This window comes from Mesorhizobium sp. M7A.F.Ca.US.007.01.2.1 (assembly GCF_003998165.1).
GTDB classification, from domain to species: Bacteria; Pseudomonadota; Alphaproteobacteria; order Rhizobiales; family Rhizobiaceae; genus Mesorhizobium; species Mesorhizobium ciceri.
Genome location: NZ_RZQP01000020.1, coordinates 1 through 52337, shown reverse-complemented (window position 1 = coordinate 52337; position 52337 = coordinate 1). Strand labels below are relative to the sequence as shown.

The 52337-nt window shown below is 61.5% G+C and carries 56 protein-coding genes; 35 read left to right on the top strand and 21 right to left on the bottom strand.

The genetic code is table 11. The features are described from left to right. The 7 genes from EN949_RS06330 to plsY form a co-directional block, all read left to right on the top strand. Nucleotides 1–156 (top strand): 2-oxo acid dehydrogenase subunit E2 (locus EN949_RS06330; RefSeq protein ID WP_206526364.1); only part of this gene is annotated, 156 nt, incomplete at its 5' end. 149 nt (nt 157–305) lie between these two features. Beyond that, nucleotides 306–941: an SGNH/GDSL hydrolase family protein gene (locus tag EN949_RS06325; protein WP_024505188.1), complete on the top strand. Its 636-nt coding sequence runs from the start codon at nt 306–308 to the stop codon at nt 939–941. Between the two features lie 12 nt (nt 942–953). After that, a complete protein-coding gene (lpdA, locus tag EN949_RS06320) occupies nt 954–2399 on the top strand; it encodes a dihydrolipoyl dehydrogenase (protein ID WP_013531485.1) in 1446 nt (481 codons plus the stop codon). A gap of 89 nt (nt 2400–2488) precedes the next feature. Then, entirely contained in the window at nt 2489–2746 is a 258-nt protein-coding gene (locus EN949_RS06315; RefSeq protein ID WP_013531486.1) for a GlsB/YeaQ/YmgE family stress response membrane protein, read from the top strand. A 138-nt stretch (nt 2747–2884) separates the two neighbouring features. Further along, nucleotides 2885–3850: a lipoyl synthase gene (gene lipA, locus EN949_RS06310; protein ID WP_127366364.1), complete on the top strand. Its 966-nt coding sequence runs from the start codon at nt 2885–2887 to the stop codon at nt 3848–3850. 12 nt (nt 3851–3862) lie between these two features. Further along, nucleotides 3863–4318, top strand: a complete 456-nt coding sequence (locus EN949_RS06305; RefSeq protein WP_013531488.1) for a type II toxin-antitoxin system RatA family toxin — start codon at nt 3863–3865, stop codon at nt 4316–4318. 9 nt (nt 4319–4327) lie between these two features. Further along, a complete protein-coding gene (gene plsY / locus EN949_RS06300; protein ID WP_013531489.1) occupies nt 4328–5002 on the top strand; it encodes a glycerol-3-phosphate 1-O-acyltransferase PlsY in 675 nt (224 codons plus the stop codon). Nucleotides 5003–5047: 45 nt separating this feature from the next. On the opposite strand, the gene EN949_RS06295 is transcribed toward plsY, so the two are convergent. Together EN949_RS06295 and EN949_RS06290 are read right to left on the bottom strand one after the other, a co-directional pair. Continuing rightward, the gene (locus tag EN949_RS06295; RefSeq protein WP_127366365.1) at nt 5048–5530 is read right to left on the bottom strand and encodes a CinA family protein; all 483 of its coding nucleotides are present in this window, start codon (nt 5528–5530) and stop codon (nt 5048–5050) included. Next, on the bottom strand, nt 5527–6756 hold the full coding sequence (locus tag EN949_RS06290; RefSeq protein WP_127370958.1) for a bifunctional 2-C-methyl-D-erythritol 4-phosphate cytidylyltransferase/2-C-methyl-D-erythritol 2,4-cyclodiphosphate synthase: 1230 nt from the start codon (nt 6754–6756) through the stop codon (nt 5527–5529). Before EN949_RS06290 ends, EN949_RS06295 begins: the two co-directional genes overlap by 4 nt. Before the next feature lie 243 nt (nt 6757–6999). Between EN949_RS06290 and dusB the strand changes: the two genes are divergently transcribed. The 8 genes from dusB to hflX all read left to right on the top strand — a co-directional run bounded on the left by dusB (nt 7000) and on the right by hflX (nt 17136). Continuing rightward, nucleotides 7000–8028 carry a tRNA dihydrouridine synthase DusB gene (gene dusB / locus EN949_RS06285; RefSeq protein WP_127367773.1) on the top strand — a complete coding sequence of 343 codons (1029 nt, stop codon included), beginning with the start codon at nt 7000–7002 and terminating at the stop codon, nt 8026–8028. Continuing rightward, the gene (locus EN949_RS06280; RefSeq protein ID WP_013531493.1) at nt 8025–9167 is read left to right on the top strand and encodes a nitrogen regulation protein NR(II); all 1143 of its coding nucleotides are present in this window, start codon (nt 8025–8027) and stop codon (nt 9165–9167) included. Before dusB ends, EN949_RS06280 begins: the two co-directional genes overlap by 4 nt. Then, entirely contained in the window at nt 9164–10624 is a 1461-nt protein-coding gene (gene ntrC / locus EN949_RS06275; protein WP_127366799.1) for a nitrogen regulation protein NR(I), read from the top strand. Before EN949_RS06280 ends, ntrC begins: the two co-directional genes overlap by 4 nt. Nucleotides 10625–10754: 130 nt before the next feature. Beyond that, complete coding sequence (locus tag EN949_RS06270; RefSeq protein ID WP_024505196.1) at nt 10755–13040, top strand: PAS domain-containing sensor histidine kinase; 2286 nt, start codon at nt 10755–10757, stop codon at nt 13038–13040. Then, a complete protein-coding gene (locus EN949_RS06265; RefSeq protein ID WP_013531496.1) occupies nt 13030–14391 on the top strand; it encodes a sigma-54 dependent transcriptional regulator in 1362 nt (453 codons plus the stop codon). The genes EN949_RS06270 and EN949_RS06265 overlap by 11 nt, the downstream gene beginning before the upstream one ends. A gap of 98 nt (nt 14392–14489) precedes the next feature. Next, nucleotides 14490–15353: a D-amino-acid transaminase gene (locus tag EN949_RS06260; RefSeq protein ID WP_027163475.1), complete on the top strand. Its 864-nt coding sequence runs from the start codon at nt 14490–14492 to the stop codon at nt 15351–15353. Between the two features lie 145 nt (nt 15354–15498). Further along, nucleotides 15499–15744, top strand: a complete 246-nt coding sequence (hfq, locus tag EN949_RS06255; protein ID WP_006202172.1) for an RNA chaperone Hfq — start codon at nt 15499–15501, stop codon at nt 15742–15744. Beyond that, on the top strand, nt 15745–17136 hold the full coding sequence (gene hflX, locus EN949_RS06250) for a GTPase HflX (protein WP_063168044.1): 1392 nt from the start codon (nt 15745–15747) through the stop codon (nt 17134–17136). Nucleotides 17137–17198: 62 nt separating this feature from the next. Here hflX and mazG read toward each other — a convergent pair whose 3' ends face one another. The 7 genes from mazG to cyoA form a co-directional block, all read right to left on the bottom strand. Further along, a complete protein-coding gene (gene mazG / locus EN949_RS06245; protein ID WP_013531500.1) occupies nt 17199–18023 on the bottom strand; it encodes a nucleoside triphosphate pyrophosphohydrolase in 825 nt (274 codons plus the stop codon). A gap of 80 nt (nt 18024–18103) precedes the next feature. After that, nucleotides 18104–19288 (bottom strand): amino acid aminotransferase, encoded by a 1185-nt coding sequence (locus EN949_RS06240; protein ID WP_127371159.1) that lies wholly within the window; start codon nt 19286–19288, stop codon nt 18104–18106. A 245-nt stretch (nt 19289–19533) separates the two neighbouring features. After that, a complete protein-coding gene (locus EN949_RS06235) occupies nt 19534–20241 on the bottom strand; it encodes an SURF1 family protein (protein ID WP_127365787.1) in 708 nt (235 codons plus the stop codon). A gap of 96 nt (nt 20242–20337) precedes the next feature. Then, nucleotides 20338–20718: a cytochrome o ubiquinol oxidase subunit IV gene (gene cyoD / locus EN949_RS06230; RefSeq protein WP_013531503.1), complete on the bottom strand. Its 381-nt coding sequence runs from the start codon at nt 20716–20718 to the stop codon at nt 20338–20340. Further along, entirely contained in the window at nt 20715–21341 is a 627-nt protein-coding gene (gene cyoC, locus EN949_RS06225) for a cytochrome o ubiquinol oxidase subunit III (RefSeq protein ID WP_013531504.1), read from the bottom strand. The genes cyoD and cyoC overlap by 4 nt, the downstream gene beginning before the upstream one ends. 5 nt (nt 21342–21346) lie before the next feature. Then, nucleotides 21347–23359 (bottom strand): cytochrome o ubiquinol oxidase subunit I, encoded by a 2013-nt coding sequence (gene cyoB, locus EN949_RS06220; RefSeq protein ID WP_063168040.1) that lies wholly within the window; start codon nt 23357–23359, stop codon nt 21347–21349. Between the two features lie 15 nt (nt 23360–23374). Further along, entirely contained in the window at nt 23375–24544 is a 1170-nt protein-coding gene (gene cyoA, locus EN949_RS06215; protein WP_013531506.1) for a ubiquinol oxidase subunit II, read from the bottom strand. Between the two features lie 166 nt (nt 24545–24710). On the opposite strand from cyoA, the gene EN949_RS06210 reads away from it, so the two are divergent. From EN949_RS06210 to EN949_RS06165, 10 genes are all read left to right on the top strand, one after another. Further along, on the top strand, nt 24711–26024 hold the full coding sequence (locus EN949_RS06210) for an MFS transporter (RefSeq protein WP_024505203.1): 1314 nt from the start codon (nt 24711–24713) through the stop codon (nt 26022–26024). After that, nucleotides 26021–27343, top strand: a complete 1323-nt coding sequence (locus EN949_RS06205; protein ID WP_024505204.1) for an ATP-binding protein — start codon at nt 26021–26023, stop codon at nt 27341–27343. The genes EN949_RS06210 and EN949_RS06205 overlap by 4 nt, the downstream gene beginning before the upstream one ends. Continuing rightward, nucleotides 27333–27866 carry a response regulator transcription factor gene (locus EN949_RS06200; RefSeq protein WP_024505205.1) on the top strand — a complete coding sequence of 178 codons (534 nt, stop codon included), beginning with the start codon at nt 27333–27335 and terminating at the stop codon, nt 27864–27866. The genes EN949_RS06205 and EN949_RS06200 overlap by 11 nt, the downstream gene beginning before the upstream one ends. Before the next feature lie 157 nt (nt 27867–28023). Beyond that, nucleotides 28024–28539 (top strand): sigma-70 family RNA polymerase sigma factor, encoded by a 516-nt coding sequence (locus tag EN949_RS06195; protein WP_174299063.1) that lies wholly within the window; start codon nt 28024–28026, stop codon nt 28537–28539. Continuing rightward, the gene (locus EN949_RS06190; RefSeq protein WP_013531511.1) at nt 28536–29309 is read left to right on the top strand and encodes an anti-sigma factor; all 774 of its coding nucleotides are present in this window, start codon (nt 28536–28538) and stop codon (nt 29307–29309) included. Before EN949_RS06195 ends, EN949_RS06190 begins: the two co-directional genes overlap by 4 nt. A gap of 23 nt (nt 29310–29332) precedes the next feature. Beyond that, on the top strand, nt 29333–30049 hold the full coding sequence (locus EN949_RS06185) for a Bax inhibitor-1/YccA family protein (protein WP_013531512.1): 717 nt from the start codon (nt 29333–29335) through the stop codon (nt 30047–30049). A gap of 175 nt (nt 30050–30224) precedes the next feature. Next, nucleotides 30225–31130 carry an aldose 1-epimerase family protein gene (locus EN949_RS06180; protein WP_127365788.1) on the top strand — a complete coding sequence of 302 codons (906 nt, stop codon included), beginning with the start codon at nt 30225–30227 and terminating at the stop codon, nt 31128–31130. Next, nucleotides 31120–31590, top strand: a complete 471-nt coding sequence (locus EN949_RS06175; protein ID WP_027163485.1) for a hypothetical protein — start codon at nt 31120–31122, stop codon at nt 31588–31590. The genes EN949_RS06180 and EN949_RS06175 overlap by 11 nt, the downstream gene beginning before the upstream one ends. A 50-nt stretch (nt 31591–31640) precedes the next feature. Further along, on the top strand, nt 31641–32303 hold the full coding sequence (locus tag EN949_RS06170; RefSeq protein WP_024505208.1) for a glutathione S-transferase family protein: 663 nt from the start codon (nt 31641–31643) through the stop codon (nt 32301–32303). Between the two features lie 64 nt (nt 32304–32367). Next, complete coding sequence (locus EN949_RS06165; RefSeq protein WP_127365789.1) at nt 32368–33024, top strand: DUF1629 domain-containing protein; 657 nt, start codon at nt 32368–32370, stop codon at nt 33022–33024. A 2-nt stretch (nt 33025–33026) separates the two neighbouring features. Here the strand turns inward: EN949_RS06165 and EN949_RS06160 are convergent, their stop codons facing one another. Further along, entirely contained in the window at nt 33027–33938 is a 912-nt protein-coding gene (locus tag EN949_RS06160) for an agmatinase (protein ID WP_127365790.1), read from the bottom strand. Nucleotides 33939–34313: 375 nt separating this feature from the next. Here EN949_RS06160 and EN949_RS06155 point away from each other — a divergent pair, with 375 nt between their 5' ends. Both EN949_RS06155 and EN949_RS06150 read left to right on the top strand, forming a co-directional pair. Continuing rightward, nucleotides 34314–35123 (top strand): nucleotidyltransferase family protein, encoded by an 810-nt coding sequence (locus tag EN949_RS06155; protein ID WP_063168036.1) that lies wholly within the window; start codon nt 34314–34316, stop codon nt 35121–35123. Then, entirely contained in the window at nt 35116–35865 is a 750-nt protein-coding gene (locus EN949_RS06150; protein WP_013531519.1) for a metallophosphoesterase, read from the top strand. The genes EN949_RS06155 and EN949_RS06150 overlap by 8 nt, the downstream gene beginning before the upstream one ends. Before the next feature lie 39 nt (nt 35866–35904). On the opposite strand, the gene EN949_RS06145 is transcribed toward EN949_RS06150, so the two are convergent. The 3 genes from EN949_RS06145 to EN949_RS06130 all read right to left on the bottom strand — a co-directional run bounded on the left by EN949_RS06145 (nt 35905) and on the right by EN949_RS06130 (nt 38134). After that, nucleotides 35905–36090: a hypothetical protein gene (locus EN949_RS06145; protein ID WP_013531520.1), complete on the bottom strand. Its 186-nt coding sequence runs from the start codon at nt 36088–36090 to the stop codon at nt 35905–35907. 402 nt (nt 36091–36492) lie between these two features. Next, nucleotides 36493–37683: an NADH-quinone oxidoreductase subunit D gene (locus EN949_RS06135; protein ID WP_013531522.1), complete on the bottom strand. Its 1191-nt coding sequence runs from the start codon at nt 37681–37683 to the stop codon at nt 36493–36495. Nucleotides 37684–37738: 55 nt separating this feature from the next. Continuing rightward, nucleotides 37739–38134, bottom strand: coding sequence for a hypothetical protein (locus EN949_RS06130; RefSeq protein WP_013531523.1), 396 nt, complete (start codon nt 38132–38134; stop codon nt 37739–37741). A 251-nt stretch (nt 38135–38385) separates the two neighbouring features. Between EN949_RS06130 and EN949_RS06125 the strand changes: the two genes are divergently transcribed. Both EN949_RS06125 and EN949_RS06120 read left to right on the top strand, forming a co-directional pair. Continuing rightward, nucleotides 38386–38613, top strand: coding sequence for a hypothetical protein (locus EN949_RS06125; RefSeq protein WP_013531524.1), 228 nt, complete (start codon nt 38386–38388; stop codon nt 38611–38613). A gap of 131 nt (nt 38614–38744) precedes the next feature. Beyond that, nucleotides 38745–38903, top strand: a complete 159-nt coding sequence (locus tag EN949_RS06120) for a hypothetical protein (RefSeq protein WP_013531525.1) — start codon at nt 38745–38747, stop codon at nt 38901–38903. 55 nt (nt 38904–38958) lie between these two features. On the opposite strand, the gene EN949_RS06115 is transcribed toward EN949_RS06120, so the two are convergent. After that, a complete protein-coding gene (locus EN949_RS06115; RefSeq protein WP_127365927.1) occupies nt 38959–40866 on the bottom strand; it encodes a DUF4396 domain-containing protein in 1908 nt (635 codons plus the stop codon). 192 nt (nt 40867–41058) lie between these two features. Between EN949_RS06115 and EN949_RS06110 the strand changes: the two genes are divergently transcribed. Further along, complete coding sequence (locus EN949_RS06110; protein ID WP_013531527.1) at nt 41059–41487, top strand: hypothetical protein; 429 nt, start codon at nt 41059–41061, stop codon at nt 41485–41487. A 348-nt stretch (nt 41488–41835) separates the two neighbouring features. Here EN949_RS06110 and EN949_RS06100 read toward each other — a convergent pair whose 3' ends face one another. From EN949_RS06100 to EN949_RS06090, 3 genes are all read right to left on the bottom strand, one after another. After that, a complete protein-coding gene (locus EN949_RS06100; protein ID WP_013531529.1) occupies nt 41836–42306 on the bottom strand; it encodes a YbhB/YbcL family Raf kinase inhibitor-like protein in 471 nt (156 codons plus the stop codon). 47 nt (nt 42307–42353) lie between these two features. Continuing rightward, nucleotides 42354–42560, bottom strand: a complete 207-nt coding sequence (locus EN949_RS06095) for a hypothetical protein (protein ID WP_013531530.1) — start codon at nt 42558–42560, stop codon at nt 42354–42356. A 97-nt stretch (nt 42561–42657) separates the two neighbouring features. Further along, on the bottom strand, nt 42658–44649 hold the full coding sequence (locus EN949_RS06090; RefSeq protein WP_127371652.1) for a protein-L-isoaspartate(D-aspartate) O-methyltransferase: 1992 nt from the start codon (nt 44647–44649) through the stop codon (nt 42658–42660). A 264-nt stretch (nt 44650–44913) separates the two neighbouring features. Here EN949_RS06090 and EN949_RS06085 point away from each other — a divergent pair, with 264 nt between their 5' ends. The 4 genes from EN949_RS06085 (at nt 44914) to EN949_RS06070 (ending at nt 49251) form a co-directional block, all read left to right on the top strand. Continuing rightward, a complete protein-coding gene (locus tag EN949_RS06085) occupies nt 44914–47325 on the top strand; it encodes a phosphoketolase family protein (protein ID WP_063168032.1) in 2412 nt (803 codons plus the stop codon). Further along, nucleotides 47322–48500, top strand: a complete 1179-nt coding sequence (locus tag EN949_RS06080) for an acetate/propionate family kinase (RefSeq protein WP_127365925.1) — start codon at nt 47322–47324, stop codon at nt 48498–48500. Before EN949_RS06085 ends, EN949_RS06080 begins: the two co-directional genes overlap by 4 nt. A gap of 207 nt (nt 48501–48707) precedes the next feature. Further along, nucleotides 48708–48947 (top strand): hypothetical protein, encoded by a 240-nt coding sequence (locus EN949_RS06075; protein ID WP_013531534.1) that lies wholly within the window; start codon nt 48708–48710, stop codon nt 48945–48947. Nucleotides 48948–49038: 91 nt separating this feature from the next. Continuing rightward, entirely contained in the window at nt 49039–49251 is a 213-nt protein-coding gene (locus EN949_RS06070; protein ID WP_063168031.1) for a hypothetical protein, read from the top strand. A 57-nt stretch (nt 49252–49308) separates the two neighbouring features. Here EN949_RS06070 and EN949_RS06065 read toward each other — a convergent pair whose 3' ends face one another. From EN949_RS06065 to EN949_RS06050, 4 genes are all read right to left on the bottom strand, one after another. Beyond that, complete coding sequence (locus EN949_RS06065) at nt 49309–49473, bottom strand: hypothetical protein (RefSeq protein WP_127365924.1); 165 nt, start codon at nt 49471–49473, stop codon at nt 49309–49311. Nucleotides 49474–49636: 163 nt separating this feature from the next. After that, the gene (locus EN949_RS06060; RefSeq protein ID WP_013531537.1) at nt 49637–49837 is read right to left on the bottom strand and encodes a KTSC domain-containing protein; all 201 of its coding nucleotides are present in this window, start codon (nt 49835–49837) and stop codon (nt 49637–49639) included. An 80-nt stretch (nt 49838–49917) separates the two neighbouring features. Next, nucleotides 49918–50352: a GFA family protein gene (locus EN949_RS06055; protein WP_013531538.1), complete on the bottom strand. Its 435-nt coding sequence runs from the start codon at nt 50350–50352 to the stop codon at nt 49918–49920. Between the two features lie 73 nt (nt 50353–50425). Continuing rightward, nucleotides 50426–50725, bottom strand: a complete 300-nt coding sequence (locus tag EN949_RS06050) for a PRC-barrel domain-containing protein (protein ID WP_013531539.1) — start codon at nt 50723–50725, stop codon at nt 50426–50428. Between the two features lie 571 nt (nt 50726–51296). On the opposite strand from EN949_RS06050, the gene EN949_RS06040 reads away from it, so the two are divergent. Beyond that, nucleotides 51297–52046, top strand: coding sequence for a Crp/Fnr family transcriptional regulator (locus tag EN949_RS06040; protein ID WP_127366455.1), 750 nt, complete (start codon nt 51297–51299; stop codon nt 52044–52046). Nucleotides 52047–52337: the final 291 nt, after the last annotated feature.

The following is a 52337-nucleotide window of genomic DNA, read 5'->3' as shown; positions in this document are numbered from 1 at the left end:
GAGCGGGCAGTGGTCAAGAACGGCGAGATCAGAATAGCCACCGTGATGTCGGTGACGCTGTCGACCGACCACCGCGCCGTGGACGGTGCGCTGGGTGCCGAACTGCTGGTCGCCTTCAAGCGCCTGATCGAAAACCCGATGGGCATGCTGGTTTAGGGAAGCGAGAGGGCGGTGCGGATAGTCTTCACCAGCCTCTTCATTTTCGTCATTTCCGGATTCGCCACCGGACTGGTTGCTCGGAAACGGGCGGTCACAACCCATGGATGGCGGGTGAAGCGTGGGTTGATCGACGCACAGGTGGGCGCATGAAGACGGTTCTTTGTTACGGCGACTCGCTGACCTGGGGCTACAATGCCGAAGGTGGCCGCCATGCGCTGGAAGACCGCTGGCCAAGCGTGCTGCAGGCCGGGCTCGATGGTGGCGTCGAAGTTATCGCCGAAGGCCTCAATGGCCGTACCACCGCCTTCGACGACCACCTGGCCGGTGCTGATCGCAACGGCGCCAGGCTGCTGCCAACGGTGCTGACAACCCATGCGCCGATCGACCTGATTGTCATCATGCTCGGCGCCAACGACATGAAGCCGTGGATCCACGGCAATCCCGTCGCGGCCAAGCAGGGTATCCAGCGGCTGATCGACATCGTGCGCGGTCACGACTATCCGTTCGACTGGCCGGCGCCGCAGATCCTGATTGTTTCGCCGCCTGTCGTCAGTCGCACCGAAAATGCCGAATTCAAGGAAATGTTTGCCGGCGGCGACGACGCCTCGAAGTTTTTGGCACCGCAATATGCCGCGCTCGCCGATGAGGCCGGCTGCGGCTTCTTCGACGCCGGCAGCGTGGCGCAAACCACACCTCTCGACGGTGTTCATCTTGACGCCGAAAATACGCGAAACATCGGCGAGGCGCTGACACCAGTCGTGCGCGTCATGCTGGAATTGTGAAGGAGAAAACCCGTGGCTGAGAACTATGACGTCATCATCATCGGCTCCGGTCCCGGCGGCTATGTCACCGCGGTGCGTTCCGCGCAGCTCGGCTTCAAGACGGCGATCGTCGAGCGCGAGCATCTCGGCGGCATTTGCCTTAACTGGGGCTGCATCCCGACCAAGGCGCTGCTGCGCTCGGCCGAGATTATGCACTATTCGGATCACCTGAAGGATTACGGGCTGAAGCTCGACGGCAAGGTCAGCGTGGACACATCGGCCGTCGTTGACCGCTCGCGCAAGGTGTCGCTGCGGCTCAATGGCGGCGTTGCCTTCCTGATGAAGAAGAACAAGGTCGACGTCATCTGGGGCGAGGCCAAGCTTTCGAAGGCGGGCGAGATCGTCGTGTCCAAGACGGCCAAGAAGCCGATGGAGCCACAGCCGCCGGTGCCGAAAGGCGTCAAGGGCGAGGGCACCTATACCGCCAAGCACATCATCCTGGCGACCGGCGCCCGGCCACGCGCGCTGCCCGGCATCGAGCCGGACGGAAAGCTGATCTGGACCTATTTCGAGGCTATGGTGCCGAAGGAGATGCCGAAGTCGTTGCTCGTCATGGGGTCGGGCGCCATCGGCATCGAATTCGCCTCCTTCTACCGCACCATGGGCGCCGAGGTGACGGTGGTCGAATTGCTGCCGGCGGTGATGCCGGTCGAGGACGCCGAAGTCTCGAAGTTCGCGCAGAAGCAGTTCGAGAAGCAAGGCATGAAGATCATCCTCGAAGCCAAGGTGACTAAGGTCGAGAAGGGCACGAACTCGGTCACGGCGCATGTCGAGATGAAAGACGGCAAGGTCGAGAAGATCACCGCCGACCGCATGATCTCGGCCGTCGGCGTGCAGGGCAACATCGAGGGCCTCGGACTCGAGGCGCTTGGCGTGAAGACCGAACGCGGCTGCGTCGTCATCGATGGTTACGGCAAGACCAATGTGCCGGGCATCTACGCCATCGGCGATGTCGCCGGCCCGCCGATGCTCGCCCACAAGGCCGAACATGAGGGTGTCGTGTGCATCGAGAAGATCGCTGATTTTCCTGGCGTACATGCCACCGACAAGCTGAAGATTCCGGGCTGCACCTACTGCAATCCGCAGGTCGCCTCGGTTGGCCTGACCGAAGCCAAGGCCAAGGCAGAGGGCTGGGATATCCGGGTCGGGCGCTTCCAGTTCGCCGCCAATGGCAAGGCGATCGCGCTCGGCGAGGATCAGGGCTTCATCAAGACTATCTTCGACAAGAAGACCGGTCAATTGCTCGGCGCCCACATGGTCGGCGCCGAAGTGACCGAACTGATCCAGGGCTTCGTCGTGGCGATGAACCTGGAGACGACCGAGGAAGAGCTGATGCACACCATCTTCCCGCACCCGACGCTGTCGGAGATGATGAAGGAAAGCGTGCTCGACGCCTATGGCCGCGCGCTCAACGCGTGATAGATTGAAAGCGCTGCTACAGATGGAACCTGGCGGCAAGGTACATCGTTTGCGGATGCACTTTCATCCATCACACAAGGAGAAGGCATATGCATTTGAATGGCGTCGGCTGGATAGCAGCCATCATCATCGGCGGCCTGGCAGGCTGGTTCGCCGAAATGTTCATGAAGAGCAACACCGGCATCTTCATGAACATCGTTATGGGCATCGTCGGCGCGATCGTACTGAACGCCATTCTGCAGGCTCTCAATTTTGGCCCGTTCGGCGTCGGCTGGATTGCCTATCTGATCACCGGCTTTATCGGTGCCTGCCTGCTGATCTGGGCGGGACGCCTGGTGCGCCGCTGACATCCCTGAAGAGCTGCCATGCGAAAAAGGCTGTTGCGGCATGCGCCGCAGCGGCCTTTTTCTTTGCGCCGAAAAGTCCTAGATGACGTTATGACAACGAACGCCTGACTGGCGCTCGCCAATGAACCAGGTTTCCCGATGGTCACTGTCCTCGATACGATCGCCAACGCACCGCGCCTGCGGCATCCGGAAAAGGCGCACAAGCCTGATCAGGATGTCCTGCGCAAGCCCGACTGGATCCGCGTCAAGGCGCCGACGTCGAAGGGCTATGCCGAAACGCGCGAGATCGTGAAGTCGCACAAGCTGGTGACGGTCTGCGAAGAAGCCGGATGCCCCAACATCGGCGAGTGCTGGGAAAAGAAGCACGCCACCTTCATGATCATGGGCGAGATCTGCACCCGCGCCTGCGCCTTCTGCAACGTCGCCACGGGCATTCCAACCGCTCTTGACCCGGATGAACCGGCCCGCGTCGCGCATGCGGTCAAGCAGATGGGCCTTACCCATGTCGTCATCACCTCGGTCGACCGCGACGATCTCGCCGATGGCGGTGCGCAGCATTTCGCCGAGGTCATCCGCGCCATCCGGGCGGCGACGCCGCTGACGACGATCGAAATCCTGACGCCCGACTTCCTGCGCAAGGACGGCGCGCTGGAGATCGTCGTGGCGGCCAAACCCGACGTCTTCAACCACAATCTCGAAACCGTTCCGTCGAACTATCTGACGGTTCGTCCGGGCGCCCGCTATTTCCATTCGATCCGGCTGTTGCAGCGGGTCAAGGAGCTTGATCCGTCGATCTTCACCAAGTCCGGCATCATGGTGGGGCTGGGCGAAGAACGGAATGAAATCCTGCAGTTGATGGACGATCTGCGTTCGGCCAATGTCGACTTCATGACCATAGGCCAGTATCTGCAGCCGTCGAAGAAGCACCACCCGGTGATCCGCTTTGTTACGCAGGAGGAGTTCAAATCCTTTGAGACGATCGGCCGGACCAAGGGTTTCCTGCTGGTGGCGTCCAGCCCGCTGACGCGTTCATCGCATCACGCCGGCGACGATTTCGCCAAGCTGCGTGCGGCACGGGAAGCGATTCTCAAGAAATCAGCTTAATCAGCCGGTTTCATGCCAAAATTCGAAGCCACCCGACGCGTATCCCATACACCCGAGCAGATGTTCGCTTTGGTCGCCGATGTTGAATCCTATCCGCAATTCCTGCCGCTTTGCGAAGCGCTGACGGTTCGCTCGCGCAAGGAGCGTGACGGGCGTACCGTTCTCCTTGCCGACATGAGCATCGGCTACAAGGCGATCCGCGAAACCTTCACGACGCAGGTACTGCTGAAGCCCGACGAGAACACCATCGACGTGAAGTACATCGACGGGCCGTTCAAATATTTGAGCAATGTCTGGCGTTTCGAACCCGACGGCGCCGGTTGCGCCGTCCGCTTCTTCATCGACTACGAGTTCAAGAGCCGCATTCTGGGCGCGGTCATGGGAACCATGTTCGATCGTGCCTTCCGCATGTTCGCCGAAGCCTTTGAGAAGCGCGCCGACGTCATCTACGGTACAAAACCGTCTTGAGGCTTGCGCATGCTTTTCTGGATAGCGAGCACCGTTGGACTGGCGATCGCCTATCTCTTCGGTTCCATGCCCACGGGTTATCTGGCGGGGAAGCTGCTCAAGGGCATCGATATCCGGGAGCATGGCTCCAAATCCACCGGGGCAACGAACGTCTTGCGGGTCTTGGGAAAATGGCCGGCGTTGGTGGTGTTGCTGGTGGATGTGCTGAAAGGTGCTGCGGCGATCGTCTTTGCCCGCTGGTTCTATCCCTGGTTCATCACGTTGCCGTTGGTTACGCCATCGACCCCGCTTGACCTGCAAGCCTGGGTGCCTTGGGCTGTTTGCCTGGCCGGAATTGCCGTGTTGTTGGGACATGGCCGTTCGATCTGGTTGAATTTCACAGGTGGCAAATCCGCTGCGACGGGGCTTGGCGTGTTGCTGGCTCTGTCTTGGCCGGTAGGTGTGGGGGCTGCGGCGGCTTTTGGTGCTGTGCTGGCTACGTCTCGGATAGTTTCCCTGAGTTCGATGGTAGCGGCGTTGACCGCGATCGCCCTCATCTGTGGCCTGGAGCAACCGTTGGCCTATCGGTTGCTGGTGATTGCGGGCAGCATCTACGTGGTTATGCGCCATCGTGCCAACATTCAGCGGCTGCTGGCTGGGACGGAGCCACACTTGGGGCAAAGCAGCCCGGAATCGAAAACGTAGCCGCAAATCCGGCTTTCGGGTCCGCCCGCCCAACGTTTTATAATCCTATCCGAGTGCTCGCAGGCCCAGTTCCAGCGCTTGCCGGACCGTTTCGCGACGGATGAAATCGCGGCCTTTGTCTGCAAAGAGTTGGTGCTCGGCGACAATCGGTCGGCCGTCCAGCGCAACCCCGAACCAGACCAGGCCGACCGGTTTTTCCGCCGAACCGCCGCCAGGCCCGGCGATCCCGGTAACCGCCAGGGTCAGCCCGGCGCGCGAACGGGTAAGCGCGCCTGTCGCCATTTCGGTCGCAGTCTCGCGCGAAACCGCCCCATGCGCATCGAGCGTGGCGGCGGAAACGCCGAGCATGTCCATCTTGGCTTCGTTGGAATAGGTGATGAAGCCGCGATCGACCACGGCGGACGAGCCCGCGATGTCGGTGAGTGCCGCGATGATCATGCCGCCGGTGCAGCTTTCCGCCGTTGCCAGCATGATGCCGCGTTTCTGGCAGGCTTTAAGCAAGGCATTTGCCAGGTCGCTGTTGGTCATTCCGGCACCTCGCCGGGAAACACCACGCTGGCAGTGGCGATCGCCGCAATGCCTTCCTCGCGCCCGACGAAGCCGAGCTTCTCGTTGGTTGTCGCCTTGATCGAGATGCGATCCGCGGAAATTGCCAGCATCTGCGACAGGGCTGCCGTCATCGCCTCGCGGTGCGGGCCGACGCGCGGCGCTTCGCAGATCAACGTGATATCGGCATTGGCGATGCGGCCGCCGCGCTCGCGCACCAGCCCTGCCGCATACTCGACGAAGATCCGCGACGCAGCGCCTTTCCACTGCGGGTCGGACGGCGGAAAATGCGTACCGATGTCGCCGGCGCCGCAGGTCGCCAGCAACGCATCGGTCAGAGCATGCAGACCGACATCGGCGTCGGAATGGCCGGACAGTTTCTTGTCATGAGCAATGGCGACGCCACACAGTGTGACATGGTCGCCGCGCTCGAAAGCATGGACGTCGTAGCCATTGCCGGTTCGGATGTCGGGAAAGCGCACACGTTCGCCGGAAAGCCGCTGATCCGCCATGGCAATATCCCGTGCCCAGGTGAGTTTGACATTGTCCGGCGAGCCCGGAACGATCTTGACCGGAATATGCGCCCATTCGGCGATCGCGGCATCGTCGGTAAAATCCATTTTTCCCAGATGATGGGCTTTCTCGTGCGCGGCAAGGATGGGCCAGAACGGAAAGCCCTGCGGCGTTTGCGCCGCGTGAAGACCGCTGCGCGAAACGGTTTCGCCAACCACCCCGGAGGCCGATTCGCGCTTCAGCGTGTCGGCGACGGGCAAAGCGGGCAATGCGCCCTCGCGCTCGCCGATGGCGGCGATGGTGCGATCTATCAGGTCCGCATCGACAAACGGACGCACGGCATCGTGGATCAGAACCTGCCCCGGCGCGTGGTCTCTAAGGGCAAGCAGGCCGAGCCGGACGGATTCCTGCCTGGTCGCCCCGCCGATAACGGCGCTAACGCGCTCGGCGTTGGTGCCCGCCGCCTGCCGGAACAGTTCATGGTCGTCGGCATGAATGGCGACGACGATCTCGCTGGTCCGCGGGTGGGCCAGAAAAATGTCCAGCGTGTGTGCGATGACGGCAAAGCCGCCAATGTGTTGATATTGCTTCGGTCCGTTGGCCTGTCCGGCGCGCGCACCACGGCCGGCCGCGACGATTACCACCGCGACCTTGCCATCCGCACTCGAAACGTGATTTCCACTTGCGTCAGTCATTGCAGATTGGCTTAGCGCACGATCCCGAAAAGTGTAATCGGTTTTCGGCAAAGATCGTGCGTCAAATATGAATCCCAAAGCGTCCTTTGCGCGTCCCACGGGGCGCGCGGCGCTTTGGCCACACCCAATCCCGAAGACCAGCATTTTCCCAATTGCGCCTTAATGTGGCGTCATTCCGCGTTGCACATTGCGGCCGATATGGCTAGAGAATGTGCAACGAATGAAGATGCTTGGTTTTTGTGCATGGTTAATTTGACCAAATTGGCCGCGCCGCTTAACGTCGGCGGCGTGAAACTCCGCAATCGCGTGTTCCTCGCGCCGATGTCGGGCATTACGGACGAGCCGTTCCGGCAGCGTGCCCACGCGCATGGCGCGGGCCTGGTCGTGTCCGAAATGGTTGCCAGCGGCGAGCTCGCCAAGGGCAGGGCCGGTTTCAACCTGCGCATACGCCACTCCGGCCTGCCCGTCCATATGGTTCAGCTGGCCGGCCGTGAGGCGATGCACATGGCCGAAGGTGCCAGAATCGCCGCCGGCGAGGGCGCCGACATTATCGACATCAACATGGGATGCCCGGCCAAGAAGGTCACCGGCGGTTATGCCGGCTCGGCATTGATGCTGGATCTCGACCACGCACTGTCGCTGATCGACGCCGTTGTCGGCGCGGTCGAGGTGCCAGTGACGGTCAAGATGCGGCTTGGCTGGGACGAAGGCGCGCTCAACGCGCCGATGCTGGCGCGCCGCGCCGAGCAGGCCGGTGTCAGTATGGTGACCGTGCACGGCCGAACGCGCTGCCAGTTCTATCAGGGCAAGGCCGACTGGCGTGCCATCGCCCGCGTCAAGGAAGCCGTGTCCATCCCGGTCGTCGCCAATGGTGACGTCTCTTCGCCGGCGGAAGCGGCCGACATTCTCGATCAATCGGGTGCCGACGCCGTGATGATTGGCCGTGCCCATTATGGCGCGCCTTGGATCGCAGGTGGCATTGCGGCCGCAGCGACAGGCGAAGCGACGCCAAATATTCCACAGAACCCGACGGCGCTCGCCGACTACATCGTGGCCCACTATGAGGATATGCTGGCGCTCTACGGCGCCGAAAGCGGCCTGCGCCAGGCGCGCAAGCATCTTGGCTGGTATCTTGATCGGCATGCAGGCGGCGTCGCCGACGACAGCCGAAAGGCCGTACTGACCGCATTCGAGCCCGCGCGCGTCATTGCCTTGCTGCGCGATGTGTTTTCGCGCGATCCGCAACCTTTGACCCTGCGGAGTGCCGCATGAACGCCGCCGCCGGCCAAGGCGCTGAAATGGCGGATGCCGCCCAGATCGTGCTCAACACCATCCGCCGCCCGGTGATCATGATCAGCGAGGAAGGCTTCATTACCTTCGCCAACGCCGACGCGGAAGACTTCTTTCGTTCAAGCGCGACCATGCTCGCCCGCAACACGCTGTCAAAACTCATTCCCTTCGGCAGCCCGCTGCTGACGCTGGTCGACCAGGTGCGTGAGCGCCTGGCACCGGTCAACGAGTATCGGGTCGACGTGTCGTCGCCGCGTCTCGGCATCGAGAAGGTCGTCGATCTCTATGTCGCGCCGGTACCGGAATTTCCGGGCTCGGTGGTGGTTATGTTCCAGGAACGGTCGATGGCCGACAAGATCGACCGGCAGATGACGCATCGCGGTGCGGCGCGCTCGGTCACCGGCCTGGCGGCGATGCTTGCCCATGAGATCAAGAACCCGCTCTCCGGCATCCGCGGCGCTGCCCAGTTGCTGGAACTGTCGGCTTCCGACGAAGACCGTGCGCTGACGCGGCTGATCACCGACGAGACCGACCGCATCGTGTCGCTGGTCGATCGCATGGAGGTGTTTTCCGACGAGCGGCCGATCGACCGCTACCCCGTCAACATCCATGTCGTGCTCGACCATGTCAAGGCCATTGCCAAGAACGGTTTTGCCAAGAGAATCAAGATATTGGAGGACTATGATCCTTCGTTGCCTCCGGTGTTTGCCAACCGCGACCAGTTGATCCAGGTGTTCCTCAACCTGGTCAAGAACGCCGCCGAGGCGATCGGCAGTGACCCGCAGGGCGAGATCGTGCTGTCGACCGCCTTCCGGCCAGGCATCCGTGTTTCCGTTCCGGGCACGCAGGACCGCGTGTCGCTGCCGCTGGAGTTTTGCGTGCGCGACAATGGCTCCGGCGTCTCGGAAGATATCCTGCCGATCCTGTTCGACCCGTTCATCACCACCAAGCCGAACGGCTCGGGGCTGGGGCTGGCGCTGGTCGCCAAAATCGTCGGCGAACATGGCGGCATCATCGAATGCGAATCGACGCCGCGCGGGACCACATTCCGCATCCTGATGCCGGCCTGGAAAGAAGCGCCATACGGCGCCGATGAAGACGGTGAAGGAGACCGCAAATGACCGTTCGCGGCAATATTCTCGTCGCCGACGACGATGCGGCGATCCGCACTGTCCTCAACCAGGCGCTTTCGCGCGTCGGCCACGAGGTGCGCGTCACCTCCAATGCTTCGACTTTGTGGCGCTGGGTGGCGGCGGGCGAGGGCGATCTGGTCATCACCGATGTGGTGATGCCGGACGAAAACGCCTTCGACATGCTGCCGCGCATCAAGAAGGCGAGGCCGGAACTGCCGGTCATCGTCATGAGCGCCCAGAACACCTTCATGACGGCGATCCGCGCGTCTGAAACCGGCGCCTATGAGTATCTGCCCAAGCCGTTCGACCTGACCGAACTGCTCAACATCGTCAACCGGGCGCTTTCCGAGCCGCGACGGCCGAAGATCGATGCGCGGCCGGAAGAGCAGCCTGATGCAATGCCGCTGGTCGGCCGTTCGGCCGCCATGCAGGACATCTACCGCATGCTGGCGCGCATGATGCAGACCGACCTGACGGTGATGATCTCGGGCGAATCCGGCACCGGCAAGGAACTGGTGGCGCGCGCACTGCATGAATATGGCCGCCGCCGTGGCGGCCCGTTCGTCGCCATCAACATGGCGGCGATCCCGCGCGACCTGATCGAATCGGAACTGTTCGGTCACGAGAAGGGCGCCTTCACCGGCGCGCAGAATCGCTCGACCGGACGCTTCGAGCAGGCTGAAGGCGGCACGCTGTTCCTCGATGAAATCGGCGACATGCCGATGGAGGCGCAGACCCGCCTGCTGCGCGTGCTCCAGCAGGGCGAATACACGACGGTTGGCGGACGCACGCCGATCAAGACCGACGTGCGCATCGTCGCCGCCACCAACAAGGATCTGCGCACCCTGATCAACCAGGGGCTTTTTCGCGAGGATCTGTTCTATCGCCTCAACGTGGTGCCGCTCCGGCTGCCCGCGCTGCGTGAGCGCTCCGAGGATGTGCCCGACCTTGTCCGCCACTTCTTCAAGCTCGGCGAAATGGAAGGCCTGCAGACCAAGCGCATTTCTTCCGGCGGCATCGAGTTGATGAAGCGCTATCCGTGGCCGGGCAATGTGCGCGAACTGGAAAACCTGGTTCGCAGGCTCGCCGCGCTCTATTCGCAGGACGAGATTTCCGCCGAGATCATCGAGGCCGAGCTCAAGACCGGCGAACGTCCCGTGGTGCCGGGTGGCGGCAATCTCATTCCCGACGATTTGTCGATCGGCCAGGCGGTCGAGCACTTCCTGCAACGCTATTTCGCCTCGTTTGCCGGCGATTTGCCACCTGCCGGGCTTTATCAACGCATCCTGTCCGAGGTCGAGTTTCCACTCGTCCTGGCCTCGATGACGGCAACCCGCGGCAACCAGATCAAGGCCGCGGACCTGCTTGGCTTGAACCGCAACACGCTGCGCAAGAAGATCCGCGAACTTGGCGTCAACGTCTACAAATCGTCGCGCCAGGGCTGAGCCTTTGATCTGAACCCGCGCTCTTTTCAGGGGATCGGCTCGCGAAAGATTTCCGTCTCGGTCACACTTGTTGCATAATCGCCACAATGCGTTGCATACATCCGACGCAATCATGGCACTAGACGGCGACATGGCCCCGCAGGCACCGACAACAAACCAACCGCTTTTCAGCGAACCCGGCGCTCGTGACGGGCGCCGGCTGCTTGCGCTGCCAGGCGTGATCGCGGTCGTCGGCGCGCTGATGACGGCGGCGATCTCGTTCACCATCCTCGTTGGCGCCACGCCGATCACACCGAACGAGTCGACGACGCTGGCGTTGATTGCCCTCAACGCGGCTTTCGTCCTGATTCTTATCGCGCTGGTCGGGCGTGAGGTGCACCGCATCCTGATGGCGCGCCGGCATGGCAAGGCCGCTTCGCGGCTGCATGTGCGCATTGTCGCCATGTTCGCCCTGGTTGCCGCCATTCCGGCCATCATGGTGGCCATCATCGCGTCGATCACGCTCGACATCGGCCTCGACCGCTGGTTCGAGATCCGCACCAAGACGATCGTCAATTCGTCGCTGTCGATCGCCGACGCCTATGTTCAGGAAAATGCCCGCAACCTGCAGGGTACGACACTGTCCATGGCCTATGATCTCGATGCGTCACGCACACTCTACGGCCTTGATCGTACCGGCTTTCTCGACCTGATGAACAAGGAAGCCGTGGGCCGTTCGCTGGCTCATGCGGCGCTGATCAAACCTGACGGCTCTTTCGTCATGAGCGCCAAGACCGACACGGATTTTGCCATGCCTGAGCCGCCGGAAGGCGCCGTGGCCAGCGCTGCCGACGGCAAGCCGGTGCTGATCGAGCCGAAAACGCGCAACATCATGGGCGCCATCGTCAAGCTGCGCGAGATCGAAGGGCTCTATCTCTATACCATTCGCCTCGTCGATCCGGAGGTCATCAAGGCGCGGCAGATCGTCAGGTCCAACACCGACGAATATCGGGGGCTGGAAGACAACCGCCGCACCTCGCAGGTGGCCTTCGCGCTGCCCTATCTTTCGCTCACCCTCATCATCATCCTGTCCGCGATCTGGACCGGCATTGCGGTCGCCGACCGTCTGGTGCGGCCCATTCGCCAGCTCATCGGCGCCGCCGACGAAGTGGCGACCGGCAATCTCGACGTCGCGGTTCCGGTCAGGCCCTCGGACGGCGATGTCGCCTCGCTCGGCGATACGTTCAACAAAATGCTTCTCGAACTGAAATCGCAGCGCAACGAGATCCTGTCGGCCAAGGACCTGATCGACGAGAGGCGACGCTTCTCCGAAGCCGTGCTTGCCGGCGTTACCGCCGGCGTCATCGGCGTCGATCCCTACGGCATCGTCACCATCGTCAACCGCTCGGCCGAAGCGATGCTGGCCATATCCGCCAGCGCAGCCCTTGGGCAGAACCTTTCCGCCGTGCTGCCGCATGTCGGCCGCGTCTTCGAAATCGGCCGCAAGTCCGGCAAACCCGTCTATCGCGAGCAGGTGACCTTCTACCGCGCCGGCGCCGAGCGGACCTTCAACGTTCAGATCACCATCGAGGCCGGCGATGACGGCTCGGAGGAAAAGTCCTATGTCGTGACGGTTGACGACATCACCGACCTGGTCCAGGCGCAGCGCTCGTCGGCTTGGGCGGATGTGGCGCGGCGTATCGCCCACGAGATCAAGAACCCGCTGACGCCGATCCAGCTCTCGGCCGAACGCATCAAGCGCCGCTATGGCAAGGTGATTACCGAGGACCGCGAGGTTTTCGACCAGTGCACCGACACCATCATTCGTCAGGTCGAGGATATCGGCCGTATGGTCGACGAATTCTCGGCGTTCGCGCGCATGCCGAAGCCCGAGATGAAGGCCATAGATCTGCGCGAATCGCTGCGCGAGGCCTCGTTCCTGGTCGAGGTCAGCCGCGCCGACATCACCTTCGAGCGGATCTTCGGCAGCGAGCCGCTGAAGGGCACGTTCGACAGCCGGCTGATGGCGCAGGCTTTCGGCAATGTGATCAAGAACGCCGCCGAGGCAATCGACGGATTGGAACAGAAGGATGGTTCGCACGGCATAATCCGGATTCAGGCCGGGCGCCAGAATGGTGTGATTCGAATCGACGTCATCGACAATGGCAAAGGCCTGCCGCGCGAGAATCGCCAACGGCTGCTCGAGCCCTACATGACCACACGCGAGAAGGGCACCGGACTTGGCCTCGCTATCGTCAAGAAGATCGTGGAGGACCATGGTGGCAGGCTGGAACTACACGATGCTCCTGCGGACTTCCACGATGGGCGCGGCGCGATGATCAGCATCATCCTGCCGCCTGCGGCCGCAACGGCTCCGCGCGGCGAAAGCAGGGCGGAAAACGAAAGAGAAACTGAAAAGGTCGGTAATGGCGTCTGATATTCTCATCGTCGATGACGAGGAAGACATCCGTGAACTCGTCGCGGGCATACTGAGCGACGAAGGTCACGAAACCCGCACGGCATTCGATGCCGACAGCGCGCTCGCTGCTATAGCTGATCGCGCGCCGCGGCTGATTTTCCTCGACATCTGGCTGCAGGGCTCGCGTCTCGACGGGCTGGCGCTGCTCGACGAGATCAAGACGATGCATCCGACCTTGCCGGTGGTGATGATTTCCGGCCACGGCAACATCGAAACGGCGGTCTCCGCCATCCGTCGCGGCGCCTATGACTTCATCGAAAAACCGTTCAAGGCCGACAGGCTGATCCTTATTGCCGAACGTGCGCTCGAGACCTCGAAATTGCGGCGCGAGGTTTCCGACCTCAAGCTGCGCAGCGGTGAAACCTTCGATCTGATCGGCATGTCGTCGGCGATGAGCCAGTTGCGTCAGACCATCGAACGCGTCGCGCCGACCAACAGCCGCGTGATGATCATCGGCCCGTCTGGCTCGGGCAAGGAACTGGCCGCGCGCGCCATCCACACGCTGTCGGCGCGCAAGGGCGCGCCTTTCGTGACGCTGAGCGCCGCCAACATCACGCCCGAGCGTATGGAGATCGAACTGTTCGGCACCGAATCGAATGGCGTCGAGCGCAAGGTCGGCGCGCTCGAGGAGGCCCATCGCGGCATCCTCTACATCGACGAGGTGGCCGACATGCCGCGCGAGACGCAGAACAAGATCCTGCGCGTGCTGGTCGAGCAGCAGTTCGAGCGGGTAGGGGGAACCAAGCGGGTCAAGGTCGATGTCCGCATCATCTCTTCCACGTCGCAGAACCTCGAAGCGATGATCGCCGACGGGCGTTTCCGCGAGGATCTTTACCATCGCCTCGCGGTGGTTCCGGTCATCGTGCCGGGATTGGCCGAGCGGCGCGAGGATATTCCCTACCTCGTCGACAATTTCATGAAGCAGATCGCCCGCCAGGCCGGCATCAAGCCGCGCCGCATCGGCGACGACGCGCTGGCCGTGCTGCAGGCGCACAACTGGCCGGGCAACGTTCGCCAGCTGCGCAATAATGTCGAGCGCCTGATGATCCTGGCGCGCGGCGACGACGTCGATGCGCCGATCACCGCTGATCTGTTGCCGGCCGAGATCGGCGATGTCATGCCGCGCACCCCGAATCAATCCGACCAACACATCATGGCGCTGCCGCTCCGCGAAGCGCGTGAGCAGTTCGAGAAGGATTACCTGATCGCCCAGATCAACCGGTTCGGCGGCAACATCTCGAAAACCGCCGAGTTCATCGGCATGGAGCGCTCCGCTCTGCATCGCAAGCTGAAGTCCCTGGGCGTCTAAGCGCGACGTCCGACCAGCCGCGCGTGGTCCAACCATTTGCCGGTTACGCCCGCGGTGGAATCGCATAAGAAAGCCCGAGAATTTCTGAGGGGTCGCCAATGCCGCGCATTGCCTATGTCAACGGGCGCTATGTCACGCACGCCGACGCTGCCGTGCATATCGAGGATCGCGGCTATCAGTTTGCCGACGGTGTCTATGAGGTCTGCGAAGTGGCGCGTGGCTTCATCGTCGACATGCCGCGCCACCTGGCCCGGCTGAACCGTTCGCTGACCGAATTGTCGATCGCCTGGCCGGTCACCTCTCACGTGCTGCCGCTCATTCTGCGTGAGGTGGTCAATCGCAACCACGTCGCCAATGGCCTGGTCTACGTGCAGGTGACGCGCGGCGTGGCCAGCCGCGACTTCGTCTTCCCTTCCGCCGACACCAAGCCTTCGCTGGTGGTAACCGCCAGGAAGGCCGATCCTGCCGCTGGTGCAAAGCGAGCCGAGACAGGCATCGCCGTCATCACCGTGCCGGAGAACCGCTGGGACAGGGTCGACATCAAGACTGTCGGGCTGCTGCCCAATGTCTTGGCCAAGCAGAAGGCAAAGGAAGCCGGTGCGCAGGAAGCCTGGTTCGTCGACACCGAAGGTAACGTCAAGGAAGGCGGCTCGTCCAACGCCTGGATCGTCACCAGGGACGGCGTTCTGGTCACCAGGCCGGCCGAGCATGGCATCCTGCGCGGCATCACCCGCACGACCATGTTCGAAGTGGCGGCCAAGCTTGGCCTGAAGATCGAGGAGCGCGGCTTTTCCGTCGCCGAGGCCAAGACGGCACGCGAGGCGTTCATCAGTTCCGCAACGACGATCGCCATGCCGGTGGTGACCATCGATGGCGACACGGTCGCCAATGGGCACCCCGGCTCAATAACACTTTCGTTGCGGCAAGCCTTTTTTGACATTGCGGAAAAAAGTCCAGCCTGATAACCGCACAGGTGGAATGAACATCAATATATCTCGTTCTGCTTGTCGTTACTGACGACAAGACGGTGTTTGCGAGCTTGACATGCGCCCGTTAATTTGGCGCATTGGCTTGCAAACCGAAGGGGATCGGCGAAAGACAAGAACAATGGCGGAACGATCGCAAAACCTTCAGGACCTGTTCCTGAATTCAGTTCGCAAGAGCAAGAACCCGCTCACCATCTTCCTCATCAACGGCGTGAAGCTGACCGGCGTGGTCACTTCGTTCGACAATTTCTGTGTCCTGCTGCGCCGCGATGGTCACTCCCAGCTCGTCTACAAGCACGCCATTTCCACGATCATGCCGAGCCAGCCGGTTCAGATGTTCGATGGCGAGGAAAGCCAGGGCGCCTGATTGGCACGTGAGAAAGACGCGGACGCCACCGTTCGCGGGAAACCAGCGCATCACCCCAGGACTGAGGCCAAGGGCCCGACCCGGGCCGTGGTCATTGTGCCCGTCCTTACCCGCCACCAGCGCAACGACGACGAGACCAACCGCCCGCGGCTGATGCGTTCGGCTGATGCGCGTCACGACGAGGCCGTTGGCCTTGCCCGCGCCATCAACCTTGATCTGATTCACACCGCGGTGGTGACCGTCAACGATCCGCGCCCGGCGACGCTGCTCGGCAGCGGCAAGGTCGCCGAGTTCGCGGAAATCGTCAAAGAGGGACATGCGGAAGTGGTCGTCGTCGACCATCCGCTGACCCCTGTGCAGCAACGCAATCTCGAGAAAGAGCTGAACGCCAAGGTGCTGGACCGCACCGGGCTGATCCTCGAGATATTCGGCGAGCGTGCACGCACCAAGGAAGGCACGCTGCAGGTCGAGCTCGCCCATCTCAACTACCAGAAGGGCCGCCTCGTGCGTAGCTGGACCCATCTGGAGCGTCAGCGCGGCGGCGCCGGATTCCTTGGGGGCCCCGGCGAAACACAGATCGAATCCGACCGGCGGCAGTTGCAGGAAAAGATCATCAAGCTGAAGCAGGAGCTGGAAACGGTGCGGCGCACGCGCGACCTGCACCGCGCCAAGCGCAGGAAGGTGCCGTTCCCGGTGGTGGCGATCGTCGGCTACACCAATGCCGGCAAGTCGACGCTGTTCAACCGGCTGACCGGGGCGGATGTGCTGGCACAGGACATGCTGTTCGCCACGCTCGACCCGACGCTGCGCCGCGTGCGCCTGCCACATGGCACGCCGATCATCCTCTCCGACACGGTCGGCTTCATTTCGGACCTGCCGACACATCTGATCGCGGCTTTCCGCGCCACCCTGGAAGAGGTGGTCGAGGCCGACCTCGTGCTTCATCTGCGCGACATTTCCGATCCGGACACGGCCGCCCAGGCCGAGGATGTCGAGCGTATCCTTGCAGATCTTGGCGTTGACGCTGGTGATGCCAAGCGGGTGATCGAAGTGTGGAACAAGATCGACCGGCTCGACGAAGGCAACCGGACCCGGCTGCTTGCAGACGGCGCCGATGCCAACAAGGCGCCGCCGATTGCGGTGTCGGCGGTGACCGGCGAGGGCATCGATGCGCTGAAGGCGATCATCGAAACGCGGATGGCGGGCGAACTCGAAGACCTCACCGTGACGATCGAGCCGGCACAGTTCGGCCTTGTCGACTGGCTTTACCGCAATGGCGATGTGGTTTCGCGAAGCGACAATGACGACGGCAGCGCCACCATCTCGCTGAAGGCCACGCAAAGCGCGCGCGAAGAGATCGAAAACAGATTGCGTCGTAAAAACAACGGATAATCCGGAGCAGTTCCAGGAAAAGTGTATAGCGGTTTCCGTCGGGAGTTGCCCGAAAAGAGAGACTACTTCGCGGTCTTTGCTTCCTGCCAGAGCGCTTCCATCTCGGCCAGATCAGCCTTGTCCAGCGTGTTGCCGGCTTTCTCCAAAGCCTGCTCGACATAATGGAAACGTGAGCGGAATTTCTCGTTGGTGCCGCTCAGCGCTGCTTCCGAATCGAGCTTGAGGTGGCGACCGAGATTGACGACGGCAAACAGCATGTCGCCGAACTCGTCCTTGATCGAGGCGGTGTCGCCCTTGGCCAGCGCCTCGCGCAATTCGCCGATCTCTTCCTCGATCTTGTCGAGGATGGGTGCTGCCTCGCTCCAGTCGAAGCCGACGCGGGCGGCCTTCTCCTGAAGTTTCAGCGCCCGGGTCAGCGCGGGCAGGGCGACCGGCACGCTATCCAGAAACCCCTTGCCATTGTCTTCGGGATCGAGACCGCGCGCGAGGCGGGCGCTTCGTTTCTCTGCCTTCTCTTCTGCCTTGATCTTTTCCCACATGCCCTTGGCCATGCCGGCGCTGCGGGCCTTTTCGTCGCCGAAGACATGCGGATGGCGTCGGATCATTTTCGTCGTGATGGCTTGCACCACATCGGGGAAGGCAAACTCGCCGGCCTCCTCGGCCATTTGCGCGTGGTAGACGACCTGCAGCAGCAGATCGCCGAGTTCGTCGCGCAGATCGTCGAGGTCGCCGCGCGCGATGGCATCCGCGACCTCATAGGCCTCTTCGATCGTGTAGGGCGCGATGGTCGAGAAATCCTGTTCGATATCCCAGGGACAGCCGGTCTTCGGCGCCCGCAGCGCCGCCATGATCTCGATCAGGCGCGAAATGTCTTTCGATGGCGTCATAGGGCTGATGCTATCGCGCGGCCGGCCGCGCGGCCAACGCTGTCAGCCGGCGAGAGTGCCTTGTCCACAGGCGAGCCACGTCAGTCGAGCACCGAGACGATCGCTTTGGCGAGGTCGTCCATGCCGTCCTCGGGCAGGCCGGCGACATTGATGCGGCTGTCGCCGACCATGTAGACGCCGTGCTCGGCGCGCAGCCGTTCGACTTGCGCTTCGGTGAGGCCAAGGCGGGAGAACATGCCGCGATGGCTGGCGACGAAATCGAAGCGGTCGGAATTGGATTGCCGGCGCAGGGCTTCGGAGAACTGGACACGGAGTCTCAGCATGCGCAGCCGCATCTCTTCAAGTTCGGCTTCCCAGTCTGCACGCAAGGCGGCGTCCTCCAGCACGATGCGTACGGCTGCTGCCCCGTGGTCCGGCGGCATCGAATACATGGCGCGCGCCGCCGACAGCATCTGGCTCATCGCCACATCTGCCTGTGCGCCGTCCTTGGCCAGGATCATTGCTGCGCCGACGCGGTCGCGGTAGACGGCGAAATTCTTCGAGCAGCTCGACGCGACGACCATTTCCGGAACTTTCGCCGCCAGCAGGCGCAAGCCGAGGGCGTCGGCCTCAAGGCCATCGCCAAAGCCCTGATAAGCGATGTCGACGAACGGCAGCAGCGCGCGCTCGACGACCAGATCGGTAACGGCTGCCCACTGTGCGGCATCCAGATTGGCGCCGGTTGGGTTGTGGCAGCAGCCATGCAGCAGCACGACGTCGCCGCTCTTTGCGGTCCGCAGGGCCGCCAGCATGTCGTCGAAGCGAACAGCACCCGACGCGGCGTCGAAATACGGGTATTCACGGATCTGCAGGCCGGCGGCGCGCATCACCGGCATGTGGTTCGGCCAGGTCGGGTCCGACAGCCAGATGGTTGCGTCCGAACGCGTCCGCTTCAGCAATTCCGCCACCAGCCGCAGCGCGCCCGAGCCGCCGGGCGCCTGTGCGGCGCGGATGCGCGTCATGTCGGCGCCCGGACCGAAGGCGAGCTTGGCCATCACCGTGTTGAAGCCGGTATCGCCGGCAAGGCCGAGATAGGTCTTGGTGTCCTGGGCCTGCAGCAGGCGCTTTTCCGCCTCGCGCACGGCGCGCATAACCGGCGTCTTGCCGTCGCGATCCTTGTAGACGCCGACGCCGAGGTCGACTTTGTCGGGGCGCGGGTCGGCGCGATAAAGGCCGATCAGAGCGAGGATCTTGTCGGCGGGGGCGGACTGCAGGGTCTCAAACATCGATAGGGCTCCAATGGCGGCGGAGTGATACGCAAATCGGTCGCGTTTCGCCAGCGGTTTTAGCTAGGTGCTCCAGCCCGAGACGGCTGGGAAGCCTGCCCTGCGCGCTCATGGATGAGGGTTTGAAGGGAAACCTATTGATGCGCGTCGGAAATGACCAGCCGGCACGAGCAGAGCGATAACGCCATCCTCCGCGCCGGCATGAGCGCTTCCGTGCGTAATTTCGGCCTTGCCTCGGCCAGCGGTCAGCCCCCGCCGGGCCTGTCTTTCACAGCCTGCCGCAACAGACAGGCGACCGCGCCCAGCACCATCAAGGCCAGCCCGAACCATGTCAGGGCATAGACCAGATGGTTATTGTGGAACGAAACGACCGCCAGGCCGCCGACCGGCCACCCTCCCGGATTGGGCGTGGCATCGGGATCGATGAAATAAGGAGCGACCTGCCCGACGCCTTGCTTGGCGGCGATCGCCTGTACATCGCGCGAATACCAGCGGTTGGCAGCCGGATCGTTGGTGCGCAGGAAGCCGCCTTTCGGTTCGCTGATGCGCAACAGGCCGTGAATTCCGGTATGATCGCCCGAGGGCTTGCCTGCGAGGCGGGTTGCCGGATCGCGCTTGTCCGTTGGCACGAAGCCCCTGTTCACCAGAATCGTGAAGCCATCATCCGCTCGGAACGGCGCCATTACCCAGAAGCCACCGCCGAGATCGGTGACCGCCTGGACCAGGGTCTCGCGATCACCGAGAAACCGGCCCGTGACGACGAGGCGGCGATACTCGTCATCCCTGGCGTTGATCGCTGGCCAGGCCGAAGGCGCCGGGGCGGCCACGGGTACTGCCTTGAGACGCTGGTCGACACGCTCGATCAGGTCGAGCTTCCAGACGCGGCGCTCCAGCTGCCAGATACCGAGCGCCGAGAACCCTGCGATGCCGATGGCTCCGCAAAGGCAAAGCATCAAGAGCGTCCATCTCGAACGCGTAACCCTTTGGCCGTCGCCTGTAGTCGGATGCGGTGTCGTCCGCGCCTGTTCGTCCAAAGCCAGGTCCCTCTCTCAGGGTATCTGACTCATGTCATGGCCGGGCATCATGTTGACGTTCAGATGGTACATGACCCAGAGCGAGCCCGTCAGCGCGATCATCACCAGGATGAGGGTGAAGATCAGCGCCATCATGGTCCAGCCGCTCTCCGACCTGGTGTTCATATGCAGGAAGAACACCATGTGGACGATGATTTGCACGACGGCGAAGGCCATGATGGCAATCGCCGACGCCATCTGATTGCCGAGCGCGTTGGTCATGACCAGCCAGAAGGGAACGGCGGTCAGCACGACGGACAGGCCGAAGCCTGTCAGATAGCCGGCCAGCGAGCCGTGATTGACGCCGTGATGCGCGTGGCTGTGGTTGCTGGTGTCTGTTTGGTGCCCGGCGCTCATCGCAACATTCCCATCAGATAAACGAAGGTGAAGACGCCGATCCAGATGACGTCGAGGAAGTGCCAGAACATGCTCAGGCACATCAGGCGCCGCTGGTTCGCGGCGATCAGCCCATGCCTGGAGACCTGCACCATCAGCACCACCAGCCAGACCAGGCCGAAGGTGACGTGCAGGCCGTGCGTTCCGACCAGCGTGAAGAACGACGAAAGAAAGCCGCTGCGCTGCGGCGTCGCCCCCTCGTGGATGAAATGGGCGAATTCGTAGAGTTCGATGCCGAGAAAGGCGAGGCCGAACAGGCCGGTGATCACCAGCCACACCTGCATCGGCCTCACTCGTCCTTTCGCCATCTCCAGCATCGCGAAGCCGTAGGTGATGGAGGACAGGAGCAGCATGGTGGTGTTGAGCGCGACCAGCGGAAGATCGAACAGGTCCTTCGGCGCGGGCCCGGCGGCGTAGTTGCCACCGAGCACGCCGTAGACTGCAAACAGCATCGCAAAGATGAGGCAGTCGCTCATCAGGTAGATCCAGAAGCCGAGCATGGTGCTGCTGCCGCTCTCGGCATGGCCGTGGTCGTCTTCCAGGTGGAAGATCGTGTCGTCGATCACGGTGTCGGCGTGTGCCATGGTGCTCATCCCGCCTGGCTGGTGGCTGCGAGCAGGCGTGTCCGCTCGTCCTCGACGCGGGTGACGTCGCTGGACGGAATGTGGAAGTCCCGGTCGTAATTGAAGGTATGCGCGATGGCGTAGCCGATCAGAGCAACGAAGCTCACGATCGCCAGCCACCAGATGTACCAGATGAGCGCCACGGCAAGCACCACGCTCAACCCAGCCAGAATGACGCCGGCTCCGGTGTTGCGCGGCATGTGGATGTCGTGGAAGCCCGTCAACGGACGCTGGTAACCGCGATTCTTCATGTCCGCCCAGGTGTCGAGATCGTGGACGACCGGCGTAAAGGCGAAATTGTAGGCCGGGGGCGGCGACGAGGTTGCCCATTCGAGTGTACGCCCGTCCCACGGATCACCGGTGTCGTCGCGAAGCTGCTCGCGCCGGCGCACGCTGACGAAGATCTGGATGAGGAAGGACAGGATACCAAGGAGGATCAGGAAGGCGCCAAAAGCGGCGATGATGAACCAGATCTGCAGCGAGGGATCCTCGAAGGTGCGTAGCCGGCGCGTTACGCCCATCAGGCCGAGGATGTACAGCGGCATGAAGGCGAACCAGAAGCCGACCACCCAGAACCAGAAGGACATCTTTCCCCAGAACGGATCGAGCCGGAAGCCGAATGCCTTGGGGAACCAGTAGCTGATACCGGCAAACAGGCCGAACAGCACGCCGCCGATGATGACGTTGTGAAAATGCGCGACCAGGAACAGGCTGTTGTGGAGCACGAAGTCGGCCGGCGGAACCGCGAGCAGCACGCCGGTCATGCCGCCGACGGTGAAGGTCAGCATGAAGGCGACTGTCCACATCATCGGCAGTTCGAAGCGGATGCGGCCGCGGTACATGGTGAACAGCCAGTTGAATATCTTGGCGCCTGTCGGGATCGAAATGATCATCGTGGTGATGCCGAAGAACGAGTTGACGCTCGCTCCCGACCCCATGGTGAAAAAGTGATGCAGCCAGACGAGATAGGACAGGATGGTGATGACGATGGTTGCGTAGACCATCGAGGTGTAGCCAAAGAGCCGCTTGCCGCAGAAGGCCGAGGTCACTTCGGAAAATATGCCGAAGGCCGGCAGGATCAGGATGTAGACCTCGGGGTGGCCCCAGATCCAGATCAGGTTCACGTACATCATCGGATTGCCGCCGAAGTCGTTCGTGAAGAAGTTGGTGCCGACATAGCGGTCGAGAGCCAGCAGGGCCAGCACCGCCGTCAGCACCGGGAAGGCGGCGACGATGAGCACATTTGTGCAGAGCGCGGTCCAGGTGAAGATCGGCATTCTCATCATGGTCATGCCAGGCGCGCGCATCTTGACGATGGTGCAGACCAGGTTCACGCCCGACAGCAGCGTGCCGACGCCCGCCACTTGCAGCGCCCAGATATAATAATCGACACCGACATCGGGACTGTAGCCGATACCCGACAGCGGCGGGTAGGCGAGCCAGCCGGTGCGCGCGAATTCGCCGACGAACAGCGACATCATGACGATGACCGCGCCGCCGACCGTCATCCAGAAGCTGAAATTGTTGAGGAACGGAAACGACACGTCGCGCGCGCCGATCTGCAGCGGGACGACGAAATTCATCAGGCCCGTCACCAGCGGCATCGCCACGAAGAAGATCATGATGACGCCGTGCGCGGTGAAGATCTGGTCATAATGATGCGAATTGAGATAGCCTTCCGAACCGCCGAAGGCCATCGCCTGCTGGAGTCGCATCATGATGGCGTCGCTGAAGCCGCGCAGCAGCATGACGATGCCGAGCACCATGTACATCACACCGATGCGCTTGTGGTCGACGCTGGTGAACCATTCGCGCCACAGATAGCCCCAGAGCTTGAAATAGGTCAGCGCGCCGACGAGGGCGATGCCGCCCAGCGCGACGACAATGAAGGTCGCGACCACGATGGGCTCGTGCAGCGGCAGCGACTCGAACGTAAGCCGGCCGAAGATCGCCTTGAGAAGAGCAGGATTGTCGAACATGTCTTGCGTGGCGCCTCAGGAGTTGAAGGGCGACCGAAGCGTGCCGGTTGCGGAAGGTGACGGCAGTCGGATCGACAGGGGCAGTGGCCGTTGCAGACCAGCGCCGACTATCGGCGTCGAGGTCATCGGCGTGGCGGATTGATCAGCCTTCGAAGCGGCCAGTGCTTCTTCGGTCGTGCATATGCTGGCGACATAGGATGGGGCGGGGCCGAATATCGTGCCGCGCCGGGCGAACTTGTCATACAGCAGCGGAAGGGTGTTGCGGATGCCGGCCATTCCCAGACCGCCCTTGGCATCGATCTGCGACATCTCGCTCATGCACATCTTGCCGGGCTCGACGCACATGTTGAGGATCGCCTTGTAGAGATCGCTATCCACCGCCGCATAGTGGCGCACGGGTTGGTTCTCACTGGGCTGTTCGAGCTCAAGATAGCCGTTTCGGTCGAGCTTGCCGCCGCTGTCCTTTGCCTTCGCGATCCATGCCTGGAAACCGGCATCCTCGAGGCCGTGGAACGCGAAGCGCATTCCCGAGAAGCCGGCGCCGCTGTAATTGGCAGAGAACCCTTCATAGTCGCCGGACTTGTTGATGACAGCGTGCAGCCTGGTTTCCATACCCGGCATCGCATAGATCTGGCCGGCCAGTGCTGGAATGTAGAAGGAGTTCATCACCGATGCGGAGGTAATGCGAAAGCTGATCGGCCGGTCGACCGGCGCAGCCAGTTCGTTGACCACGGCGACGCCGTATTCCGGATAGATGAACAGCCATTTCCAGTCGAGCGCGACGACTTCGACCTCAAGCGGGCGCACGTCCGGCGGCAGCGGCTTGCCGGCCGCTACACGTCCGATCGGACGATAGGGGTCGAGCAGATGGGTGCCCATCCAGGTCACCGCGCCCAGGCAGATGATGATCAGAAGCGGCACAGCCCAAATGACGAGTTCGAGATGGGTCGAGTGGTCCCAATCCGGCTCGTAGCGCGCCTCGCGGTTGGACTGGCGGTATCGCCAGGCAAAGAATATGGTGAGAGCCATCACCGGTATGATGACGATCAGCATCAGTGCCGTGGACACCATCAGCAGGTCGCGCTGCTGCTCGGCGACGTCGCCGGCAGGGTTCAGGACGACCATGCTGCAGGAGCCGAGCGATGCCAGCAGGGGCAGCAGGAAAAGGGTACGAAGACGGCTCAATGTATGACCTGTCGGTTGTTCCCCCCAGTGCTAACCGTACCGCGGCGATGAAGGCATTGGACAATTTGTCCAATGCCGCAATGACGCGGCAGGCGTCATCAAAGCATCTGGCCCGCGCACATGGCAAGCGATCGTATGAGACCGCGGCGGGGCGACGGAGAATGCTGTGAGCCCAACTTCGAAGATCGAAGCCGACGCAAGACGGATCAATGCGCGGCATCATGAGGTGAAGCCCGGCGAAATCGCCGTTGGCGTCATCATCGGCAGGACGTCGGAATTCTTCGACTTCTTCGTCTACGCGATCGCTTCCGTCATCGTTTTCCCCAAGCTCGTATTTCCATATGCCGACCCGTTGACCGGCACGCTCTACTCCTTCGCCATCTTCGCGCTTGCCTTCATCGCGCGGCCGATCGGGACGGCGATCTTCACCGCGCTCGACCGCGCCTACGGACGCAGCGCCAAGCTCACCATCGCGCTGTTCCTGCTGGGGACCTCGACCGTGTCGATCGCCTTCGTGCCCGGTTACGACCAGATCGGCCCGGCTTCGGCCTGGCTGCTGGCCATGTTCCGGATCGGTCAGGGACTGGCGCTGGGCGGGACATGGGACGGACTTGCCTCGCTGCTGGCGTTGAATGCCCCCGAAAAGCGTCGCGGCTGGTATGCGATGATCCCGCAGCTGGGCGCGCCACTCGGGCTCATCGTCGCCAGTGCCCTGTTTGCATATTTCGTCGGCAACCTGTCGGCTGAAGACTTCTTCAGCTGGGGTTGGCGCTACCCGTTCTTCGTCGCCTTCGCCATCAACGTCGTCGCCCTGTTCGCGCGGCTGCGCATCGTGGTGACGCCGGAATACACCAAACTGTTCGAAGGCCAGGAACTGGAGCCGACTTCCGTCCGCGAGACGTTGCGCGCCGAAGGGCGCACTGTCGTGCTCGGCGCTTTCGCGCCGCTGGCGAGCTTCGCCCTGTTCCACATGGTGACGGTGTTTCCTCTGTCCTGGATCTTCCTGTTCACGCGCGAGGGACCGGCACGGTTCCTGGTCATCGAGACGATCGGAGCCTTCTTCGGCCTGGCGGCAATCGCGATCTCGGGCGTCGTTGCCGACCGGGTCGGGCGCTGGCCCTTGCTTGGAGGCTCGGCGGTGGCCATTGCCGTGTTCAGCGGTTTCGCGCCACAGCTGCTCGATGGCGGCTTCGTCGGAGAGTCCGTCTTCATGGTGTTGGGCTTCGTCCTGCTCGGCCTGTCGTTCGGCCAGTCTTCGGGAGCACTCGCCTCGAATTTTTCAAAGAACTACCGCTATACAGGTGCTGCGCTGACCTCGGATCTCGCCTGGCTGTTCGGCGCCGGCTTCGCCCCCATTGTCGCCCTGTTCCTGTCCGCCCATTTCGGGCTGATCTCGTCAGGCGCCTATCTGCTGTCGGGAGCGCTATGCACGCTGCTGGCGCTGCGGCTCAACCAGCGCCTGGATCGGACTCCCGCTTGAGTGACCTGCTTGGCCAGGGCTGGGGACCTCCCGGCCCAATGACGCTGCACGACAAGACCAACAAGCAGAATTTTCTGCTTCTGATCCAACTGCGCTGGATCGCGGTCGGCGGTCAGATCGTGACGATCCTGTTCGTCCGCTACGCGCTTGGCATCGGGCTGCCGCTGGTGCCGATGGCAGTGGTGATCCTGCTGCTGATCGCTCTCAACGTCGCCAGCCTGCGCCGGCACAGCAGCCAGGACGCGATCACCAACACCGAGCTGTTTCTTGGACTGCTGCTCGACGTCACCGCGTTGACGGTCCAGCTTTACCTGAGCGGCGGCGCGTCCAATCCCTTCATTTCGCTTTACCTGCTCCAGGTCATCCTGGGCGCGGTACTGCTGGAGACATGGTCGGTCTGGGCGCTTGTCCTCATTGCAAGCACGTGCTTCATCGCGCTGACCACCTTCTACCGTGAGATCAGCCTGCCCGCCGCACACGGTGCCGGGCTGTTCAGCCTGCACATTCAGGGCATGTTCATCTGTTTCGTCCTGGCGGCAACGCTTCTGGTGCTGTTCATCACCAGGGTCCAGAACAACATTCGCACCCGCGACGCTCATCTTGCGGATTTGCGCCAGCAATCGGCGGAGGAGGCTCACATCGTCAGGATGGGCCTGCTCGCCTCTGGCGCCGCGCATGAGCTCGGCACGCCGCTGGCTACGCTTTCCGTCATCCTCAACGACTGGCAGCGCATGCCGGTTCTCGAGGCCGATCCGGATCTGGCGCAGGAAATCCGGGAGATGCAGGGCCAGTTGGACCGTTGCAAGAAGATCGTTTCGGGAATCCTGATGTCGTCGGGCGAATTGCGCGGCGAAGGCACGGTTCGCACCTCCGTCGATGCCTTTCTGGCGGAGCTGGTGGCCGAATGGAAGTCGACACGGCTGCCGCAAGGTTTCGAATACACCAGGCGTTTCGGCGCCAACCAGGAGATCGTCTCCGATCCCGCGCTCAAACAGGTGATGTTCAATGTACTGGACAACGCACTTGAAGCGTCGCCTCTATGGGTCGGTTTGATCGTCAGCCGCCACGCGAACGATCTCATCATCGAAGTTGTCGACGCGGGACGGGGATTTGAAGAAACCATGCTTGCTGAATTCGGCAAGCCCTACACGTCGACCAAGAACCGGCCAGGTAGCGGGCTCGGCCTGTTTCTGGTCGTCAATGTCATCCGCAAGCTGGGGGGTAGCGTCACCGTAAGAAACAGAACCGAAGGGGGAGCTTCGGTTACGTTGCATCTGCCGCTGGCTGCTCTGTCTCCGCGAGGGCACAATGCCGACTAAACGCACGCTGCTGATCGTCGAGGACGACATCGCCTTTGCCAACGCACTGCGCCGGTCTTTCGAACGGCGTGATTACGAAACGCATAGCTGCCGGAGCGTCGACGGCGTGCAGGCGCTGATCGGCACCGTTGCCTTCCAATATGCCGTCGTCGATCTCAAGCTTGCCAGCGGCTCGGGCCTTGAGTGCGTCAGGGCGCTGCACGAACACGATCCTGAAATGCGGATCGTCGTGTTGACCGGCTTTGCCAGCATCGCCACCGCTGTCGAGGCGATCAAGCTCGGCGCCTGCCAGTATCTCGCCAAGCCCGCCAATACAGACGACATTGAAGCGGCTTTCGGCCAGGTCGAGGGCAATGCTTCGGTACCGCTCGCCGAGCGGCCAACCTCGATAAAGAACCTCGAATGGGAGCGCATCCACGAGACGCTGGTGGAGGCCGACTTCAACATTTCCGAGACGGCACGACGGCTGGGCATGCACCGCCGGACGCTGGCGCGGAAGCTGGAGAAGAGGCGTGTGAAGTAGGCACGATCCACCGGGCATGGCACATCGTGGCGATGCCGATGATAAGATTGATGCCGGCATCAATCGTTGCATTCGAACGATGTCCTCCAAAGGAAAAAATTGGCAGGGCAGGGATTAAAATCCCCACATGTTCCGTAAACAGGACATGAAACCGCCGATGCCACGCTTTGACATCATAGGACAGCTCGGTTCGCTGCGCCGCTATGCGCGCTCGCTGACGCGCGACAGCACCGACGCCGAGGACCTTGTCCATGACGCGCTGGTGCGCGCTTATGAGCGGCGCAGCACCTTCCGCTCCGGCGGAAACCTGCGCGCGTGGCTGCTGTCGATCGTCCACAACACCTTCATCGACAGGATGCGGGCCCGCAAGTCCGAGGCGTCGCGCGTCGAACAGGCTGGATACCTGGCCGACGGCAGCACGCCGGCACCACAGGAACATTCGGTGCGCCTGGCGCAGGTGCGCCAGGCTTTTTTCAGCCTGCCGGAAGAACAGCGTTCAGCGCTGCACCTCGTCGCTATCGAAGGCCTCTCCTATCAGCAGGCCGCCGATGCCAGCGGCGTGCCGCTCGGCACGCTGATGTCGCGCATCGGCAGGGCGCGCGCCGCGCTGCGCGAGATGGAGGAGCCGGCGAAGGCAAAAAACCACCTCAGGATCGTTGGAGGCCCTTCATGACCGCAACTGTCGATCCCGTGACGGATATCGACCTCGACGCCTATGTCGACGACCAGATCGACGTCACCCGCCGCATCGAGGTGGAGGCATTCTTGTCCGCTCGCCCGGAGGCGGCGGCGCGCGTGATGTCGGATCTCAGGACCCGCGATGAACTGCGCGTGGCGCTTGCCGGCTCCAAAGGCATGGCACGGCCCGCGACCGCCGATGCCGCGCGGCGGCTGGAGAGGGGGCTTGCCCGCGGCCGCATCTTCGGTGTGCTGCAGCGCGCCGCGGTGGTTGCTGTCTTCGTCGCCGCCGGGTGGCTGGCGAACGGTATCATCGGGCCGATGTCGGTGACCAAGGTCGTCGCCTCGCCGCAGCCGCCCGCCTATGTCGACGACGCAGTGCGGGCCCACAGGACCACGCTGGTGCGCGAGAGCATGCCGTCGCAGCCCGAGGCGCCCAACTACAACGCCGGCGAGATTCGCGCCGCGACCGCCATCGTCATGCCGTCGCTGCCCAAGGATTGGAAGGTCCGCGACGTGCAGATCTATCCGTCCCGCTTTGGTCCGAGCGTCGAGATGGCGGTCGAGACGAAAGACATGGGGCTGGTGTCGCTGTTTGCGATCCGGCCTGGAACCTTCGACGTCGTCAAGCCGACGATCGCGCCCTCGGGCGACATCTCATCGGCCTATTTCCAGATCGGCGATGTGGCTTATGCGGTGGTCGGACGAAGCGAGGTCCACGACCTCGACCGCGCCGCAGAGACGCTCGCCAAGACGCTCTACTGATCGATCCACAAAGGAGAACGCAAATGAACACCCCCAATCTGGGATATCGCGTCGCCGCCGGCGCCCAAACCGGAGCCGTCTTCGACGAGGGCCTGCGCCAGCATATGCTGCGCGTCTACAACTACATGGGTGTCGGCCTGGTGGTCACCGGCCTCGTCGCCTTCATGATCTCATCGACGCCGGCGCTCTACGTGCCGATCTTCTCCAGCCCGCTGAAATGGGTGGTGATGCTGGCACCGCTCGCCTTCGTCATGCTGTTCTCGTTCAAGATGCAGACCATGTCCGCGGCGAATGCCCAGGCGATGTTCTGGGCCTTCTGCGCGGTCATGGGCCTCTCGCTCGCCTCGGTGTTTCTGGTGTTCACCGGAACCAGCATCGCGCGCACCTTCTTCATCGCAGCCACCATGTTCGGCGCCACCAGCCTGTACGGCTACACGACAAAGCGCGACCTGACCCAGTTCTCGTCGTTCCTGATCATGGGCCTGATCGGCGTGGTGATCGCCAGCATCGTCAACATCTTCCTCGGCTCGACCGCGCTGCAGTTCGCCATCTCGGTGATCGGCATCGCCGTGTTCATCGGCCTGACCGCCTGGGACACGCAGACGATCAAGGAACAGTATGCCGAGAATTTCGACGCGGAATCGCGCCAGAAACTTGCCGTCTTCGGCGCCTTCTCGCTCTATCTGAACTTCATCAACATCTTCCAGCTGCTGCTGAATTTCACCGGCGAACGCGAATAACGACTATCCGCTGTGGGCAAGAGCGAGGGTTATTGCTCTTGATGCGGAGAGGTGGCCGGAGGGAGATCCTCCGGCCACAATTCGTTCCTGCAGAACCTGGCTGCACCTTGAGTCCCGAAGCGCTTTTGCTAGTCTGCCCACCGCGCCGGCCTTCAACAACGACCCGCGAGGAAATGTGGCACAGGACAGCCAAACGCTTCATGGCGACGGTATCTCGGCGACCATCGTTGCGCAGGGCGCCGAACTGATTTCGCTGCAAGATGCGCACGGATTCGAATTCCTGTGGCAGGCGGGGCCGGAATGGCGGCGTCACTCGCCGGTGCTGTTCCCGATCGTAGGGCGGCTGGCGGGCGATCATCTGCGCCATCGCGGCCGGACCTATCCAATGACGCAGCACGGGTTCGCGCGCGACAAGCCGTTTGCCTGGGCGCGGAAGGGGCCGCGATCCTGCACGCTGGTGCTTGCCGACGACGCCGACACCCGGGCGCGCTATCCGTTCGCCTTTCGGCTTGAAGTGACCTACACGCTGGTCCGCCAGCAGCTTGATGTGACTTTCGACATCACCAACACCGGCGATGAGCCGCTGCCGGCATCGATCGGGGCGCACCCGGCATTCAATTGGCCCTTGCAGCCGGATCTGGCCAAGACGGATTACCGGCTGATCTTTGCCGACGATGAACCGGCGCCGATCCGCCGCCTTAAGGACGGACTGCTGCTGAAAACGCCGCAGCCGACGCCTGTCGAAGGCAACATACTCCCGCTCTCCGAGCGGTTGTTCGACGAGGACGCGGTGATTATAGACCAGCCCGCCAGCTCCAGCGTGCGTTATGCCGCCGAGCGTGGCCCGGCGATCGAGATGTCCTGGCAAGGGGTTCGGGAGTTGGGCGTCTGGTCAAAGCCGGGCGGCGCGCCGTTCCTGTGCATCGAACCCTGGCACGGCCTTGCAAGCCCGGTGGATTTCGATGGTGATTTTGTCGACAAACCAGGCCTGATGCTGATCGCGCCGGGTGCAAGTCGCGTGATGAGCTATCGGGTACGTCTGCTGCCAACAGCCAATTGGAGTGCGCTCAGTGAATTCTGAAACGATCGAGATCTACCATCCACGTGGTGTTTCAAATTTGGGCCAATGGGACATTGGTGGTCTCAAGCTCAAAGTCTATGGTCTCGTCGCAGACAACAAAAAGATCGACGAACCCATGGCGACTCTGGCGCAGTCATTCGTGCGACAGGAGGTTCTGCCGCGTGTGGCGGACGAGGGTGACGAGAATGGCATGGGCTTTGTGATCATTCATCCTGGTGAGCTCGGTGTGTCCATCTTAGCTCACTGGTGGATACAGGGTTCGGTGCTTTGTCAGCACATCTATCGGAAGCTGTATTCCGCAACCGAACCGATGGACACGGTTAAGAGACCTGTTATTGCCTGTGTTTGGGAATTGGCTCTGATGAATGCCGAGCAGGAAGCTTGGCGAAAAACGATGATGAAAGGCGAGCCCAATCCATTGGGATACATGGGCGCTTGGGCTGACTTCGAAGCTGCATAGAGGCTGCTCATGATCGACTATTGCGTGGTCGCCCAGATCGTCGGTGCCCAATGAAGCTGTACTTCAGCCGCAATCCCAATCCTCGATTGGCGGTCGCGGTCGCACGCTATCTCGAAACGAAACTGGACTTCGAATTCGCCTCGCCATTCGCTGCCGGGCAAATGGAGAAATTTCGCCGGTTAAATCCCAACCTCTCACTGCCCATCCTTGTGGATGATGAGGGAAAGAGCCTCTGGGAGGCAGACGCCATAGCCTGCAGGCTGTCGCGCCACGCGCATTCGGATTTCTGGCGCACCGGCGATGACGAACCCGAGATGATCCGGTGGCTCAGCTGGGGCAAGGAGCACTTCGCACTCGCTTGCGACACGGTGCATTTCGAACGTGGGACGAAACAGCGGTACGGCATCGGCCCGATCGATCAGAAGCGGGTGGAGGAGGGCCTGAACCAATTCCATACGGCTGCGGCAATACTCGACGCCGTGCTTGCCGAGCGGCAGTGGCTGGTCGGCAATTCGGTTTCCTATGCCGATTTTCGAATGGCGACCTTCCTACCGTTCAACGACGCCGCCAGACTGCCGCTCGACGATTATCCCTCTGTCAGCCGCTGGTACCGTCGACTTGAAGACATCGACGCCTGGCGTGACCCTTTCAAAGGGATGGATGCACCCGAATTGCCGCCGGTGCCGCAAATGGCCGTCGCGGACCAGCGGTGAGAACGCGCGCGAAGAGCAGCGCAGCAGGCCGAACCTACCAAGGCGATGATGTGCGGGGGACCGGATGAACATCTATGTCCTGAGCGTGATCGAAGGACAGGAATGGGTCCTTCCTCGGCAGGCGGACGACTACCAGCTGTTTTCGACGCTCTGCGGCCGGAAGCAGACACAATGGCATCCGCCCAGGATGGAGATCCTGCGCGAACACGACGACGGTACGCTCCGGCAATATTCAGATTTTCCATGGCTTGGCGAGCATGTGCTCATCCTGCGGGCGAAGGCGTCGAAATTGCTTCGGCCAACCCTCGAACCGTACGGTGAATTCCTGCCGCTTCCTGCTGACGAGCCAATATCGCTCTTCAATGTCACCACCGTGATCGATGCGCTGGACGAGGAACGTTCAAAGATCGTTCGCTTTGACGATGGCGGCGTCATGGTGATCGAAAGCCTCGTCCTTCGAGCGGACGCAATCGGCGGTACCGAGATATTCAAGCTGCCCGAGCGTGCCGACGGGGTGCGAATATCCGATATTTATCTGCAGGAGACGATCGTACGCCGGATCGGGGAGCTTGGGCTCAAGGGCATTGCTTTCAACCTGGTCTGGAGCGACGAGCCGGTCGGACGAGGCAGGATCGAATACCCAGGTATCAAAAAGGGCATTTCAACCGCAAGCTCGCTCACGCGCTTTTGGGCCGCTCTGCGGCGAAGAGCGGGATTTTGACATCAAACCTGCCGGACGACGGTGCCGACCACATTGACGAGAAGGCGCGCGGCGGTCAGCGCTGACAGGCCGTCAATATCGGCCGGAGGATAGAACTCGACAAGGTCGAACCCTGCGATCCTGGCCCGCCTGCCGAGGCCGGCGATCAGGTCGATTACCTGCGTGTAGGTGAGACCGCCGGGTGTACGCGCCGCCACGCCCGGCATGATGCTTGGATCAAGGCTGTCGCAGTCGAGGGTGACGACGACCCGCGCGCCTTCCGGAATATGCCGGAGCGCGGCTTCGACGCCCTGGGCATGAACCTCGCGGGCGGTCACGAAGCGGCTGCCATAGCGCCGGGCTGCTTCGATTTCGGTGATGCGCGCGCTGCCGACGCTGCGCAGACCGACCTGCACCATGCCGGCGACATGCGGCATCTCGCTTGCCCTGCGCATCGGGCTCGAATAGCCGTGGCGTTCGCCATGAACCTCGTCGCGCCAGTCTATATGGGCGTCGATCTGCAGGACCCAGACCGGCCCGTGCTCTGCAAAGCCGGCGAGGAAGGGAATGGTCATGGAACAGTCGCCGCCGATCAGGATCGGCACAGCCGGCAACGTCAGGATCTCGCGCGTTTTTGCCTCGATCCTGGCCCGGTTGCCGGCATTGTCATGCATCGTGGTCAAGATATCGCCGGCGTCGACGCAAGAGTCCGGCTTGCCGTCGAACAGCGGGCCGCCAAGATCGAAATCCCAGTGCTCGACGAACGCGGCATCGTCTTGGCTGGCAGCACGGATGGCGTTGGCGGCCAAGGCATAGCCGCTGCTGTCCTTGCCGGGATAGGTGCTGCCGTGACCGGCCCCGAAGATCACCGCACGAGGCACGCGGCTATCTGCAAGACGGTCGGGAAAGCCGAGAAAGGGAGGCGAGGGGGTCATGCCTTGATGGTCCTGATGATGGCTTGGCGCACGCCGATCGGGGTGCGGTTAGATCAAGCGCCTCGGCTTCAGCTTTGTACCCGATTGGGTAAGCCCAATAAACTCTAAAACGATCGAGATCGAGCACCCACGGGGTGTTTCAAATTTGGGCCAATGGGACATTGGCGGCGGCATGGGCCGATTCCGAGGCGACATAGAGACTTGCGCGCCGGCGATGACGTTGGGCCGGGCTTGGATCGGCAGGCGCGATCCCGAAATTTCCAGTACGTGACGAGAATGAACCTTTGGCTGGCCGCCCGGTAGCGGAACCAGGCGGGGTTCACGTTGTTACCACAGCGGGCGACTGCCGGTTGCCGGATTCGGAGTCATCGTTTCATGACCAATGGCCCATTGCCTGAAAACGTTCTGGTCTCGCTTCCCATGATTGACGCAAAGGCGGCGCCGACGCTCAAAAATGCCGAGGCGGAGGTATTTTATACCGAAGCAATCCGCGAGCTTGCCGCCACCGACATTCCCTTTCTGGTCGCCGGGACCTACGCGGTAAGCGCCTATACGGGTGTCACCCGCCAGACCAAGGACCTCGATATCTTCTGCAAGGCAGGCGACTACGCGCGGATCCTCGCCCATTTCAAGCAGCTTGGATATGCCGTCGAAATCGAGGACGACCGGTGGCTCGGCAAGGTGTTCAAGGGCACGCATTTCTTCGACGTCATCTTCGGCTCGGCCAACGGCACGGTGCCTGTTGGCGACCTGTGGCTGGAACACGCCCGCCAAACCGAGCTGTTGGGCAGCAGGGTGCGGATCATCGGCCCGACCGAACTCATCTGGTCCAAATGCTTTATCCAGGACAGAGGGCGACACGACGGCGCCGATATCGCTCATACGATTCTCAAGGCGGGCGATCAGATCGATTGGCACCGGCTGCTTTCTTATCTGGAGGTTCATTGGGAGGTTCTGTTGATGCAGCTTATCAATTTCAGATGGATCTATCCGAGCGAGCGGGATCATATCCCGGCGTGGTTGCTCGATGAATTGCTCGACCGCCTCGCCAAGCAACGGCAATTGCCGTCTCCAAGGATGAAGATCTGCCGTGGGCGGCTGCTTTCGCAAACCGACTACGAGATCGACGTCAAGGAATGGGGCTTCGCCGGCGTCGGTGGTGTGGGAGAATTCCGTGATGGCTGATCCCGTCAAGAGCAGCGCGCCCAAGGACGGCGCACGCGCGCTCAAAGTTGCCGCGGTCGGGGATCTCCATGTGCGGGAAGATGCACAAAACTCGTATCGAGACCTCTTCGGCGAGATATCGAGCGAAGCGGACATTCTCGTTCTCACGGGAGATCTGACCAATCTCGGCAAGCCTCGTGAAGCGGAGATGCTGGCCGAGGATCTGCGCAACTGCTCGATCCCGGTTGTGGCGGTGCTCGGCAACCATGACTACGAGTCCGGTGCGGTGGAAGACGTCACGAAGATCCTGCGGCAGGCGCATGTTCACCTCCTCGACGGGCAGACAGTCGAAATCGAGGAGGTCGGTTTTGTCGGCGTGAAGGGATTCATAGGCGGCTTCGGGTCACGCATGCTCGGCTCATTCGGGGAACCGGCGATCAAGACAATGGTCGCGGAAAGCGTGAACGAGGCAATGCGACTTGAAAATGCGATGCGCCAGGTGCGGGCCAAGCGCACGCTGGTGATCCTTCACTACGCGCCGATTGCCGACACCGTCGCGGGAGAACCGCTGGAAATATTTCCGTTTCTGGGCTCTTCACGTCTGGCCGAAACGATCGATCGATTCCAGGTCAGTGCTGTCGTGCACGGTCATGCACATCGCGGTTCTTACGAAGGCCAAACGCCTGGCGGAGCCAAGGTCTACAACGTCGCCATGCATGTGGCCAAGCCTGGCGGCCGCCCCTACGCCTTGCTGGAAATCTGATGCCAACGGCTTGCGCCGTCGATGCCCATTGGCCTGGACTCAGTTGGTGGCGTTGATCGACCTCGCCAACTCTTCCAGCTTGCGGGGATCGTTGCCGTGACGGCGCACCAGTTCGCGTGCCTGCCTTGACGGCAAATCGGTCGTGGCGGCCAGCTGTCGCACCTGCTGATCGTCGATGGCGACCTGCGGCAATGTATGGTCGATATCTCCTGACTTGTCCTTCATCACGCTTCTCCTTGGTCGATTTCGACGACAACGGCTCGAAAATCCGACCGGTTCCGAACGATCTGCAACTTTTGCGCCGGCATCCGTGGGCGGACCAACGTGCGCCTGCCTTGAGGGCGCAACGATCTCGATGGCTGGATTCTGCCAGGAACCATGCCACGGCGGACGAGTTGTTCCGACTGAACGGAGATAGTTAGATGCCACAGCCAAGACAGCCAGACCCAAATCGCGATATGCCCGTGCCGCCTCCAACATGGAAGCCGGAGCCGATCGAGGAACCCGAACCGGAAACGCTTCCGGACGAGACTCCGCTGCCCAACCCCGACGAGAATGAAGAGCCTCCCGTCCACGCATGAGACGGGAGTTTCTGCATCGCGGGGCAAGCGCGCAACCTCCCGAGGACTAACGATCTATCTCGCCAAACACGATGTCGAGCGACCCGATGATCGCGGCAACGTCGGCGATCATGTGCCCTCGAGACAGGAAATCCATCGCCTGCAGATGGGCGAAAGATGGCGCACGTATTTTGCACCGGTAAGGGACGTTGCCCCCGTCAGAAACCAGATAAACGCCGAATTCTCCCTTTGGCGCTTCAACCGCGGCGTAGACTTCTCCCGCCGGCACGCGATGCCCCTCGGTATAAAGTTTGAAATGCTGGATGGTCGCTTCCATAGAGCGTTTCATCGTGGCGCGCCGCGGCGGCGTGATCTTCTGGTTCGGAATCGCGACCGGCCCCTGGCCTTCGGGTGACCGCAGTTTTTCCAGGCATTGCTTCATGATCCGCACCGACTGGCGCATCTCCTCCATACGGACGAGATAACGGTCATAGCAGTCTCCGTTCTTGCCGACGGGGATGTCGAAATCCATGTCAGGGTAACATTCGTATGGCTGTGCCTTGCGCAAATCCCATGCCGCGCCCGATCCGCGTACCATCACGCCGGAAAACCCCCAGCGCCAGGCATCATCCAGCCCGATCACACCAACATCGACATTGCGCTGCTTGAAGATGCGGCTGCCGGTGAGCAGATCGTCGAGGTTGTCACAGACTTTGAGGAACGGATCGCAGAAAGCCCAGATGTCGTCGAGAAGCTTCGCAGGCAAATCCTGGTGCACGCCGCCGATTCTGAAGTAATTCGCATGCATGCGAGCGCCGGAGGCGCGCTCGTAAAAGACCATCAGCTTCTCGCGCTCCGCAAATCCCCAAAGCGGCGGCGTCAGGGCGCCGATATCCATGGCCTGGGTCGTGACATTGAGGAGATGCGACAGAAGCCGGCCAATTTCGCAAAAAAGAACACGGACAAGCTGCCCACGCTTTGGAACTGTTATGTCGAGCAGTTTTTCGGCGGCGAGGCAGAACGCATGCTCCTGGTTCATCGGCGCGACATAGTCGAGCCGATCGAAATAGGGCAGCGCTTGCAAATAGTTCTTGTGCTCTATGAGTTTTTCGGTGCCTCGATGGAGCAAGCCAATATGCGGATCGGCACGCTCGACGATCTCGCCGTCCAGTTCGAGCACCAACCGAAGAACACCATGGGCAGAGGGATGCTGTGGCCCGAAATTGATGGTGAAGTTGCGAACGGCGGCTTCGACCATTGCTGCTCTCCGCGACTGCATTTCGTCGATTCAGTGATGCGTATGGTTCGATGCCTCAAGTCGTCGTCTGAATGATCAGCGTCAGCGTGCCATCGCCATCTATGTTTGCAGCGACAACCTGCGAGGAATTGAGCCCATTCGCTCTCAAAGCCGACGTCGCCTGAGGTGAGGCATCGACGGAGCTTTGCAGGCGAAGCAAATCTTCGGCGCTGGTCTGGTTAATCACGGCATCGGCCTGCGCCTTGATTTCGTCCGGCAAATCCTCGACGGCGACAATGGCGACGCCGGTGAAATTCAAACCGGCAGAGCCTGGATCGGGCGGCGCCAGCTCCGGCTGCGCTTCGCCCTGCGGTGGCGTCACCTGGGGAAGCTGCGGTCCGATAGTTTGGGCGTAGACGGGCTGAATGGTGACCGCCCCGGAAAGCGCGACAGCTATCGTCAACATGCGCATGGTCGCTCCTTGCATTCTTCGAGGGAGATTTTGAAGAAACCCCCATGCTGAGCGATGGTTCCGCAAGGCCGGTCCCACCGGGCGATTTCGCCCCAACTCACCCCAGAGAGACGCCGAAAACCCTGGCCAAGGCGTTCGTCACACGGCTGTCTCCAACCGGTCGGGCAGCTCCGTACGGAATCGTACCATCGATTGATCTGCACCTTGGACAGGATCAAAATGAAGCTGAGGTGACCATGGGAGGGAGCCGCATGAGCATCGCCAGATGGGCAATAAGACCTGTCGGTACCGCCAAGGCGTTTCTGGCAGAAGAGCTTCGAAGTGCGCGATACGGCGACATCGTTTCGGTCAAAGCGGCGATAGAGGCCGCTCGCAGGGACGCGCCTTATTTGCAGGATACAGATGATGAATTGATGGAGACGATCATCGAGCTGGCACGGGAACTGGGTCTGGCCGTCCTTTTTGACTCTCGCGATTGACCGATGAGCCATGGTCGATGCGATTTGGTACGAAATCGACAATTGGCTCATGGTCGAAAATGCGCAATCATTGGGAAATGGGACGACGGCTGGACGACAAACTCGATTGCAAGGCTTGTGGGACCATCCAAATGGACATTCCCGACGACGCCAACGAGTCGACGCCAATTCATTGCAGCAATTGCGGCGCCTTTCTCGGCGAATGGGGTGAATTGCAGGATGATTTCTACCGCCAGGCTCGCGGTACCGAAGCTTTCGACTTGCGCAACGGAACCATTATCAAGAAGTAGCGCGCAACAATGCGCCCCCGGATGACACAGGTAAATCCACAGGGGGGTGGCAGATCTAACCGACGTCGATCACGACCATCAGCCCGCCGCCGCCCTTTTCCTCGACATTGTTGTTCGTCGTGTGATGCGGGATGTGGCAATGGATGAGCCACTTGCCGGGACGCCGTGCCTTCCAGACGACGTCATAGCGCTGTCCTGGCCCGACATTGATCGTATCCGCCAGAAAGCGCGCCGAGGGAGGAAGCGTCTCACCGTCACGAGCGACGACCTCGAAGGGTCCGCCATGGATATGCATGGGATGGACGAAGCCATTATTGGTGCCGATGAAACGCACCTTCAGCGTCTCGCCCACCTTCATGGGGATGGCGTCGGTTGCGGGATAGGCCTTGCCGTTGATGGTGAAGAAGTTCGGCATACCGCCTTCCATCGGCATCGAAGGGTAGGTCAGTCCATCGCGCACCAGCCATTCCTGAAGTTCGATCACATAGTCGTGGTCAGCCTGAACCTCGTCGGCGGGATTGGCAGGGTCGATGATCAGCGCCCCATAGAGCCCCAGCGCCTGGGTACGGTCCGGCTTGGCATGCGGATGATAGAAATAGGTCCCGTGCTGGGTCGCGGTGAATTCGTAGGAATAGGATTGCCCAGGCTCGATCGGCGGCTGGGTGATCTCGGCGGGCCCATCCATCTGGTTCGGCAGGATCATGCCGTGCCAATGCACCGTGGTCTCCTCAGGCAGGCCGTTGGTGACGTCGATGCGAACCTTATCGCCCTGGCGAATGTGGATGCGCGGACCGGGGATCTGGCCGTTGTAGGCATAGGCGTCGACCGCGACATTGGGCAGGATCTGCCAGCGGACCACTGAGGGCCTGAGGTCGAACACCTTGACGCCGTTCTCCAGGCGGAATGGCAGTTCCTGGTCGCCTTTGGCGGCAAGGCCATAGGATGCCGTGACGCGATGCGGATCGGTTGCAGCCATGTCACGCATGGCTTCCGCCGGCGTGTCGCGGCCCATGATCATGCCTTGCGGCATGATCGCCCCGCCGACGTCACGTGCTGAAAGCGTCAGGTTCAGCCAGTTCGCCGGTGCGGCCATGCCAATCGCCAGCGCCAGCACCGAGACCATGCCGAGGGCTGCTATCTGCGGCGTCGTGGCGTCCGTCTCCATCTGATGGCCGCTGCGTTTGGGTTTGTGGGATGTGTTGGCGTGGCCTTGTCGTCGATCATCGCCGGCGCGGGCATGATGCGTAGCGTGCTGTTGCTGGGCGGTCGGCTCTCGACTGTTCATTTCGGCCGCCTGCGGGCGCTGCGTCATCAACCCGTGCTTCAGTCCGCGGGCGACCAGCCAGACATTGGCGGGATAAGCAAGTGTGAAGCCGGCAATGACGCCGATCGACATCACGCCCCAGAACAAGAGCTCGGTCGGCTCCATCGCGCGCATGTCGCGCCCCATCATCAGGAAGCTCATGACGGGCGCCATGCCGGCCATCATGAAATTCATCGAGATGAACTCGGGCAGGAAGCTCTTGCGCACATTCTCCCAGTAGGTGCCGCCCATCATCGATTTCATGAACAGCGACTGGAAGATGAACAGGCCGAAGGCGAAACCCGCCAGATATTCGACGATGAGGTCGAGCCACATCGGCAGGCCAAGCGTTGCCGTGATGACCGCCGCGAGAATGATGCCGGTTGCATCGCCGGCAACGCAGTGGATGGTCGAACCGACGCCTTGCTTCCATAGCGGCCTAGTGAAGTCTTCATGCTCGCCCGGTCGTGGCTCCTTGTCTGCAAGCACATAAAGCAGCAGCCCCAATGGACCCATATAGAGGGTCACCAGGATGAAACCCCATTTCATCACCACCGGTTCGGGATTGTTGCGGTATTGATCGAAGCCGACATAGAGCGTCGAGGCGGCGGCAAGAGCGAACCAGACGGCAAGGAAATAGTCGATTGGCTGGATGAACATGGATGCATCCCGTCGCGGATCAGCGGTTTGTCACAAGCAGCCCCCGCCAATGAACGCAGAACGTGTGTTTATGATCCCGCCGGCCCAATCCGGTTGTGTCGAATTCTCCAGCCTAGCGCTCTTGTCGAAGCATTACGGCGCGGTAATTCCCTTGAAGGCGTGGGCGCTTCGCTGCCTCAACAGGAGCTGGCCATGAAACATCAAACACTCGACCAACTGCATGCCGTCGCCAAGATTGAATCGTCGGCTGCATATTCCGCAATGACACGAAATCAGCGCATAGAGCGCTGGGCTGAACTGCTGGAGCGTAATCCCGAGCGATGCCTTGGCGCGTTTGCAGGCACCGAACATCTGCACCCCGAAGCACGTGCAATGATGCGGGGCGAGGGAACCGCAATTTCGGTTGCTTTCGAAGATCCAGTGCTGCGCGCATCGGGTTTGAAAGACGATACCTACGGCGAGGCAAAGCGCTTTTTCGAGCTGAACGACTGGCAGTTGCACGACATCGTCTGCGATTGCCACGTCGGTTCAACCATGAAAGCGCGCTGGGCTGCGACGCGAGTCCGCTCAGCCGTCAGCGGCAGGTTCTTTGCGTGGTTGCGGCAAAGGATAATGCGCTGACCCAGTTGGGGATCGTCGTCGCCCGCTGCGGCTTACGATCCCCTGTCTTGCCAATTGGATGTCTTGCCGATTGGATGTCTTCCGATCGGATATCTTGCGATGCGGATCAACGCTTGTCCTGGTATAGCCGGTCGGTCGCCCGGTCGCTTTCCCTTCGTTCAGCGGGCCCACGCCGGCGGCGTGCGATAACTGCATAGGCCAACAGCACGATCAGCAACAATGGGCCGCCGGCAACGACGACCAACCACATGATATCTCCAAACATGGCGGCATCTCCTTTCCCAGACAACCGGCAAGGAGGAGAACCGTTCCGCGCAGCAGCAGGGTAATGCCACCTCGGTCATCAACTTACGGATTGCGTTCGTAGGTTCCGATGAGTTCTGCCTGCTCGAGCGAGTGTTTCTGCGCCTCCCGCCAGATGCGCTCGACGCCTGCGCTGGCCGGAATGGCAAGGCTCGGCGTGTCGAGCGCGGCCAGCCGGAAATGGTAATGGTGGACGCCATGTCCGACCGGGGGTTCAGGGCCGTCGTAATAGGCGTTGCCAAAATCATTTGTTGCTTGCCTAAGGGCACCGGGACCTGGCTTGCCGCTTTCCGCCTCGGGAAGTTCCCTTGTCTCCGCGGAGATGTTGAATACCGCCCAATGACCAAACGTTCCGCTCGGCGCATCAGGATCCTGAACGACGAGAACGAGGCTTTTGGCGTCGTCCGGTACTCCAGACCATTTCAGCGGCGGCGATACGTTTTTGCCGTCTCGTGTATATCTTTCGGGAATTGGTCCGCCTTCGGCAAAGGCGGCGCTGCTGAGGGCAAGTGGCATGGTTCACTCCTTCCGGGGAAGTTGATCGCAGCGATGCCAACGGCATGCTATTTGTTGGTCCGCATCTTTTGTCTTGGATCGATCCCGCCAGCAGCGGTCGTGTCGTTCTCGACATCGCCTTCGACCGTGTTCTCGCCTTCAAGCTCGAACTCTTCGCCTTCCTTGATCGTTCCCTTGGAAGTCCCGATACCAGGATTGTTCGCCAAGTCGGCATCGCTCGGTTTTTTCCATTTCGGATGTTTGGTTCCGGTCATGAGAAAACTCCTTCGACGGGATTTCAGTTTAAAAATGCAAGCCAGATGGGCCGTCCGGTTCCAGGGCTCTGCTTCATCGGCTCGCCGCGCGCGCCGGTTAGAGCCCGAATGGATAGGTGTCGGGAACGCCGGGTCTTGCATGCTCCGGGCCAAGCGGCGTCACTGCCGCGGTTTTGTCGAACCATAGGAACGCGTCGAACTGCTGGGGCAGGGAAGCGTCCGCATAGTGGCTGCCCAGCTCGGTTTCCGGCCGGTAGATTACCCCGATGAATCGCTCCAGCCTGCGTTCCAGCAGCCGCTCACGCAGCGTCTTGTCGCGCCCGAGGTCGAGCAGGAACCGCGACACAAGAGAATCGTGGCAAAGCCGTTCGTAGCTGTCGGCGTGCGACGCGCGAACCTGCTTCACCTCCATTTCGCCATCCCAGTCGCTTGCGGCCGCTACAGTGCCGGAATGCGTGCCCATGCCGATTAGCGCTGCCTCATCGCCGAAACGCTGCCGGCAGAGCTGACCGATGTTCAGTTCGTCCCTGACGACACCCATCTCGGTAAAGCGGGCATCGCCGATATGGGAATTGTGCGCCCACACCACCGCCTTGGAGTTGGGGCCGCCGGCGTCCAACAAATGTTCCAAGGTCTCGAACATGTGGGTGTCGCGCAGGTTCCAGGACTCCGCACCGCCATAGTACATGATCCGGTAGTAGTGTTCGGCGGACGCGATCAGCCGGGCATTCTGACTGGCGTCGAGAAAGTCGGTTCCGTCCTGTTTTGCATAATCGAGTTGTCTGGCGAGCAAGTCCCGGCATTGTTCCAGCACGGCTTTCTCGCATTTTTTATAGCCGGCGGTGAGCACCGCACGGCCGTAGGTAGACGGTTCGTGTTGCCAGGGCGTCAGGCAACCATACCGTTCGCGTGCAATCTTGGCTGCCTGGGGATCGACCCGGTCGAGATAGTCGAGGACCGCGCCTATGGACCCGCTCATATTGTAGATGTCCAGGCCGTAGAACCCTGCTTGCTCCGAAGGTTCTAGCTTCTCGTTGCGACGGCGCATCCAGTCGGAGAAGGCCGCGACATCGGTGTTGCGCCACATCCACGTCGGAAACCGCTGGAATGGCGCACCGGCGCCTGTTCGCGGCCGACGATGGCGAACGTAGCGGTCGATCGCCGCCGCATCGGGCCAGTCCGCCTCGACCGCGACGATGGTGAAGCCGTGCCGTTCGACGAGCCTGCGGGTGATCGCCGCGCGCGCCCTGTAGAACTCGGACGTGCCATGGCTTGCCTCGCCAAGCAGAACGACGCGCCGGTCGGCGAACCGGTCGAACAATGCGCCGAAGGCCGGATCGTCGAAATCGGGCAGCGGTTCAGCCGCGGCCGCGATCATATCGGGCAGGCTGATCGGATGCGGATGTCGAAGTGGACGACCGACCTTGGTGACGGTGCCGTTTTCCGACCAACCCTGCTCGCCGATGAGAGGGACGAAGCGCACGCCGCCGAAATCCTCCTCGCTGTAGGTTGCGGCACCTGTCCGGGTGACTTTGAGCAGGCGTTGCAAATCGGGGTCGTCGCCGACCGGAATGACGAGCCTGCCGCCGACATCGAGTTGCTCCTGAAGGGCGAGCGGTGCGCCGGGACCGCTGGCTGTCACCACGATGGCATCGAACGGCGCCGCCTGCGGCCAGCCCTTGGTGCCATCGCCTGTCCGGACCTCGATGTTTCGATAGCCGAGTTTTTCAAACCGCCGTTTCGCCGTTTCTGCCAAACCGGGATGACGCTCTATGGTGTAGACCTGTTCGACGATCCGGCTCATCACCGCGGCGGCGTAACCCGAGCCGGTGCCGATTTCGAGCACGTGGTCACCCGGTTTGACGTCCGCCATTTCGATCATGAATGCGACGATGTAGGGTTGCGATATGGTCTGGCCGTCGGCGATCGGCAGCGGCGTGTCTTCATAAGCAAATTCCTCGAAACCGGGTTCTACGAAGGCCTCGCGTGGAACTTCGCGCATCGCCTGCAGAATTTCACGGTCATGGATGCCACGCCGGCCGACGTGGATATTGACCATTCGATCACGGGCACGAGGAAGATCGAGCATTTTTTAGCTCCCTTTGGTGCAACGCTTCGAGGTTGTCCTTCGCGGTAGCTGCCTTGAACCTGGCCTTCGCGATTCCAGTTTCTAACCGCTGGAGGACTTCAAGGTTCCCGCCTATTTGCGGACAGAGCCGCTCGCTCCACCGGGATAGCGACCGGTCTCTTGGCCGCTCGGGTCGCGACACTGTCCCGGACGGCGGCAGTCGGGGGTTGCTCAAGCGCAAAGATGCCCCAGTTATCACCAGCGAACCGAAAGCTGGAGATGTCGATGAACGACAAGGCTGCCGCGACGCCGCAGGCTATCGGCCACGAACGGATCGACCTCATGGACCGTTACTGGCGCGCCGCGAATTACATCTCGGTCGGCCAGATCTATCTGCTCGACAATCCGCTGTTGCGCGAACCGTTGAAGGCCGAGCACGTCAAGCCTCGGTTGCTTGGCCATTGGGGCACGACGCCGGGCCTGAATTTTCTCTACCTGCATCTGAACCGCGTTATCCGCGAACGCGACTTCGATGTTCTGTTTATCTGCGGCCCGGGCCATGGCGGTCCCGCAATGGTCGCCAACACATGGCTCGAGGGCACCTATAGCGAGATCTATCCCGATATCGGGCAGGGCGAAGACGGCCTCAGGAAACTGTTCCGGCAGTTTTCCTTTCCCGGTGGCGTGCCAAGCCATGCCGCGCCCGAGACGCCAGGCTCCATCCATGAGGGCGGCGAATTGGGATATGCATTGGTTCATGCCTTCGGTGCGGCCTTCGACAATCCGGGTCTGGTGGTTGCCTGCGTCGTTGGTGACGGCGAAGCCGAGACCGGTCCGCTGGCGGCGGCATGGCATTCCAACAAGTTCCTGAACCCAGCGTCGGACGGCGCCGTCCTGCCGATCCTGCATCTCAACGGCTACAAGATCGCCAATCCGACGATCCTCGGCCGCATGGACGATCAGGAATTGCGAGACCTTTTCGCCGGCTATGGCTACGAACCGTTCTTCGTCGAAGGCCACGAGCCGCTTGCCATGCACCGGTCCATGGCCGCGACGCTCGACACGGTGCTCGATCGCATCCGTTCCATTCAGGAGCAGGCACGGGCTCCGGGATGGCATGGTCAACGCCCGAAATGGCCGATGATCGTGCTGCGCAGCCCCAAGGGATGGACCGGGCCGAAGGAAGTCGATGGCGAAAAAGTCGAGGGTTTCTGGCGCTCGCATCAAGTGCCGGTATCGAACGCTCGAGGGAATGAGGAGCACCGCAAGATCCTCGAAAACTGGATGCGAAGCTACGAACCGGGAGAGCTGTTCGACGAAAGCGGGCACCTGTTGCCGGAGCTTGCGGCACTTGCCCCGACAGGGACAAGGCGCATGGGCGCAAGCCCGTACGCAAATGGCGGCCTGCTGAAGCGCGATCTGATGCTTCCAGATTGGAAAAGCCTGGCCCTGGAAGTGCCGCGTCCAGGTGGCGTCATTGCCGAGGCGACGCGGATTTGCGGAAGCTATCTTCGCGAGGTGTTCCGCCTCAATGCCGAGGCGCGAAACTTCCGCCTGATGGGGCCGGACGAGACATCCTCCAACCGCCTCGACGACGTGTTCGAGGTCACCGATCGGATCTGGATGGAGCGCATCGAGCCCTATGACGTCCATCTTTCCCGTGATGGTCGCGTCATGGAAGTGCTGAGCGAGCATCTCTGCCAGGGCTGGCTTGAAGGCTATCTGCTCACCGGCCGCCATGGCCTGTTTTCATGCTATGAGGCCTTCATTCATATCGTCGATTCGATGGTCAACCAGCATGCCAAATGGCTGAAGACCTCCGGCGAGCTCGCTTGGCGCAAGCCGATCGCCTCGCTCAATTACCTTTTGACCTCGCATGTCTGGCGGCAGGATCACAATGGTTTCAGCCATCAGGATCCGGGCTTTGCCGATCTGGTCGCCAACAAGAAGGCCGACACGGTAAGGCTCTATTTCCCGCCGGACGCCAACACCCTGTTGTGGATCACCGATCATTGCCTGAGAACCTATAACCGCATCAATGTCATCACCGCCGGCAAGCAGCCGGGACCGCAATGGCTGTCCATTGAAGAAGCCGGAGCGCATTGCAAAGCTGGAGCGGGCATCTGGGAATGGGCCGGCACGGTTGCTCAGCACGAGGAGCCCGATGTGGTCATGGCCTGCGCCGGCGATGTGCCGACCCTGGAAACACTGGCCGCGACAGACATTCTGCGCTCCGCGATCCCCGACCTGAAAATCCGCGTCGTCAATGTTGTCGATCTGATGACATTGCAGTCGAACACGGAGCATCCGCACGGCCTGCCCGACGGGGACTTCGACGCGTTGTTCACGAAAACACGGCCCGTCATCTTCGCCTATCACGGCTATCCCTATCTCATTCATCGCCTGACATACCGCCGCGCCAACCATGACAACATGCATGTGCATGGCTTCCGCGAGGAGGGCACCACGACGACGCCATTCGACATGGTGGTGCTCAATGAACTCGACCGCTACCATCTCGCGCTCGCCGCCATCGAACGCGTGCCGGGACTGGCCGAAAGGGCCGAAGGGCTTGCCGGCGAACTCCACGGCAGGTTGGCGAAGCACAAGGCCTATGTGCGCGAGCACGGCGAAGACATGCCCGAAATCCAGAAATGGAGCTGGCCCGACAAAGCCGCGACAAAGGGGCGCCAATGACGCGTCGGTCGATCCTGGCGCTGAATGCCGGCTCGTCCAGCATCAAGTTCGCGCTTTACGATCTTGTCTCATCACGGGATATGCAACTCGTTTCACGCGGCACGCTGGACCTGGGCGACAAACCCACACTGCGCGCAAAAGCGGCCGACGGAACGGTGCAGTGCGATCGTCCGCTCACCGCCGACAAGCGGCGTGACGCGGCCATAGGCGAGATGCTGAATTGGGTGCAGGGCGAAATTGGGGAAAGAAACCTGATCTGCGCCGGCCATCGCATCGTGCATGGCGGAAGCGAGTTCATCGAACCTGTCCGTCTGACCCCAGACATCATCGACGCCATCGACAAACTTACGCCGCTTGCTCCGCTGCATCAGCCTCGCAGTCTCGCGCCCGTCCGTGCAATAGCCGCCTTGCAACCGGACCTGCCACAGGTTGGCTGTTTCGACACCGCTTTCCACCAGACGATCGATCCGCTCGTGCGGCGCTTTGCCCTTCCGCGCCAGTATGAAGAGCAAGGCTTGCGCCGCTACGGGTTCCACGGTCTCTCCTATGAATACATCGCCGGGCGGCTCAGCGAGATATCGCCAATTTTCGCGGCGAAACACACGATCGTCGCCCATCTCGGCAATGGGGCAAGTCTTTGCGCCCTGCACGGGGGCAAAAGCATCGATACCACGATGGGTTTTTCGGCCCTGGATGGCCTCGTCATGGGCACGCGGTGCGGCGCCATCGATCCCGGCGTGCTGTTGTATTTCCTGCTGGAAAGAGGCATCGCGGCGGAAGAACTGCAGGCGATGCTCTACGAGAAGTCGGGCCTGCTCGGCGTATCCGGTATTTCCGGCGACATGAGGACGCTCGAAGCGAGCAATGATCCTCGCGCGCAAGAGGCGATGGCGCTTTTCGCCTTTCGCGCCGCGAGAGAGGCCGCGGCGCTTGCAAACACGATGGGTGGCCTTGAATGCCTGGTGTTCACCGCCGGCATCGGCGAACGGTCCGCGACCATCCGCAAGGCCATATGCGAAAAATTGACCTGGCTTGGCGTGGTGCTTGAAGATCGCGCCAACAACACCCACGCCGAGATCCTCAGTCGTCCCGAGAGCAAGGTGGAAGTACGCGTGATTGCGACCGATGAGGAAAGTGTCGTTGCACGTCACAGCCGCATGGTGATGCAAGCCTGAACGCTCGCCTCGGCATCGGAAAATCGGCTGTCGGTTCGGCCCGATGAAAGCCCGGGCAAGGGTATTCCCTGTACGAAAATTACCAAGCAAGCGGTCGGGGGAACCAACTGCCCATAGAAATATTGTGCGAGCAATCCCGGCTAACCCCGAGATCGTCGGCCGATGATCAGGCCGACAGCCTTACTTCCGGCATTGGCTGAGGAATCCATGTTTACGGACGACGTTGCGGTGAGGCGCCTGAAAATCCTGGTCGAGCAATATGTCGAGACACGCAAGAAACGCCACGATGTGATCTCTACCGCCAAGGCCGGGACCGCAATTCGAGAGGTGATGCCAAGTTGCCCGCTTTCCGGAAAGGCCTTCGATGATCTGATAGCGGCCTGCGCCATCGAGCATGGCCTCGCTGTGCTCTTCGACAATCCGGGGACATCAGGCACTGAAGTCTGAGGCTGGCGCTTCCGATGCTACCGTCGCGATGAGCAGGAGTTCAGTCGGCATGTCCAGGTACTTTTTCGACCTTCGAGATGAGAGCGGAAGCTTGCAGGAGGATCCCGAGGGCCAGGAATTTTCTGATCTCGCGAGCGCTGAGGAAAACGCGATGGCGTCGGCGAAGGAAATCCTTGCCGAAGAGCTGCTGCATGGCAGGCCGCTGCGTACCGGATTGACCTTCGAGATTTTTGACGAGAACCGCAACCTGGTGCTGCGCTTTCCTTTTGCGCTCGCGGCCGAAAAGGCCGGGGCACCCCCTTAATCCCGAATTGCCTGGCCGATCACCTGCAGGGGCCATACAGGTCGCCTCATGCGGATCCTATCCTTCCGCCTTGAAGTTTCTGGCTTCCTTCTCGACCTTGGGGTTGTCCTTGCCATGCTTTTGCATGAGCTCCCTGGCCTGCTTGGGTGAGACGTCGGTGGTCTCTGCCAAGCGCAATGCCTTCTTGTCCTTGCTTTCGGTCTTCTGCTTCTTGGCCGTCATGGCTCTTGAACTCCCTTGAAGCCTTTTCCGATCGATCTTGCCGGTGCGAACACCTGAGCATGTCCAGATGAACACTGTCGTTGCCTGGCTTGCTTCGATGACGAGACGTCAACGAGACGATGCCGGTCAGGTTCCGTGCATCGCCTGCTCATGTCCAAACTTGTCACGCCACGCGGCGGTACCGATGGCGGTCGCGGATGAACTCATTGAAGAAGCGGCCTTTTGAGGAAGCTTTGGTGAAAGCGGCATAAGTTGCCGGTGCAACATCCTCATATTCGTAGCGTCTGCCGCTCGGCACAAACCAGACCGACAGGATCCTGGTGGCGGGATCGTATTGCGCATTTCGGATCACGGTCGATGGCATGGTCGCACCCGACAGGTCTGCCCGAATAACCCGTTAGCGATCGTCAGGTTCCGCCGATATCCTGGCGTCACGCACCGCGACTACCGGTCGCGCGGGTTGCCGAACTTCGGGTCGCGCTTCCTTGAATATCGGTCGATGCGTGGCAGGCTGTCATCAAACTCGATCCACGGCAGCCTCAGGTCCCAATAGGCATGGGCTTGCGGCCGAAACCCTTCAGGGTTGTCAAAGAAGCCGATCGTCACATAGAACTCGTCCGGCAGGCCTTCGTCGCTATAGCCTATCGAGCTTCCACAGTCTGGGCAGAACGTGCGGGTGACGCCTGGCGTTTGGGAAAAGGCCTTCGGCGTCCCTCTAAGGAGCTGAAATTGCTTCGGCCGGTAACCAACCCAGATCGTCAGCGGACTTCCGATGGCCCGGCGGCAATCGTCGTCGTGATCGTAGCATATCCAGAAAGGCTCTCCGTCCAGGGCTGCGGCGATCCCTCCGCAGAAGCAGGCTCCGGTTTCGCGCCGCATCGTCTGTCCACCCTGTTGCGCCTAAGAGAGAGCGGCCGAGTGGCCGCTCCCGTTCAAGGTGAAGTCCTTGAAATCATGCATCGTGATGCTCGGGCATGCTCTTGAGCTGATCCTTGGTCCAGTTCGTCACCGCGTGAACGTCGCCGTCTTCATCGCGCATGAATTCCAACTGGCTTGCGGGAACGGCCACCGGCTTGGCGCCAATGCCGAGAAAGCCGCCGACATCGATGACGACCTGACTGGCGGCTCCTGAGCCGTGCACATGCGAAACGCTGCCGACTTTGTTGTCGTCTGCGTCGTAAATCGTGGCGTCTTCGAGAATGTCTGGTGTCAGTTCGGTGCTTGTGAGGCGTACGTGGTTGGTGTGATCCATCTTTCGAGACTCCTGTTGGGTGGAATATTTGAACCTCTCAGCCGAGCAATCGTTCCGAACAATTCCGGGGGCGACGGACGGACGACGCAAGGACGCTAGAAGCCTCAACTCAGCCTCCGTCCGAATTGACTCGCAAAGCTCCGTACGGAAGCGTACAAAAGGAAATCGTCAGCAGCACAGTTGGGGCGCTGACGCTTGGGAGTGACCATCGCTCTTGCCCATCACGAGGCATGGTGTTGCACGGCGAAGGAGCCCGAGCACCCCGGTCTGCCAGTGGGCGCGATGACCGCGCTGGCGCGGGATACAGGCGCCACTGAACAACAGATACGCGAAATCATATCGCTCCTCGGGTTCGATCGCGCCTCTATTCTGCGGGAGGCTCGTTTGCTGGCGAAAGATAGTCAGCCAACAAGGCCTTCGAGTCTTCAGCAGTAACTGTCGGTTTCATACCAACGCGCCCGCCCGTCTAGTGCTGCGCGAGACGAAGTCTATGGTTCGTTACCGTCCGCTCGTTCGACGGGCGCGGCCGGCTAAGAGATCCCAGTGCTCTTGCCCAAGGGAAAAGAGTCTCGTGGATTACCAGACACTGCAAGCCAAGAGCGAATTGCTTCGCCGGATGAGCGCGGACGATTTCGCGCGGCTACGTCCGCATCTGGCGAGTGTTTTTCTTGAGTTGCGCGCGCCGCTGGAGACCGCGGGGCAGAAGATCGAAGCCGTCTATTTTCTGGAAAGCGGGCTGGCCTCGGTAGTGGCGAGGACTTCGCCTGCGACCGAAGCCGAAGTCGGAATCATCGGGTTCGAAGGAATGACCGGTTCGGCCCTGGTCATGGGGGACGACCAGGCCAACTTTGATTGTTACGTCCAGTCGACATGCGAGGCTCTCCGGATAGAGGCTGTCCCCTTCGTCGAAGCCCTGGAGGACAGCCCTACATTGCGGTCGTTCCTGTTGCGCTATGTCCAATATTTCCATGTTCAGACAAGCTATACGGCATCGATCAACGCGCGGCAGAGCCTGGAAGTTCGACTGGCAAGATGGCTTTTGATGTGCAGCGACCGCACTGTCGGCGACAGGCTTATGATAACCCATGAATTTCTGTCCATCATGCTTGGTGTGAGGCGTCCGGGGGTTACCGTCGGCCTCCAGATGATCGAAAGTTACGGTTATATCCGAGCGCGCCGCGGAGAGATTACGATCCGCGATCGAGACGGTCTCATGACGTTGGCGCAAGATTCTTACGGTCCACCCGAAACCCAGTACCGCCGGCTGGTCGGAGATTTGGGCTCGAAGCATCCCGCGAGGCAGGAGCGGCCTCTCGTTTGAGCGCGCCGGGCCAACAGAGGCTTCTCCGCCAGAGCCGCCAGCGGACATTTCGAGTGGCCGGCGCGATGATGCCGGTGAGACACCGTTGCCTAAACCCGCGCCGGCCACTGCGGCATGTTTTGGGGATGCCGCGTTGCCAATCTAGTTGCCGATAAGCAACTGGCAACGAAAGCTCACGGTTTGGTAAGAACCGTACGTACATGCACGCAACTCCCTCGGTCGCGTTCAAGGCATGCTCGCGAAATCCTGAGTTGAATACAGTCCCTCGATAAAGTCCGGATTGGTAGGCCC

Excerpts from the sequence above, each read along its gene's own strand:
- EN949_RS06260 (WP_027163475.1), top strand. The coding sequence starts at position 14,490 with ATGCCGCGCATTGCCTATGTCAACGGGCGCTATGTCACGCACGCCGAC.
- EN949_RS06090 (WP_127371652.1), bottom strand. The coding sequence starts at position 44,649 with ATGCTCGATCTTCCTCGTGCCCGTGATCGAATGGTCAATATCCACGTC.
- EN949_RS06190 (WP_013531511.1), top strand. The coding sequence starts at position 28,536 with ATGACCGCAACTGTCGATCCCGTGACGGATATCGACCTCGACGCCTAT.
- EN949_RS06065 (WP_127365924.1), bottom strand. The coding sequence starts at position 49,473 with ATGACGGCCAAGAAGCAGAAGACCGAAAGCAAGGACAAGAAGGCATTG.
- EN949_RS06235 (WP_127365787.1), bottom strand. The coding sequence starts at position 20,241 with ATGCTTTGCCTTTGCGGAGCCATCGGCATCGCAGGGTTCTCGGCGCTC.
- EN949_RS06100 (WP_013531529.1), bottom strand. The coding sequence starts at position 42,306 with ATGCCACTTGCCCTCAGCAGCGCCGCCTTTGCCGAAGGCGGACCAATT.
- cyoC (WP_013531504.1), bottom strand. The coding sequence starts at position 21,341 with ATGGCACACGCCGACACCGTGATCGACGACACGATCTTCCACCTGGAA.
- EN949_RS06075 (WP_013531534.1), top strand. The coding sequence starts at position 48,708 with ATGTTTACGGACGACGTTGCGGTGAGGCGCCTGAAAATCCTGGTCGAG.
- mazG (WP_013531500.1), bottom strand. The coding sequence starts at position 18,023 with ATGACGCCATCGAAAGACATTTCGCGCCTGATCGAGATCATGGCGGCG.
- EN949_RS06095 (WP_013531530.1), bottom strand. The coding sequence starts at position 42,560 with ATGACCGGAACCAAACATCCGAAATGGAAAAAACCGAGCGATGCCGAC.
- EN949_RS06160 (WP_127365790.1), bottom strand. The coding sequence starts at position 33,938 with ATGACCCCCTCGCCTCCCTTTCTCGGCTTTCCCGACCGTCTTGCAGAT.
- EN949_RS06200 (WP_024505205.1), top strand. The coding sequence starts at position 27,333 with ATGCCGACTAAACGCACGCTGCTGATCGTCGAGGACGACATCGCCTTT.
- EN949_RS06130 (WP_013531523.1), bottom strand. The coding sequence starts at position 38,134 with ATGCGCATGTTGACGATAGCTGTCGCGCTTTCCGGGGCGGTCACCATT.
- EN949_RS06085 (WP_063168032.1), top strand. The coding sequence starts at position 44,914 with ATGAACGACAAGGCTGCCGCGACGCCGCAGGCTATCGGCCACGAACGG.
- EN949_RS06055 (WP_013531538.1), bottom strand. The coding sequence starts at position 50,352 with ATGCGGCGCGAAACCGGAGCCTGCTTCTGCGGAGGGATCGCCGCAGCC.
- EN949_RS06115 (WP_127365927.1), bottom strand. The coding sequence starts at position 40,866 with ATGTTCATCCAGCCAATCGACTATTTCCTTGCCGTCTGGTTCGCTCTT.
- EN949_RS06305 (WP_013531488.1), top strand. The coding sequence starts at position 3,863 with ATGCCAAAATTCGAAGCCACCCGACGCGTATCCCATACACCCGAGCAG.
- EN949_RS06150 (WP_013531519.1), top strand. The coding sequence starts at position 35,116 with ATGGCTGATCCCGTCAAGAGCAGCGCGCCCAAGGACGGCGCACGCGCG.
- EN949_RS06050 (WP_013531539.1), bottom strand. The coding sequence starts at position 50,725 with ATGGATCACACCAACCACGTACGCCTCACAAGCACCGAACTGACACCA.
- EN949_RS06170 (WP_024505208.1), top strand. The coding sequence starts at position 31,641 with ATGAAGCTGTACTTCAGCCGCAATCCCAATCCTCGATTGGCGGTCGCG.
- EN949_RS06290 (WP_127370958.1), bottom strand. The coding sequence starts at position 6,756 with ATGACTGACGCAAGTGGAAATCACGTTTCGAGTGCGGATGGCAAGGTC.
- ntrC (WP_127366799.1), top strand. The coding sequence starts at position 9,164 with ATGACCGTTCGCGGCAATATTCTCGTCGCCGACGACGATGCGGCGATC.
- EN949_RS06060 (WP_013531537.1), bottom strand. The coding sequence starts at position 49,837 with ATGCCATCGACCGTGATCCGAAATGCGCAATACGATCCCGCCACCAGG.
- EN949_RS06195 (WP_174299063.1), top strand. The coding sequence starts at position 28,024 with ATGCCACGCTTTGACATCATAGGACAGCTCGGTTCGCTGCGCCGCTAT.
- EN949_RS06280 (WP_013531493.1), top strand. The coding sequence starts at position 8,025 with ATGAACGCCGCCGCCGGCCAAGGCGCTGAAATGGCGGATGCCGCCCAG.
- EN949_RS06120 (WP_013531525.1), top strand. The coding sequence starts at position 38,745 with ATGGACATTCCCGACGACGCCAACGAGTCGACGCCAATTCATTGCAGC.
- EN949_RS06135 (WP_013531522.1), bottom strand. The coding sequence starts at position 37,683 with ATGGTCGAAGCCGCCGTTCGCAACTTCACCATCAATTTCGGGCCACAG.
- EN949_RS06155 (WP_063168036.1), top strand. The coding sequence starts at position 34,314 with ATGACCAATGGCCCATTGCCTGAAAACGTTCTGGTCTCGCTTCCCATG.
- cyoD (WP_013531503.1), bottom strand. The coding sequence starts at position 20,718 with ATGAGCGCCGGGCACCAAACAGACACCAGCAACCACAGCCACGCGCAT.
- EN949_RS06165 (WP_127365789.1), top strand. The coding sequence starts at position 32,368 with ATGAACATCTATGTCCTGAGCGTGATCGAAGGACAGGAATGGGTCCTT.
- EN949_RS06295 (WP_127366365.1), bottom strand. The coding sequence starts at position 5,530 with ATGACCAACAGCGACCTGGCAAATGCCTTGCTTAAAGCCTGCCAGAAA.
- EN949_RS06270 (WP_024505196.1), top strand. The coding sequence starts at position 10,755 with ATGGCCCCGCAGGCACCGACAACAAACCAACCGCTTTTCAGCGAACCC.
- EN949_RS06185 (WP_013531512.1), top strand. The coding sequence starts at position 29,333 with ATGAACACCCCCAATCTGGGATATCGCGTCGCCGCCGGCGCCCAAACC.
- EN949_RS06265 (WP_013531496.1), top strand. The coding sequence starts at position 13,030 with ATGGCGTCTGATATTCTCATCGTCGATGACGAGGAAGACATCCGTGAA.
- EN949_RS06125 (WP_013531524.1), top strand. The coding sequence starts at position 38,386 with ATGAGCATCGCCAGATGGGCAATAAGACCTGTCGGTACCGCCAAGGCG.
- EN949_RS06080 (WP_127365925.1), top strand. The coding sequence starts at position 47,322 with ATGACGCGTCGGTCGATCCTGGCGCTGAATGCCGGCTCGTCCAGCATC.
- lipA (WP_127366364.1), top strand. The coding sequence starts at position 2,885 with ATGGTCACTGTCCTCGATACGATCGCCAACGCACCGCGCCTGCGGCAT.
- hfq (WP_006202172.1), top strand. The coding sequence starts at position 15,499 with ATGGCGGAACGATCGCAAAACCTTCAGGACCTGTTCCTGAATTCAGTT.
- plsY (WP_013531489.1), top strand. The coding sequence starts at position 4,328 with ATGCTTTTCTGGATAGCGAGCACCGTTGGACTGGCGATCGCCTATCTC.
- EN949_RS06325 (WP_024505188.1), top strand. The coding sequence starts at position 306 with ATGAAGACGGTTCTTTGTTACGGCGACTCGCTGACCTGGGGCTACAAT.
- EN949_RS06145 (WP_013531520.1), bottom strand. The coding sequence starts at position 36,090 with ATGAAGGACAAGTCAGGAGATATCGACCATACATTGCCGCAGGTCGCC.
- EN949_RS06240 (WP_127371159.1), bottom strand. The coding sequence starts at position 19,288 with ATGTTTGAGACCCTGCAGTCCGCCCCCGCCGACAAGATCCTCGCTCTG.
- cyoB (WP_063168040.1), bottom strand. The coding sequence starts at position 23,359 with ATGTTCGACAATCCTGCTCTTCTCAAGGCGATCTTCGGCCGGCTTACG.
- EN949_RS06315 (WP_013531486.1), top strand. The coding sequence starts at position 2,489 with ATGCATTTGAATGGCGTCGGCTGGATAGCAGCCATCATCATCGGCGGC.
- EN949_RS06110 (WP_013531527.1), top strand. The coding sequence starts at position 41,059 with ATGAAACATCAAACACTCGACCAACTGCATGCCGTCGCCAAGATTGAA.
- dusB (WP_127367773.1), top strand. The coding sequence starts at position 7,000 with ATGGTTAATTTGACCAAATTGGCCGCGCCGCTTAACGTCGGCGGCGTG.